This is a genomic window from Rhodococcus sp. Ni2, from assembly GCF_021352185.1.
GTDB lineage: Bacteria > Actinomycetota > Actinomycetes > Mycobacteriales > Mycobacteriaceae > Rhodococcus_F > Rhodococcus_F qingshengii.
Map to the genome: position 1 here is coordinate 1,476,593 of NZ_WOXZ01000001.1, position 55,135 is coordinate 1,531,727.

A 55,135-nucleotide genomic window follows, 5' to 3' on the forward strand; every position below is an offset into this window, starting at 1 on the left:
CTTGCGCAGTCATGATGTCTCCCCCTGCTTTCCGGACGGATCCGTTTCGATGAACGTCTTCTCGAGCTCCAAACTCACCAATGCTTCGATGTCCGTGCGCTCGAGTCCGGCGGCCACGGCATCTGCCACCCAACGCGCCAACTCACGACGTAGCGCAGAGCTTTCCGCCATACCGGGCTTGGCCAGGGACTTCACGACGAACGTGCCCAATCCGGGCCTCGGGGCGACAAGTCCGTCGCGCTCGAGTTCCTTGTAGGCCTTCAGGACTGTGTTCGGGTTGATCGCGAGCGCTCCCACGACGTCCTTGGCTGTGGGCAGCCGATCCCCGACTTGGAGATCACCGAGCCTGAGCGCCTGCTTCACCTGAAGGACCAATTGCACGTAAGTGGGAATGCCGGATCGGCGGTCGATACGGAAGTCGATCATCCGAACCCTTTCACTAGTTCATTAGTGGAATAGATATTTACCCTGCCTTGACCTCCCGGGTCAAGCCAGACGACCCCTGTAAAGTGCAGATGCCCCGGTTCACCGGGGTGCCACGCTGCTCGTGTGAAGTTCGGTGAAACCCCGGCACTGTCGACGCAACTGTGAATTCGCCCGTCACTACTCGAGGCGAACGAGTCAGGTCACCGGCCTCGTGGCGACACGATGGTTCTCGGACGAAGGACCGCTCGTGGCGCTTCGCCTCGCGGCCGCGCTGCTCGCGACCCTTCGCCACTAGCGGAGGGGTGGCTGTGAGTACTCGGCCGACACGTAAATTCAGATCTGTACTTGCAGCACTGACGGTGAGCACCGCACTGCTTGCCGGTGCGTGCAGTAGCTCGACGTCCGATGCACCCGCAACCACAGCGGCCTCGGACGGCTCGTTCCCGGTGACTGTTGTTTCCGGTCCCACGGATTCCGGCACGGACATCACCATCGAGTCACGTCCGCAGTCGATCGTGTCACTCAGTCCCAGCGCCACCGAGACCCTGTGGGCCGTCGGCGCGGGCGATCAGGTGAAGGCCGTCGACAATCAGTCCGACTACCCGGCCGGTATCCCGGTCACCGATCTCTCGGGCTTTCAACCGAACGTCGAAGCCATCCTCGGCTACGCACCGGATCTGGTGATCGCATCGGATGACATGAACGATCTTGTCTCCGGACTGCAAAAGGCGAAGGTGCCGACACTCCTACTACCGGCAGCGACGAGCATCGACGACGTCTACGCCCAGATCGAGCGCGTCGCGAAGGCCACCGGCCACGAGGACAAGGGCACCGAAGTTGTCGACACCATGCGCTCGGACATCGACGCCGCTGTCGCCAGTGTTCCTGCGCGCCAACAGCCGCTGACGTACTTCCACGAACTCGACTCCTCGCTCTACACCGTCACGAGTTCGAGTTTTGTCGGGCAGATCTACTCGCTGTTCGGAATGAAGAGCATCGCCGACGCCGCGGGGCAGGGTGACTATCCGCAGTTGTCCGCCGAATTCGTGGTACAGGCCAATCCCGATCTCATCTTTCTCGCAGACTCCCAATGCTGCGGAGTGACAGCAGAATCCGTCGCCGCTCGACCCGGGTGGAGCGGCATGAAAGCGGTTACCGGCAACCAGATCCATGTGCTCGACGAAGACCTCTCCAGCCGCTGGGGACCTCGTGTCGCCGACCAGGTGAAGGCCGTCGCTGCCATCGTTGCCCAAGTTCCCACGGCCTGAGCACTCGATGATCAAAGCCGGTATCTCCCAACATCGGACCGCCGTTCTGCTCGGCGCCGCGCTAATTCTGTGCGCCGCCTTGCTGATCGGTGTTCTGGTGGGGCCGGCCGGTTTGACGCCTGATCGGACCATTCTCGAACTTCTGGACGGAATACCCGGCATCCATATAGATTCCGGCCTCACCGCAACACAGCAGGCCATTCTCTGGCAGATCCGGCTTCCGCGAGTAGTCCTGGGCGCGTTGGTCGGAGCAATGTTGGCGGTAGCCGGCGCCGCCTACCAGGGCGTGTTCCGCAATCCCTTGGCGGATCCGTATCTCCTCGGAGTTTCCAGCGGAGCCGGACTGGGCGCAACCCTCGCCATCGTTTCGGGTGGAGCGCTGGGCATGTTCGGAATTCCCATGGCCGCCTTCGTCGGTGGTGTGCTGGCAGTGTTCGCAACTTATTCGCTCGGTCGAAGCATTGGCGGGCCGCAGAACGCGGTAGTCATCATCCTCGCCGGTGTCGCAGTCGCAGCGTTCACGAATGCAGCGCAGACTTTTGTTCAGCAGCGGTTCGACGATTCACTGCGCGAGGTCTATTCCTGGCTACTCGGCGGACTGTCCACCGACGGTTGGTCGGAAGTTCTGGTTGTCTTGCCGTACGTCGCGCTGGCATCTGCCGTCATCCTGGTACACCGACGCGTACTCGACGTGATGGCCGTAGGTGACGTCGAAGCCGCCAGCCTCGGCGTCGACCCGGCCAGATCACGCCTGGTGCTGGTGCTCGCCGCAACTCTGGGAACGGCCGCGGTCGTGAGTGCAAGTGGACTCATCGGCTTTGTCGGAATCGTTGTTCCCCATGCGGTTCGACTGGTCGTCGGCCCGTCTCATCGGCTGCTTCTCCCCCTGTCACTCATGCTCGGAGCGGCGTTTCTTGTCCTCACCGACGTTGCCGCCCGCACGGTCATGGCACCGGCCGAACTCCCCATCGGAGTTGTGACCGCGATGATCGGCGCTCCGTTCTTCCTTCTGGTTCTGCGCCGCAGCCGGGTCTCGGCATGACCGACAGCGCAGTGCGGTGCCGCGACCTCCGAGTCAATCTCGGCGGCAAGGACGTCGTCGACGGCATCGATCTCGATGTGACACCAGGCGATTGGGTTGCCGTGGTCGGGCCGAACGGCGCCGGCAAGACAACCTTGATGCATGCCCTCGCTGGATTGATTCCGTCTACCGGTGAGCTCTCGGTCGGGGGACTGAGTCCTCGCAATTCCAGCCGCAAGGCGATGTCCGCCGTCGTCGCGTTGATGCCTCAGCGTCCGGTAGTACCCGAGGGCTCAACGGTCAAGGAACTGGTTGCGCTCGGCCGCACTCCGTATCTACGACGATTCGGAACCGAAACCGCCACAGATCGTTCGGTGATCACTTCGGTGATCGAAAGGCTCGACCTCACCGAGTTCGCAGATCGACGAGCCACCGAACTTTCCGGCGGCGAATTGCAACGCGTGGTCCTGGCTCGGGCACTGGCTCAAGAGCCGCAGGTATTGCTCCTGGACGAACCCACCAGCGCCCTCGACATCGGTCACCAGCAGCAGGTTCTCGACTTGGTGGAGGAACTGCGAGAAGACGACAACATCACGGTCATCGCCGCGATGCACGATCTCACTCTCGCGGGTCAATACGGTCGACGAATTGTGCTGCTGGACAAGGGCAGCGTGGTTGCCGACGGTACACCCTCAGCGGTGCTGGAGGCAGACCTCCTCGGCCGCGTGTACGGCGCTCGCGTCGAAATCCTGGAACGGCCCAGCGGTCCCATCGTTGTTCCGATTCGGCAGGAAGGCACCCGCTGATGGAACTGGTGATGCTCGGCACCGGCGCTGCCGACGGTTGGCCGAACCCGTTCTGCACTTGCCCTTCCTGCCTGGCGGCATTGTCGAATGAAACCATTCGCGGACACACCGCTGCCTTGCTGGACAACCGCATCCTGTTGGACTGTGGACCCGAAGTACCGCGCGCCGCGTCGCGATTCGGTCGCACGCTGGCACACGTCGAACACATCCTGCTGACGCATTCTCATCCTGATCACCTCGGCCCGATGGCATTGCTGTTCCGGTCCTGGGCGTCTCGCACCGAACCGCTCCAGGTTCTCGGACCACCCGACGCGCTCGCTCCCTGCCGAGACTGGGTGGGCCCGGATGACCCGGTGACCTTCACACCGCTCGAGACCGGCCAGTCGATCATGTTGGGCACCTATCGTGTTCGCGCACTCGAAGCCGCGCACGAAGTAACCACCCTTCTCTACGACATCACCGACGCATCCGGAACCCGAATCTTCTGGGCCACCGACACCGGGCCTCTGCCCGAAGTCACTGTCGACGCCCTTGCCGACGCCCGTTTCGACGCCGTCTTTCTCGAAGAGACCTTCGGCCACAAGACTGACCACGGCACCGGGCACCATGATCTGCCGAGTTTCGCGGAGACGGTGAGCCGACTACGCAATTGCACCGCGATCACCGATCGAACCGATGTGGTCGCCGTACACCTCGGGCACCACAACCCGGTCGAAAACGAACTCTCGGAAGCACTTCGAACGTCCGGGGCGCGAGCGGTTCCGGATGGAGCTGTGCTCGAGATCGGGGTAGGACAGAGCCATCGAACTCTGGTCACCGGTGGCGCCCGCTCGGGCAAGTCCACTTACGCGGAGGGCCTGCTTGCCGGCTACCGGCACGTCACGTACATCGCCACCGGGGATCCGCAGGACGACGATCCCGACTGGATCGAACGAATTGCGTCGCATCGCGCGCGGAGGCCGCCGACGTGGACGACGGTAGAGACCTCCGAGGTCGCCGAAATTCTCGTGGCCGCAACAACACCGATCCTGATCGACTGCCTCGGCACGTGGCTGACCGCACGTCTGGACCGACATCAGGCGTGGGCGACAGAAGATCTCAGCGACGTCCACGCAGATATCGACCGGTTGGCCGACGCCTGGACCGCCTGTCCGGTTCCGATTGTCGCCGTCACGAACGAAGTGGGAAGCGGCGTCGTCCCGGACACGAAGTCCGGGAGACTGTTCCGCGATCTACTCGGTCTGGTGAACAGCCGCATCGCCAGTGAATCGGAGTCCGTGGTCCTGATGACCGCCGGGCTCCCCCTGAGCCTGCGCGTGTGACGTCAGAGCAATCCGGTGAGCTGACGCGCGCAATCGAGTAGGAAACCGACCAACTCTCGATCCTCGTCCGTCACTCGCCCGCTCGCTCCCTGAACACACAACCCGCCGGCCACCTGGTCTGCGTGATCTCGAACCGGTACTGCGACCGCGGATCGACCCAGGCGACATTCCTGGTTCTCGAACGCAAAACCCTGCAGGCGAACAGACCTCAACTGCTCATACAACGCATCGAAATCACCGAGGGTGAACTCCGTGACCCGGCGAAGTTCCAAACCCGAAAGCAGCCGCTCGTCGTGCGCCAACAGAACCTTCCCCAGCGCATTCGCGTGAAGGTTCTTGGCCAGTGCCGCTATTCCGATGATCTCGTGATCCGGATCCTTGTCGACGAACCTCAAGCGCCCACCAGCGAATGAGGCGACGTGCAATCCGAACCTCGTGTGTGTCCGCATGTCCTCGACGCGCTCGTGCAGCGTCGGCGCCGGACCACTCGACGACGCCGCATGCGAGAGCTCGGCAGTCCGACGCCCCAACGCGAACCCTGACAGGTCCGGCACCCGCACGAGAAAGCCTTCCGCCACAAGCAGATTCAGCATCCGGTACGCCGTGGCCGACGGAACGCCTGCAAAAGTGGCGATCTCCTTCGCGGTTGTTCCCGGTCCCAGATGAGCCACCGCCTCGAGCATCCCCAGCGCCTTCTGGACCGCACGCGGTTGTTGTCCACTGAAGTGGGTCTCGTCGCCGATCTGTTTGCCTGATCGTGGACCAGCGGTTGCACGGTCCGCGGTCACCGCCCATGCTCCGGCGAGTCACCCTCGGCGGTCCCACGATCCGGAACGAGTCGCCTTCGCCCGTCACCGTCGATCAGCAGAGTGCCCGCACCGGGCAACAGGTCCGCCGTCTCGACGCTGTCGAAAGCGCCCACCATCAGAAGGCTTTCCGGTCTGGCTCTTCGAAGCAATGAACTCCACACTGTCCCCGACACAGCAACAGCAAGAGCAGCGATCGGCAGTGCCCACATCCCGTGAACCGCACCGTCGAGAACGATGTAGACCAATAGACCGGCACCGGCGACGCTCACGGACACAGTGCATATCCGGGTCAGCGAAGTATGTTCCCCGATTCGGCGCAAGAACTTCCACGAAGCAAAGGCCACCAGCGTGTAAGCGCAGACCAACGCGGTCTCCACCACGCCGTCGAAGGATCCCGAATCGTCGCGAACCGTATCCGAATAGATGAATACGCCCGCCGCACTTACCGCGACGAACGCAAGTACCGCAACGTACGGGGTGCGGAACCGTCTGTGTACGCGAGCGAGCGGCGCAGGCAGTACCCGTTCGATCCCCATCGAGTACAACAACCGCGAACCCGCCTGCGCACAACCGAGAGTGGATGCGAACCAGGAACACGTCATTCCGATCTTGACTGCCAGAACCACTTCCGCGCTGGCTCCGGATGCCTTTCCTTCGAAGTACGCTCCGACGATCGTTGCGCCGTGGCCGGTCATCGCCGCCCAGGCCGCAAAAACGAAGAGGACCCCGCAGATGATCGGCGAAATGAGAACCGTGCGTGTGACGCTGATGAGTGGTCGTTTCGCTTCCGGGCCGAAGAAGGCCGAGCTTTCGAAGCCCGCCATGCTGAGCACCGTCAGCATCGCGAGAAACGGAACTGCACTCAGCGACGGATTCGGCAGGGCAACAGCAGTTGTCGTGTCACTGTGCGTCGCCAGCATGACCACGACGATGAGAATCAACGAGCACGCTTCGACGACCAGGATCGCTCGGGTGGCGAACCGGACGCCTCGCACTGCAATCCACGCGACGGCCAGGGCAATCGCCACCGTCGTGATCACCGTCGCGGCAGGCCCTCGCACGTCGGGGCCGACAATGGCGATGGTATCGAGCAGACTCGGAACTGCCTGCGAGAAAACCGAAACCGAGATTCCGAGATACCCGAGTACCAGTGCGGCACCCGCCGTCAGTGTCGCCCGGATACCGGAGCCTTGGAAGACGAAGCTGTACAACGATCCTGCTGCGGCCAGTCTCCGCGTGAACTGAGTGATGCAGAACGCAACGAGAAACACCGCCGAAGTTGTCGCAGCAATCGCAGCCAACCCGACGTAGCCGGGACTGTAGGTGATCATCCACAGGGCGATGAACACCATTCCCGTTGCCGGAGCGATCGTGGAAAGTGATTGCCCCAACAGGTCGATCGGGGTCAAACGTCCTCGTCCGAGACCACGGAGCGGGGAGAACACGGGCTCACTGTGTTGATCCGCATTCTGCGCTCGCGTGATCGCCGCACGCAGTGCCGCACTCACGGCCATGAGTCACCGTCCGTCGCGTCCAGGCCCGAACCTACGAGCGAATTGTCAGAATTCGGTCAAGTTAGTCCGCTTATGTTTCCGCGCAGTTTCCACGATGGCGCGCACAGAACTTTCAAGTGAGAATCCGACTCTGTTTCCCACCCAGCGTCATGCCGGATCAAGGGCGGCCGACGGTATCCGGCCCCTCCGGGAGCACCTTGACCTGCGAGTTCTCCGATTCTCACACGACAACTGCTCTCTCAGTTGCACCTCGTCCAGGCGTAGCGCGGTCGACGCGGATTCGCAGCATCGCCCGTACAGGATGTGTCCCACACACCACCGGCACTACCCGAGAGGAACGGAGGAAGCATGGACTTGGTCAGCGCCACCACTTCGGCGATCATCGGATTTGTTCTCCTGCTCGCCGGCATTCCCAAGCTGAACGACCACGACGGGGTCCTTCGTTCGGTGCGCGGATACAAAGTGTTGCCGGTGCGACTCGAAGTACCGCTCGCTCGCATCCTTCCCGTCGCGGAAACCGTCGTAGGCATCCTTCTGGTTCTCGGCGTGGCCCATCGCCTCGCCGCCTTGGTTGCTGCCGTCATGTTCGCGTCGTTCTTCACGGGCCTCACGATCAACCTCCTGCGTGGGCGACGCGATCTGGACTGCGGATGTTTTGCATTCGGAGTCGGCGAGATTCCGCGTATCGGATGGTTCCACGCCGTTCGCGCCGGAACACTCGCGGTGATCGCTGTGGCACTGTCGGTCACCGCCGGACAGGCTGAGATCGGCGTCCAGGTCGTGGCGACGACCTTCGGATTCCTCCTCGTTCTGGCGGGAGTTGCGCTCGCACAGATTCGTTCGGTGGTCCACCTCGGACGACGCCCAGTCGACGACTATCTGTCGAGCGCCTCCATCCGCCTCCGAACCGCCGAAACCGCGTCCCGGTACGGCTCGTGAACTTACATCCCCACCACTGAAAACTCGAAGGCAGGACTACCACGATGACCACTTTCCTCCTTGTCGCGACAGTGATCCTGGTGATCGCCGTAGCCGTACTGTTCTTGATGGTTCTTGCTCTGGCTCGTGAAATCGGCCGCGTACAAGTACGTCTCGGACCTCTCGGTGCCCGGATGATGGATACCGGCCCCAAGGTCGAACAGGCCGGCCCGTCGTTTGCCGGTCTCATCGATCAGGAAGGACGGACCGTCGGAGTCGGTGGTCACCGCGACAAACCTCAACTCCTGCTGTTCACAGCACCGAGTTGCTCGACGTGCAAGAGCCTTCTTCCCGGCGTAAGGGCAATGGCCCGAGCCGAATCGGATCTCGACGTGATCATCATCTCCGACGGAACAACCGAAGAGCATCGCGAGTTCCTGGCCGGTAGCGGGATCGGTTCCGAGCTCAGTTACATCGACGCTCGAGACGTCGGTATCGCGTACCAGGTGGGCACCACTCCGTACGGCGTGATTCTCGACGAGCACGGCAAGATCCGAGGAAAGGGCCTGTGCAATCACATGGCTCAGGTGGAAAGCCTGCTCAATGCGCTCGAATCCGGCACCCCCTCACTCCAGCACCTTCATGCCCAGGCGAAATCCGGCAGCGCGGCCTGATCTTCCTGCACAGTTCGATCCTCTTCACGAATCAGGAGAAAATCGTTGGACGACAATGAATTCCCGCAGCACAACATGACGGAGAATCGATATCCCGTCGACGAGGCGACAGTTCAGGCCCAGGCCGAATGGATGGCGGGCCAGGGCGGTTCGCTCACCAGTCGAACCGGACGCAAACTCTCCGAACGCGTTTCGCGGCGGTCCATGATCAGCCGGATCGGCAAGTGGACCATGGGTGTGTCAGGAGTGGCACTGATCAGCACACTTCCTGTGACACGTAGTGCCTTCGCCCAAGAGCCCGAGGTTCCTGCGCCGGCACCTGGCCCCGAACCTCTTGTCCCTGTCTACGACGGTAAAGATCCGGCCGAGTGCGAGTACTGGCGCTGGTGCAACATGGACGGAACGTCCTGTGCCGCATGCAACGGCGGCGGTGTCACCACCTGCGCCCCCGGCAGCAAGCCCGGCGCAGAGTTCTGGGTCGGATGCTGCACCAACCCTGATACCGGCAAGACCTATCTGATCGCCTACTACGACTGCTGCGGTGCGCCTTCGTGTTCCAACGCATTCTGCGGCGAACCGGACATGCAGGCCGTGATGTACAACCCGGTCTCCGGAAGCTACGACCAGGAAATCATCTGGTGTGTCTCCGACGAGTCCCAGGCATACACCTGCACGATGGCGCCCATCATCGGTGAGGACTGCCAGACTCGACCGGCCGAGCGCCCCAAGGTCGGTGCCGGATCATGAGCAGTCCGCGAACCCGAAAACTGGCGCGACCCGCCGTTGCCGTCATCCCACTCACCGTCGTACTCGCGCTGGCCGGTTGCAGTTCGTCCGACAACGACGAACCCTCCAGCGCAGGCGATGTCACCTATCCGACAGTTCCGTTCACTGCTCCGGGCGAGGGGATCTCCCTCGGTCACGACGACCAGGAAATCGGCGATACCATTCCCGAGCCGTTGCACGTCGGTTCGATCACCCCGATCGCAGCTGACCGCTTGCTGGGCGTCGAAGGTGGATTCGGCCAACTCGAGCTCAGCGTCAACGTCATCGATCCGAAAACCGGTGTGGCCGAGAGCCGGATCACCGTCGGCCCTGGTATCTGGGATCCGGTCATTCACGGATTCGTCGGGGATTCCGCCGAGGATCCTGCGGTGCTCGCTGCCGAGGTGTGGCGGCCCCGAGGTTCCCGCGGCGCGGCAGATTTCACGGTCAGCACCTACTCCGGAAACCTGCTGGAACCAGCCGAGGTCATGCTTCCGGACGTCGCACGCGTACATTCCCGTCCCGGCTCGAACGCCGTGACGTCCGACGGCAAGTTCTTCGTCACGTGGGACGACGGTTTGTACGGCATCAGAGTGGTCGACCTCGAGAAGAAGGAAGCGACCGGTGCACTCCAGATAGTCGGCTGCGGTCCGTTCACGTGGATGGTCGATCACGAGCTGTACAGCGTCTGCGAGGACACCCGGGAACTGCTGCACGTCACGATCGGTGACGACGGTGTTCCGAAGGAAACCGCCCGAAGCAAGGTCCTACCCGAGGATTTTGTCTCCACCCGTAAGGTCACGTGGGCCTCGGAAGCACAAAAAGCCTTGCTGGTCAGTGAGAACGGCGATGTGTACGTCTTCGACTTCTCCAACGGACTGCCTCAGGAAGGTGTCAAGCCGATCGGAAACGCCGGGCAGGACTCCGGTCGATTCTCGGAGAACGTCATCAACGCCGACGCAACCCGGCTCGCAATCGCGTATACGGACACGGCTATTCATCCGGACTCTGCTCGGGGAGGCTCACTGGTCAAGATCGACTTGTCCGACGCAACAACCTTCGCCCCGGTGAAGAGCTTGACGCTTGCAGACCTCGGCTTGACAGACATCAAGAGCATGACCTTTTCCGTCGACGGCGCCACGTTCTACGTGCTCGGTTCGGGACCTGAGGTCGAAGGCTCCGCTCCGCAGAAGATCGTGGGTTACAACGCGAGCACCGGCGAGCAGGTCAGTTCCGTCGATGTCTCGGGCAACGTCGGGGATGTCAGCGGGTTGATCACACCAGAAGTACTCCGATGAGTCGTCCCGGATCCGGTGTGGTGATGGGCCGGCGCCGATTCCTGAGTTTGGGAGCACTCGGCGCCGGAGCACTCGGGCTCGGCGCAATGGGGACGATTGCCGGATGCAGTTCCACTGCAGCATCTCCGACGCCGACGACCGATCTCGACTACATCCTGCCCACCGACCCGGAAGTTGCCGCCGCAGAATCGGCGCGAGCCTGGAACGGGACCACCGCTGCGTTTGCCCTTGCCGCCGGATTCTCGACGGTAGATCTTGGCGGACGCCTCGTGGACACGTGGACGTACGGAGGCGCTGCGGTGGCTCCGGAACTTCGCCTGAAGTCCGGTGACCGGGTGAACGTCAGCGTCCAGAACGGCCTCGACGCCGAGACAACACTGCATTGGCACGGAATTCGAATCCGCAACGACATGGATGGCGCGGCACCCACCACGCAGGCTCCCATCGGCGCCGGTTCGAGTTTCGAGTACAACTTCATCGCACCGGATCCGGGAACGTACTGGTACCACTCGCACAGCGGATTACAAGCCGATCGGGGGCTGTTCGGCGCCTTGATCGTCGAGGACCCGAACGACATCACCGGGGCCGACGTCGATGCCGTCCTAGTGCTCGACGACTGGCTTGACGGATTGGGTACCACACCGGATTCCGTCCTGATGGCCCTGAACCCGGCAATTTCGGGCGGGCACGGCGGACACGGCGGTGGGGCAACAACTCCGGCGGAACACTCGGAAGCCGACATGTCTGTCGCGCAACAGTTGGTGAGCGGCGGACACGGTTCTTCCGAACCACTCGGCGGGATGACTCAACACATCGCGTATCCACTGCACTTGATCAACGGGCGGCCACCCAACGATCCTGCTGTCGTGACTGCAGCGCCCGGTTCGACCCTGCGACTGCGAATCATCAACGCAGCCGCCGAAACTCCGTACCGGTTTGCTGTGGCCGGTCACGAGATGACAATTGTCGCTACCGATGGCTACGACGTGGAACCAACTCCCGCCGACACCATCATCGTCGGAATGGCGCAGCGCTACGACGTGCTGGTGACGGTGAAGTCGGGAACATGGCCGGTGGTGGCGAAGGTCGAGGGCCGAGATGGTTATGCGTCGACCGTCCTACGCAGCACCGACGCGTTGGCGCTGGCGAACCCGGATGTCGGCGGAAACCTCTCGGAACTGGCCGGCCGACTGGTCACCGAAAGCGAACTCCGGCCCACGGAATCCGCACGGCTCGAGACGAAATCGCCTGATCGCGACTACCGCATCGAGTTGATCCAGGCCGGCGATCGGTACGTCTGGGGAATGGCGGGGGCCGATGCAGGCAAGCTCGTCATGAAACAGGGCGAACGGGTCCGGATCACGATGAAGAACGCGTCCACGATGTGGCACCCCATGCACACCCACGGCCACACGTTTGCGGTACCGGATTACGGCGGACTTCGCCGCGACACCGTCAACGTCCTACCCGGCACCGAGCTTGCCATCGAGTTCGACGCCGACAATCCCGGCGAGTGGATGTTCCACTGCCACAACGCCTACCACTTCGAGGCCGGCATGACGGCAAATCTGCGTTACGTCCGCTGACAAGTCGAAGAATGGAGAGAACACCTCATGAAGAAACTCGTTCCCGCTTTCCTGGCCGCGTGCGCTGCCCTGAGCCTCACCGCCTGCAGTAGTGATGCCGGTGCGTCGTCGGACGAACCTGCAGTCGTGATCGAGGTGAAGAACATGGCGTACACACCGGCATCGGTCACCATCGAGAAGGGACAGACCGTCGAATGGAAGTTCGACGACAGCGGACTCCCCCACGACGTGGTCGGCAACGGTGATCTCGACGGGAAACTGAAGAGCGAGTTGCTCACCGAGGGAACCTTCTCGTACACGTTCGACGACGCCGGAACCTTCACCTACCACTGCACGCCCCACCCGATGATGGTGGGCACCGTGATCGTTCAATAGTGAGGAGGTGGATCGCCGGCTTCGGCCTCGCCGTCGCGGCGACGTGTGTCCCAGCTTGCGGCACAGAAGATCCCGTCCCCGACGTGGTGGTCGAGATCAGCAATGTTCAGTTCAGTCCGATGGACGTCACCGTGGAGCACGGCGGCACCGTCGAGTGGCGCTTCGACGACGGCGGACTCCTGCATCACGTGGAATCACCCGGCCTGTTCGACAGCGGTATCACCGGAGACGGAACGTTCCGGCACACGTTCGAGAGCGTCGGCGTCTACGAATATTCGTGCTCCGTCCACCCGTACATGATCGGAGTCATCACAGTGCTGTGAACTCTGGCTCATCACTTTTCGCTGCGACTTCGGCTCGACACTTTTCCTGAACCACAAACACTTCGGAGGATCTGATGACTACTGTTCTCTCACACGGCCCACTGCAGACCGACGTCCCTGACATCCGGCCGACCCTTCAAGGATCGGTCGGCACCGCGACCCGTGTCAGCCTCGTCGCGGCGGGCGCCGCTGCGGGTGCCGGCCTCGCACTCGTGGCCACGCCATCTGCGACAACAGCTTTGACCACAGCTGTTATCGGCGCCGGACTGGTTACGTCGCTGGCCGCGAACTGGTCGACCTGCGGAATGTCCGTCGCCGGAGTTGTTGCCGCGCCGAAGCAAGTCGATCGGAAGGGATCCTCGACTCCCGTCCGCCGACTCGGCTGGCACGCTCTGGGTTCGGTCACGACGGGAGGCGTCACCGGGGCATTGATCGGCGCTCTCGGTGCGGCGATGTCCGGGTACGTGCCGGTCGGCTGGGCGCTGGGCGTCTGGGCCGTCGTCGCGGTTGCATACGGGCTGCACGAGTTGGGTGCGGTGAGCATGCCGACTCCGATGCGGCGCCAACAGCTTCCGCGCCATCTGCGCCGCACGATGGCGCCGTGGAAGGTCTCGCTGATCTTCGGCGCGATCATCGGTCCGGGATTTCTGATCTTCATCCGCTCGAGTGCGTACTACCTCCTGGCACTCGGCGTCATGGCTTCGGGTTCACCGGCTCTCGGGGCGGCGCTGTTCACAGTCGTATCCCTTGGCCGCTGCATGCCCAGCCTCGCGGCAATCGTGCACACCAAGCGCGGTGGCTCGATGCCGGGATTCCTCTCGATCATGTGCGTCGTGGACCGTCGCGTGCAGAGCGTCACCGGCGCGGCATTGATCGCACTGGGAGCATTCGCCGCCGCAGCACTGATCTGACTGTCGAGCTAGCACCCTTCACCTCGAGTGAACACACGCTCCGACTCTCCGGAGCGTGTGTTCACTCGACAGAAACCGTGCGCACTCACCCCGCGTCAGGGAATCGACAGCGCCACCTGGACCGAGTCCTCCGACGGCGACGTCACCTTTGCGTCCCGGCTCCACAGCATGTCGAGCGCCGCCTTGGGCTTGGCAAGGACCCACTCCCGGGCGGCGTTCTTGATCAGCGTCGGAGTTGCGCACCCGCAATCGCTGTTCACACCGTCTGCGTCGATGCCGACGTCTCGGCACAACGCAACAGCGCGGGGCACGTGATACCCCTGAGTGACAATCAACGCCTTGGTCACCCCATACGTATGTATGGCCCGGAAGCAGGTGTCATAGGTGTCGAGGCCGTACGGATCCCCCACGATGCGACGCTCATCTATTCCCTGCTCCACCAGGTAGTTCGTCATCGCCGCGATCTCGTCACCCGAGCCGCCGTTCGCGTCGCCGGAGACCAGGACCGCTTTAGCCTTTCCCGCTTCCACCAGTTCGACTGCTGCGTCCAGCCGCCCTTTCAGGAAAGCCATCGGCTTACCGTCCTTGATCTGCGCGCCCAGCACGATCACAACCGGAGCGTCGGGAGCATCGGCGGCGTCCGACGTGTGGCCGGCCGACGCCACGGAAATCCACACGATCGAGCCTGCGTAGACAACCGCTCCGAGCACCGCAATGCCTGCGACCCAACGAGGCCACCGGCGCTTGCGCGGCGGTTTCACTGGATCTGCAGCGGCTTCGTCCATTCGTCGATCAAACCACACGGTTTCTTCACCGCTTAGGCGCTCGGTCGATCCTCCATCCCTCCGCGCCACTGCGCTCGGCCCACAAATCCGAGTACTTCCCACCTCGCGCGATCAGGTCTTCGTGGGAGCCGACCTCCTCCACCCCACCGTCTTCGAGGTAGACGATGCGATCTGCTCCCTGAATAGTCGACAGGCGATGAGCGATGATCACCACCGTTCGACCACGGGCCAATCGGTGAATTGCCTCGGTGATGGCGACTTCGTTCTCTCCGTCGAGGGCGGAAGTCGCTTCGTCGAGAAGAACAATCGGAGTGTCCTTGAGGAATGCCCGCGCAATCGAGACCCGCTGACGTTCACCGCCGGACAGCAGTGATCCGCCTTCACCTACCCTGGTCTCCTCACCGCTCGGCAAACGGTCGATCACTTCGCCTAGCCTGGAATCCACCACTGCTTGACGGACCTCCGACTCGGTGGCATCCGGTCTCGCCAACCGAACGTTCTCCAGGATGGTTCCGTCGAACAGGTAAACCTGCTGTGAGACAGTCGATATCCGAGACATCAATGCTCTCGTTCCGATCTCGCGAACATCGGCTCCCCCGATGGTTACCGCACCTTCGTCGACGTCCCAGAATCTGGAGATCAGCCGAACCAGAGTTGTCTTTCCGGAACCGGAAGGACCGACCAGAGCGGTGACCGAGCAGTCCGGGAACTCGAGGCTCACGTTACGAATCACGCGATCCGGGCCGTAGCCGAAGGAAACCGAATCGAACCGAATATCATACGAAGTAGGCTCTTTCGGCACCTCAGGCTCCGCCAGCACCGGTACATCGATCATCTCTCGGACAGATCCGAGCGACACCCGGGCCAGTGAGATACCTTCACCGAATCCTGCGAGCATCTGCATCGGCTCCACGAACCTCACGGCCAACACGAGAACAACGATCACGCTTGCTGTGTCGATGGACCCGGTGGTGACCAGCAGTGCCGCCAGTACCAGGACGGTGAGAAAGGCAACCTGAACGACGATCATGAACCGCAGCAGATACTTGTCGACCGATCCGATTTCCTGCAGGTGTGCGTCCCGGTTGGACACAAGAGCTTCGTCCAACCGAGTCCAGCCTTCGCCGCTCTTACCGGCCGAACGTAGAACTTGCTGCGCCTGTGCATATTCGACGACGCGTGATGCCAGCTCGGATTCGCTCTTGCCGATCGCCTCGTATTCGGGAACAACCGCCCGCTGCACGTTGCGGTAAGCCCGAATCCCCAGTGGAACGAAGACGACCATCGCGAGAGACAGTCGCCAGTCCACAAACAAGACAGCGATCGCCACTGTCGCTGGAGTCACCGTGACGGTGACGAGTTGCGCGATGATCATTCCCGGGATGCTCATCAAGATTGCCGTGCCCTCGGTGACCAGGCGAGTGAACGCTCCACGATTTGCCTTGCTGAACCACCCGAGCGGAACCTGCACCAAGTGCTCACCGAGGCGATGCATGATTCCACCGGCAAAACCATCGATTCCGATGCGGTACGCCCGATTCTCGGCGATCCACCGTACGGCGCCACAGGCTACCGCCACGAGAGCAGCAGTGACAACCCACGGAACTGCGGCGTCGTAATCGCCGCGAACCACCGCTTTCAGGATCGGAATCATCAGTGCAAAGACGACACCCTCGAGTATCCCGGCGAGCGTGAAACCTGCTATCTGACCTCGCATCCCATTGTCGCGCCCGAGGATTTCGTCCAGGTCTCGAATCATTGCAGCGCCTTTCGCGGAGAGATGTCTTCGACGAGGGGGTTCTGGAGCGCCCACATCCGCGCGTAGGTTCCGCCGAGCGCCGACAACTGTTCGTGCGTACCCTTTTCCACGATCCGCCCGGCGTCGAGAACGAGTATCTGATCGGCGTATCGGACGGTGCGCAGTCGATGAGCGATCACCATCAGGGTGCCGCCGTCCGCACTGATCTCACCCAGTGCGCGTTGAACGGCCGATTCACTGTGGGGATCGGCCTGCGAAGTCGCCTCGTCCAGGATGACGATCGGCGGGTTCTGAAGGATGGCGCGGGCGATCGTCAGGCGTTGCTTCTCCCCACCCGACAGCTCACCGCCCGAACCACCACCGATCTCGGTGTCGTACCCGTCCGGCAGTCGCATGATCACGTCGTGAATCTGCGCCCGCCTCGCCGCTGTCTCCACTTCCAGATCCGTTGCATCCGGTCGACCGAGCCGAATATTCTCGCGCACGCTGTCCCGCAGGAGCACAACATCTTGGAAGACGATGGCCATCGATCTCAAGACTTCGCGACTGGACTGATCTCGTAAATCGCTTCCGCCCAGTCGAATAGACCCGTCCGTGACGTCCCAGAACCGCGGAAGTAGACGCACCAAAGTGGTCTTTCCGGAGCCGGAGGGGCCAACGATCGCGGTCACGGTACCCGGTTGCATCTCGAAGGAGATGTTCTCGAGGACGCGCTGCCCAGTGGTGTATTCGAAGCCGACGCTGTCGAATTCGACCAAAGTGCTGCGAGCAGGCACTGCATCCTGAGGTTCGGCCAGCTCTGGTTCGCCGAGGATGCTCTCGACGTGAGTCGCTCCCAGTTGGCCTTCGCGGTAGAGGTTGGCCATCGTTCCCATGTGCAGAACCGACGACGGAACACCGATTCCGACGACCAGAAAGGCAACAAGAGCTACCGGGGTAATCCAACCCCCGGACAACATTGCAGTTCCCGTCGCCGTGATGACCACGATGAGTACCGCCGGTGAGAGGAGGATCGACATCGCGACCACCGGCCTTCCCATCCCCGACATCCATCGCACGCACACCGCAACCATCGAATCGACAGCGCTCGAGTAGCGCGCGAATGCGCGACTCCCACTCCCGTACGTCTTGACAACCTCGATACCGTCGCCCAGTTCTACTGTCGCAGAGGTCAATGTCGACATTGCAAGATTCCAGGAGTCGACGTTCGTTCGATAGGCTCTGCGCATCGACGGCGCGGCGAGAGCGAGACACACTCCGATGTAGCCGACCAGGACCAGGCTGAACTTCCAGTCCATCGCCACCAGATAGATCAGGGCCACTATCGGCGACAGGATCGCTGGTACCACGTCGGCGGGAAGGTGAGCGACGAGAAGATGCATCCGCTTCACGTCGTCCGTCATCGCCTGCTTCACTTCACCGGTGCCACCATTTGCAAACCACCCCAGAGGAACTCGGGACAGATGCCGAGCGATACGCGAGCGGATCGAGTATTTGAAATGCGCGTCGGCGGTGTGACAGACGGTCAGTGCTGCGTTGTAGACGACAAAACCGAGAATTGTGCCCGCTGCACCGATTGCGGCCCACATCCAGACCAGGTTCAACGACGAGCCGGTCAGGAGCACCCGCGCGATCTCGACCACCGCAACGTAGGGCAGGAATCGCAACGGCACCGACAGTGCCGACAGACCCGCCCCTAGGAGGAGTTGATTTCTCACCGGCGCGATCATCCTGCCCAAAGCGTCTCGGTCGACGAGTCCAGGCGAGTCTTCCGGGGCTGCGGACTCGTTCACTTTCATTGCCGCACTCACTCTTCGACGATGATCGTGCCGGTCATGTTCGGATGTGGTGTGCACATGTAGGTGAACGTTCCGGCTTTGTCGAAGGTCTGACTGTAGGTTCCGCTTCCTTGGAGATCGCTCTTGATCCCCAACTCGGCGAACACGACATCGTGCGGCATTCCCTGGTCCTCGAAAATCCACGTGACGGTCTGTCCTGTGTGCACGGTGACGGAGTTCGGTGTGTACGCAAGGTTTTTCACCGAGATCTCGACCGGCGCTTGCTCGGTAGATCCCGTCGAATCGTTGCCGCACGACGTCAGTGTGAATACCGCTGCAACAGCGATCAATGTGGTCAATCCGGTGCGAAATGACATTCTGCTCTCCTCATCGAACGTAGTGGAGGTCGGCAGTCATCCCGGCCTCGAAGTGGTACGCGTTGTGACAGTGAAACATCCACCGTCCTGGATTGTCGGCGTCGAAGTCGATCGCCATTTGTGTACGCGGAAGTACGATCACGGTGTCTCGGCGAAGCCCGCCGTAGAAGGGAACCGAGAAGGTGTGCCCATGGGTGTGCATCGGGTGCCACATGTCGGTGTCGTTGTTCATGACGATTCGTATTCGCTCGCCCTGCTTCATTCTCAACCGACCTGCATCGGCGCCCGCCATTCCCCAGAGGTATCGATCGCCGGCCTGAATGAGATCCACCGAATACGCACGATCCGGTGCCCTCTGCTCCAGCGCTCCTGACGGGCGAAGCTCCGATTCCAGAACGAGCCGACCGCCGGAACCTGACAGCACTGCAGGCGAAGTCAGGTCGACGACCGCTACCGAATCCGGCGTCCGAAGCAGGCACGCGACGCCACCTGACTTCCCTTCCACCTTCGCGGCGATGGGCCACGAGCCGGACTGCACCGTCACCAATACGTCGTATCGCTGCGCGGGTGCGATCAGAATCTCGTCTCCGGCTGTGTAGGCAACGTCCTGCCCGTCAGCACTGACAACGGTCATCTCGTGCCCGGCGACCGAGAAACGGTACGGAGTCTCCGCCCCGGCATTGATCACCCGCAATCGAAGCCGAGTTCCGGCCGTCGCACTGACGACGAAGGGATCTTCCACAGGCCGTCCGTTGATCAGGTGCAGTGGATACGTGATGTGCGTTGCCATTCCACCGAGCGCCTTGGAATTTCCGTGACCACTGCCGAGAAGTTCTGCGGCAGAATCAATCTCTGCACCATCGACTTCCGGTGGAGTGCCGCCGTGTCCGTGGTGTCCTCCCTGCACGTCCGGTGACAATGCGCGAAGCACTGCATCCGGGGTTGTTCCCAGCCCGTCGAGCCAGTCGTCGATCACGATGACGACGTCCTCGTCGGCTCCGGTCCGGTCGTTCGGGTCCTCGACCACGAGTGCACCGAATAACCCTCGATCGGCCTGCAATCCTGAATGGGAGTGGTACCAATATGTTCCGTGATCCGGGGCCACGAAGTCGTAGGTGAACTCGGCACCTGGTTGGATTCGTTCCTGGGTGACCGGCGGGACGCCGTCCATGTCGTTGCGGATCGCAATGCCGTGCCAGTGCACCGAGGTCTCCGTCGGAAGGTCGTTCTGCAAAAGAACGTTGAGCCGGTCTCCCTTGGAGATTCGAAGCTCCGGGCCAACTGCTTCCGCACCGTACGACCATGTGTCGACCTCTCTGGCGCCCAGACTCACCCGAGCCGGTGCAGCTGTCAGATTCCGTTCGACTGTGCGCCCGCTATGAAATCTCGCCTGTTCGGCAGCACGAACTTCGTCGTCGAACGGTGAAATCTCAGAACTGGATTCGTTCGCCGAGCCACGGCTGCACGCACTCAATGCCACAGAACCCAAAGCCGCAGAACCCACAGCCGCAGAGCCGAGCGTCACCGCTCCCCATCGCAGAGCCAGGCGCCGACTCAACGCACTCGAACTCATGCCGTCAGCGCCGTGAATTCCTGATAGCGCGTCGCGGCAACAGCTTCGGTTCCGGTTCCGGTCAGATTGCCGGCAGCCATGGCATCCATGTCCTCGATCATCCAGAAAGTGGCGAAGGGATGAGTGGCGAGCCACATGTCTCCGTTGACCTTGGCCACTCGGTTCTCCTGCACCGCTGAAAGACTCGAGAACCCGGGAACACCGGCAACCTTGCCGAACTCGTACACGCCCTCGTCGAACACGGCCACGATCCGAGCATCCTGCGCCGGGATCGCCTCGTCGGACAGGGGCGCATACGGCAGTCCTCCAGCGGCATTCGATCGCTGGGATTCCGGACGCCCGAAGCCGCTCTCCGCCAACAACAAGGACGGCGGCGCCTGCTCGGTGGTGGTGGCAAGGATTCCAGAACTGCTCATCAGCACCGACACGGTGTTCGCTTCACCACCGGACCGAGCAGAGACGTCAGCGATCTTGCCCTCCAAGGCGACGGTCAGCTTGTCGGCAACCGACTGACGATCAAAAGCGCGTCCGAAGAAGGCAAGATTCTCACGCCACGGAGTGGTGACGGCCGGGACCGGCACTGTGGGGACGGTCGATGCGAGGGAGTCGTAGTAGCTCCGATCGCCCATCGACGTGAAGATGACCAGTCCGGGATCCTGGGCGAGGACCTGCTCGATCGGGGGTGCACCGAGCGGCGGCACCGTGACCACCTCGGTACCAGCTGACGCCAAGATGTCCTGGCCGATCTCCGATCCCCACGACGTGAAGACCACATCAGGGGTGATGCCGACGGCAAGGAGACCGAGTGCGGCGTATTCGTCGAGGGAAACAACTCGCCCGAGGTCGCCCGGAACCGACGTCTCACCGAATTCGTGGGACACAACACGCGTTCCCTCGGCAGGTTCCGTCGTCGGTCCCGCCTCACTCGAGCTACAGGCGGCCGCAGTCAGGGCAACGACACTGACCAGCAGCGAAGCTCCCAGCCTCGATAGGTAACCGGGTCGCGTTTTCAACTTCATAATGTCCTTCAGCTTCGAAAAATCGGGGGTTCGATACAAATCGGAGCACTGCTCGGATTTGGCAAGTAAACCTCACCTAAGTTCATCCGTCAATCGGTTGCGTCGACTACGCGACGCGATCCGACGCCGCTAAGCTCGGTCGGACCATGACTGCGCCATCACCTGACAAGAAGTCCGCCGCGACATCAGAGCGCCGCCGGAGTTACAACACCGGGATCACTGCGGACGCAGTGGTGACCGTGGCGTTCGGGCTCAGTCGCGAGCACGGAGTCGAGGGCTGGTCGCTGCGGCAGCTGCTCGGCGAACTCGATACGTCGTTCTCCGTCGTCTATCGACTCGTCGGAGATCGGGACGCACTCTCGGCTGCGGTGGTCGACAGTGCGGTGTCGGCCGTGAACGTGCCATCCGCACAAGAAGATTGGCGTCAATGGCTGACGCATCTGCTCTTGCAGATGCGAGAGGCATTGATCGAGTGTCCAGGTGCGGCGCAGTGGCTGCTGATGAACGGAGTTGCCACCCAGCGCAGCCGGGAACTCATGGAGGCCGGATTGGCATCGCTGATCGACGCCGGGTTCGGGGAAGAAGCCGCTCAGGCTTACACCGTCGCCTTCACCTCGACAATCACACTGATCGCCATGAACGACGCCAGGCGCATTCCCAGCAGACAGCCTTCACCCGATCACAGCGCGATGCTGGAACGACTGAGTAACGACGGACCCTCAGATCCTCGTTCATCGATGGAGACACTGATCGGGAAGTTCGCCGGTCCACCGGATGCTGCGGAAGCAACACGGGCAGAACACTATCGCTACACACTCGACCGTGTCCTCGACGGCCTCGAGGCGCGACTGTACGCAATCAAGGAGTCACAGAAATGACCGAGGGTCGCTGTCGCAGTTGTGCGACAGCGACCCTCGGATGAGTTGGATTCTCGATATGTCTAACGGAACAGGTTCGCGACGAACGGAATCGTGTCAGCCTGTGATTCGACCAAAGCGCCGCTGTGGTCGGTGTTGTATGTCTTGAACGTGACCGGTTCACCGTTGGCCACCAACGCTGCAACCAGCGAAAGCGCAGACGGTGCAGGGACATCCACGTCGAGCAAGCCCTGGCCGATGAAGATGGGGCGATCGTATCCACTGGTCGGTACACCCATGTAATCGTTCAGCAGACCCTGGAAGTTCGGGATCTGACTGAGCGGGCGGGAGAAGATGTCACCGAGGACCAGATCCTTGGATGCCTCGTCCAGGTCTGCGGCGCAGAGCTTTTCGGCCGAGTCGACCTTTTCCCTTCCCAAGTCGTTCAGGTAGGAATTCAAGTCGATCTCGGGGTGCGCTTCCCGCAAGCCCGCGAGGATGTAGAGCGCGTACGACGTCAACCCGCCGCCGAGGGCGATGGGAGGGAAGCCCGGACCGGCAGGCAGGAGGGTCAACTCGATGTTGGCCGGCACTCCGGTACCCACGCCACCGCGGTAGTCGAGCGAATCCCCTCCATACTCGGTTGCGTAGCGGGCCGTCGTGATGGCCGCACCGCCGCCCTGCGACTGCCCGACCACTGCCCAACGATTCGAGATCGAGGAGTCGATGACCCGTGCCGCCTTGACCGAGTCGACGACGCTGTGCGCCTCCACCTTTCCGTCGAGGTACGGCATCAGCCCTGGTGTACCCAGACCGACGTAGTCGGTGGCGACGACGGCGTAGCCCTCGGAGAGCCAACGCCCCAGGTAGGGGTAGTCACGCTCGGGCAGGCCAGGACCGACCAGCGAAGGGGCACAGGAATCGTCGAGTCCCGTGGTGCCGTGCGCCCAGGCGATGACGGGCCACCCGCCTTCCGGTGCCGGACCGGCCGGGACGTAGTACGCGCCACTGCTCAGCGCAGGCCCGCCGTTGGAACCGATGGTCCAGTACGTGAATCGCTTGGCGTCGGCGGTACCCGGAATCCACAGATCTTTCGGTAGCGGCTCACTCGACACCACAGTGCCGGTGGCTTGCGACGCGCTCGGTGCCTGTGCGGACGCGATGGGCGCAGCAACGGCGGAGCCGATCGTTGCAGCACAGAGGGCTGCGATGGATATGCGGGCAAACGACTTCGACTGGAATTTCACGTCTGACGACTCCGGTTCGTGCGGTGGGCGACCTCGTTGGACGTTATCGTAGATTTTGTTTAACCGATCGGTCAAGCAAAATCTTGCAGCTTCGTGAAACGTATATGTCGAGATTCCGGCCCCAACTCCGACCTAGCATCGAACCGCACGAAAAAACAGTAGGAGGATGTGTCCATGGCACACGTACAGCGTTTCGACCACATTGGCATCACCGTCGCGGACCTCGAATCAGCGACGGCATTCTTCGTCGGTCTGGGTCTCGAGGTGGAGGGCACCGGATCCGTGGAGGGTGAGTTCGTGGAAACCGTCTGCGGTATCCCTGGAGCCAAGTGCGAAATCGCCATGCTGCGCCCGCCGGGCGAAGGATCACGGCTCGAGCTCTCGTCCTTCGTCACGCCCGAGCACGTACCCGGATCGCCCGCTCCGATGGCCAACGAGATCGGGATACGCAACGTGTCTTTCGAGGTGGGCGATCTCCAGGTTGCGGTCGACGCGGTGGCTGCGGACGGTTACGGACTCATCGGCGGGATCGGCGAGTACGAGAACAGCGTGCGCATGGCCTACGTCCGGGGGCCTGAAGGGATCATCGTGTCCCTGTTCGAGCAGATCGCCTGAAGCGTCACGGCATTCGGAGCGTCAGATCGCCTTCCAGGAGCTGGCCAGAGCGCCCATCGCGGCCGCGAATTCGGCGAACGCCGCGTCGATTCTGACGCGGTCACCGGTGGTCACCAGATCGAGCGTCAACCCGCGAATCTGCGCCAACACGATCGTCGCGTAGCGATCAGCGCGATCGGGTGGACATCCGTGCGCGAGCGCAGCTTCCGCCAAACCACCCAACCAGTCCCCCACCACATGGTCGAGAAACTCGCGATACCGCTCCGGATGCAACAACGCCTGTCCGTAGATCTCGAACATCAAGCGAAAGTTCGGCAACGATTCCGCTGATGTGCGCCCATTCCAGTAACTCGTCAACATCTCGACGATGTCGGTCCCGGAAGAGATGTCGAGAGAAGAGCTGTCTCGCAGGGTGGCAACTACTTCAGTGAGCAGTTGTTCCTTCGAACCGAAATGATGGATGAGTGTCGCATGACTGATCCCCAGATCCTTGGCCAATGGCCGCATGGACAGTTCACCGACGCCGTTCGCCGTGACGTACGCGGTTACCTGCTCGAGCAATTCGGCACGGCGATGCTGGTAACGCAGTTTCCGGCCGTCGACCGGCGTGCTGTCCTCCACCTGCAGGAGCCTACGCAGTACCGGAAACACAGCAGTACCGGAAACACGGCAGTACCGGAAACACGGCAGTACCGGAAACACGGCAGAACCGGTTACACGGTGACGTGGTGGCGATCCGATCGACTGATCGTCACAGCGGCGACGACAACTCCGATCACCACGCCGATGAGAGTGTCCGCGACGCGAGCCACTGCCGCTTCGGTCCCGATCGGAGCACTGAAACCGATGAGGAGCAGTGCCATCGGGGTGACGGCCAGTGATGTCAGTGCATAGTTCTTGATCACGAGCAGCTCAGCAGCAGTCTGCAGAATCACGACCACGGCAACCGCTTGCCAGTAGCCGAGCGTCAATGCGATGAGAGCAGCAGCGACGACGGCGCCACCGACATTTCCCACCAACCGCTGAATCCCACGCTGGACGGTCTGCTTGTAGTTCAGCCCCTGCATCGCGGCGATGGCACCCATCGACGCCCAGAGCGGATGCTCCAACCCGGCTCCCGCCGCGAGCCAACCGGCCAGAGCCGACGCTGCCACGATGCGGAGAGCATTCATCCGCACCGGGCGCGAATACAGCCGATTCAATCCTTCGAGAAAATAGCCTTCGGGCGCGGCCAGGTTCTTTGCCGGTGCGAGATCGTGTTCGATCATGCTGGAACGCTTGAGCTTCCGAAGCTCCTTCTCGTGCCGAGCAATGTTGCGAATCAGGGTGGCGTCGCCGTGCAACTGCCACTCCTGAACTGCCGCTTCTGCTTCGTCGAGCACCGCCACCAGTTCGCGTCCGTGATCGACGGTCGACTTGATCCGGCCACTCGACGCAATAACCAAGCGGGCGTTGGCAATCGATCCGAGCGCCGGTTCCACTCCGTCTGCGCCGGACTGTTCGAGACGCCCCACCGCAGAAACTGCACGGGCAACTGCCAGGCGGGCAGGTCCCATCGGCAGTACGAGCGCTGGGAGCATCGCGGCCGCCCAACCGACCAGAACTCCGAGCGCACCGGCAGTGACCAACCGCGCCAAATCATCAACGCTGGAGGCATATCCGGCTGCACCGGTCGCCGCGAAGACGAGGATGACGGGCCCTGGTCCGGTGATCCGGAAGCCCGACATGAAGCAGTACGACGCACCCGCAAGCAAAGAGAGGATGCCGATCTGCAACCACATCGGAACGCCCGCGACACCCATGGCGCCGCCGAAGGCAATCGAAACCACCAGTGCAGCACCCACCATTGCCAGCTTGCCGGCCAACCGTGGATACGGCTCGTACCTGCCGAACGCGGCGCACAGCGCGCCCAAGGCCGCGAAGCCGGCCAATTCCCGATGCCCGAGCAGTCCGCCGACCACGAGGACTACGGCGGTGGCGAGTCCGACTCTGATCGCCGGGGCGATGGTCGCGTCCGCGGATCCGATACGAAAAGCCGCTCGCCACGTCGCCCCGGAGACGGTATGTGCAATGGCCTCACTCGAATGAGTGAGACGGCTGGGCGTCCTGGCTGCGGTTTCGGTTCGGGTCACCCACCCAGCATACATTTATTTCACTAGTAAATTACTTGTGAAGTAATGTGAAATCTGTCGCTAAGATGGGGCCATGGGCGCGGCGAACAGATCCGAAGACGACTTCATCGACAAAGTCCGTCGCGAATGGAAGCGCGCCTACCCCGAGTTCGACACTGCTCCCGTCGAGGTGATGGGCCGGATCGCCCGCATCAACGCGCAGTCTCTTCACCAGCTCGACCGGGCGCTGGCGTCCAGCGGGGTCTCTCGAGCCGAATTCGACGTGATGAGCGCGCTCGCTCGCAGTGACCGTCCCCTGCGGGCGAGCGAGGTCACCGCCGTCACGATGGTCAGCGGCGCCGCCACCACAAAACACGCAGACCGCCTGGCCAAGCTGGGCTTTGTCGAGCGTCAGCGTTTCGAACACGACGGGCGGGTGGTTCTGCTTCAACTCACCGATGCCGGTCGCGCATTGGTCGAGGCAGAGTTTCCCCGACGCGTCGAGCGCGACCGTCAAGTACTCACCGGACTCGACGAGGACGAACGTGCCCAACTGACGGCACTGCTCAAACGCATCTCACTCAACATCGACTCGGGGATCTGGGACTGACCTACTTCGGCAGCGGCACGTTCTGCAAGCGCACCTGACCGCGCGCCACCTCTTTCCCCGATTCCGGATCGGTGATGACCACCGACCACAACTGCTGAACGCGTCCCTGCTGTATCGGCACAGCCACGACGTCCACGCGCCCACCCGTACGCGCCCGCAGGAAATCCGTTCCGTTGTGCACTCCGACGGCAAATTCGCCACGGTCCGCCACTGCGGTACTCGCCCCGATGCTCGCGGCCGACTCGACGGCAGTCGTGTAAACGCCGCCGTGGACAACGCCCCACGGAGTGTGGTGTGCCTCGGACAGATCGATGTGCCCGACAACCTTCGTGCCGGACACCTCGTCCAGTTGCAATCCGGCAGCGCTGACGAATCCGCTTGCTGCCTCGAGATTCAATTCCGTCATGTCGACCCCTCATCTGCTCCGTTGGATTTCTCGACCTACCTTCCGCCCTCGAATACATGCCGTCAAGTGCTAAGTTGGAATTCCCAACTAACATTTCCAACTAACAGGGGCCCAGAGATGACGGCGACAAAAGGACGCAACTGCTCCATCGCCAACGCCTTGGAGGTCGTCGGCGAGAAGTGGTCACTGTTGGTGCTCCGAGAAATCGTCCTCGGGCAACGACGGTTCGACGAGATCGCCGCGGGCACGGGAGCCAGCCGCGACATCCTCGCCGCGCGTCTACGCACCCTTGTCGACGCCGACGTCCTCACGAAGCGACGCTACGAAGACCATCCACCGCGCTACGAATACGTCGCCACCGAATCAGGGAAGGCGCTCTATCCCATTCTGATGGCGCTCATGGAATGGGGAGACACCTTTGCGACGACGGGTCCACCGCCAACCGTCGTCGAACACCGTTGCGGTGAGATCCTGCACGCCCAAGTTGTGTGCGCGCACTGCAAAGAGCCGCTGGCCGCCAAAGACGCGCATGTAGTCGAACTCTCGCCGCCTGCTCGATAGCGTCAGCGTCCGGGCGGAAACCCGCCTGTTGCGATCGGACCCCAGGAGTCGACGGTGACGCGGATCAGGCTCTTACCCTGCTTGCGCATGGCTTCGCGGTACTCGTCCCAGTCGGGATGATCACCGGCGATGGATCGGTAGTAGTCGACCAACGGTTCCACCGAGTCCGGGAGGTCGATCAACTCCGCGGTTCCGTTCACCTGGACGTACGGGCCGTTCCACTCGTCGGAGTGGATACACAGAGACACCGCCGGGGTGCGGCGGACATTCGCGGCCTTGGCCCGTTCCGGGTACGTGGAGATGACGATCCGACCCTCGTCGTCGACCCCGCACGTCACCGGAGAGATCTGCAACTCGCCGGATTTCTTCACCGTGACGAACGTGGCCCGATGGCGCGGCCTGATGAACTTGAGGAGTTCGGCAAACGACACACGATCTGCGCTGGCGATCTTGGACATGACCTCAGCCTAATTCGATTTACGAACTGACGCTCAGGGCATCTCGATGGTCTGTGCACGTGCGATTTCGCCGATTGCACGAATGATGTACGCGCTCTGAGCTTTCTTCACTCCGGTCGACAAACTCCCGATGACCAGAACCGCCGAACGCAGGTACGCGCCGTGCCCGATACGGAACGAATCGTCTTCCAGATCCGAGATCCCGAGCGCCCCGGTGTAGACCGCAGCGAGCGCCTGCACGTCCAGATCCGGCAGCCACACAATCGTGGACTTGGCGCAGGCGGTGAGCGCATCCTGCACGTCCTCGCTGGACAAGCCGTCCGGATGCGTGTCCTCGAGCAATTCGCGCACGATCGCCGCGTGAACCGAGCTGACCTGCTCGAAAGAGAGCCCGCGCAGTTCCTCGACAGCCACGAGTAGTCCGTCACGATTTGCCGCCCGCACCGCGGCGAGTGCGTCGGCCGTGGCATCGGCGATGTCACGGGCGACCTTCGGCCAATGCGTCGGCCAGCTCTGTTCTGGCGTCCGCTGTTCTGGCGTCATCGTGGTATCTCCTCGGTCCTCGTGTTCATGCGGAAGCCTTCCACATCCCACCGACAGGCCAGGCGATCCGTCAGCGCAGCCGCTCCAACAAGGACATTGCGTTGTGCGGCGCAAAGCCTTTCATGTCGTTGTCGAAGTAGACGTACACGTCGAGGCCCTCGTCCATCCAATCCCGAAAGCGCTTGGACCACTTGTCCAGAGCTTCGTCGGTGTACCCACTCGCATACAGTTCCTTGTCCCCGTGCATCCGCACATAGACAAAATCGGTAGTAGGAGTGGTGATGCGGGGATACCTGCCGGCTGTGTCTGCGACGACAAAACCGATGGAGTGCTCGCGCATCAGGTCCACGGCTTCGTCGGTCTCGAAGCTGGCGTGCCGCGCTTCCACCGCGTAGCGAATCGGCACGTCCCTCTCGGTCTGGGCGAACACTCGGTCTTCGGTGAGTTTGTCGTCGTGCTGCGCTGCCAGATCGGCTGCAGCCTGAGTGGTACGGGGAAGACCGTCGAAGAAGTCGGCCAATCGCTGCGATTCGAACTGCAGCGTCGGGGGTAGTTGCCACAGAATCGGCCCGAGCTTGGGGCCGAGGGCGAGTGTTCCGGCGGCAAAGAAGTTGGCGAGTCCGTCACGGGCGTCGAGCAGCCGTTTCATGTGTGTGATGTACCGGCCGCCCTTGATCGCGAACACAAAATCTTCGGGAGTTTCGCTGCGCCATTTGGTGTAGCTTTCCGGCTTCTGCAGCGCGTAGAACGAGCCGTTGATCTCGATCGACGTCAATCTCTCTGCGGCATAAGACAATTCTTTGCGGTGAGCAAGACCTTTCGGATAGAAATCTCCGCGCCACGCGGGATACGTCCACCCGGAGATACCTACCCGAATATCTGCCATCGATTCAGACTAAGCGGCACTCGAGCGTTTTGGCACTCCGTGTTTCAAACTCCGGCGCTGAGCGCGACGGATACCGGTACGACGGTCAGGCACACCACCGCACCGACGAACAACGCGATCACGAGGCGACGGTCCCACTTTCCGCGTGCACCACTGGCAGCGAGCATGAAGATCACAAAACCTACACACACGGACACGATAGTCACGATCACCGGAGTTCCAACCATGCCGTGATTGTCCCCTACCCATTGCCACCGAGCGCCCTACGGGTACACGATCGAAGTACCCATCCCGAGCTAGGAGTGGAAATGCCGAAATACCTCTGGCAAGTGACGTACTCACCCTCCGGCGCCGCCGGTCTACAGCAGGAGGGAGGCACTGCGCGGCGCGACGCGATAACGCGAATGGTCGAAAGCATCGGTGGCACTGTCGAATCCTGCCACTTCGCACTGGGCGGTCACGACATGTTCGTGATCGGCAACCTGCCGGACGACGTCGCGGCAGCCGCATTGAGCATTCGCACGGCTGCGGCAGGTGCAGCACGCTCGGAGTCGATCACACTGCTCACGCCGGAGCAGATCGACGAGGCAGTCAAGCGACCGACCGACTACCGCGCGCCGGGCAAATGACGACGGAAGGAATAGATCCCGGCAGCAGCCGAGTTGCACCCGCTGTGACGGAGACTACGAAAACACCTGACCTGGGCACCTACGGAATCTGGCGAGGAGCGGCTGGTTTGCCGCCCGAGCTGGGAACTGCGATCGAGAAACTCGGTTTCGGCACCATCTGGATCGGCGGCTCCCCACGCGCCGATCTACGGATCGCCGAGAAACTTCTCGACGCGACCGAGCACATCACCGTGGCAACCGGAATCGTCAACATCTGGTCCTCACCTGCGGCTGAGGTGGCGGAGTCCTATCACCGACTCGAAGCCGCGCACCCGGGTCGATTCCTGCTCGGCGTAGGCGTCGGACATCCGGAGGCGACCGGCGACTACACCAAGCCGTACGCCTCACTCGTGTCGTACCTCGACGAACTCGACGCGGCCCAGGTCCCGGAATCGCGGCGCGTCCTCGCCGCACTGGGGCCGAAGGTGTTGAAACTGTCCGCCGCTCGCGCCGCCGGCGCGCATCCGTACCTGACCACCCCCGAACACACGGCCGAAGCTCGCGAAATCCTCGGCCCTTCGAAGATCCTGGCCCCCGAGCACAAGGTCGTCCTGGAAACCGATCCGGAGAAGGCCAGAGCAATCGGTCGCCCCGCCGTCGCCAACCCGTATCTGTATCTGCGCAACTACACGAGCAATCTCGAGCGCCTCGGTTTTGCGCCCGAAGAGTTGGCCAACGAGGGGAACGATCGCGTCATCGACGCCCTGGTTGCGCGTGGTACCGCGAAGTCCATCGCGGATCGACTTCGGGAGCATGTCGCGGCGGGTGCCGATCACGTTGCGATCCAAGCACTTCCCGCCGAAGGTGATCCGATCGCGACCTACGAAGCACTGGCCGCCGAACTCTTCGACTGACCGGGCAACCCTTGACTTGGATAAGTAGTGTCCGAGTATACTTGGACACGACTTATCCGAGTAAAGGAGAAAACATGAAGATCGTCATTTTCGGAAGCGGACTCATCGGAAGCCAGGTCGCCGCCAAGCTCGCTGACGCCGGGCACGATGTGAAGGCGCTCGGTCGGGCAGACGGGATCGACATCACCACCGGCGCAGGTATCGCCGAGGCAGTCGAGGGTGCCGACGTCGTCGTGGATCTGACCAATTCCCCTTCGTGGTCGGACGACGACGTCTTGGCCTTCTTCCGCGACGGAGCCGGCCACATCCTCGCCGCGGAGGAGAAGGCAGGCGTCGGGCACCACGTCATACTGTCCATCGTGGGTGCCGATCGACTGCCCGATTCCGGGTACATGCGAGCCAAGGTCGCCCAGGAAGACCTGGTCAAAGCGGGCCCGACCCCCTACACGATCGTCCGATCGACCCAATTCTTCGAGTTCGTCGCCGGAATCGCCGACGCGGGAACCACCGACGGCGCCGTCCACGCAACGCCGGGACATCTGCAACCCATCGCGTCTCGAGACGTCGTGTCCCACGTCGCCGAGGTAGTGACCGGCGCGCCGCAAAACGGCACGGTCGAGATTGCCGGACCCGAACCGCTGGGCATCGACGAACTGGTCCGGCGCTTGTTCCTCGTCACCGGCGACAAGCGTTCGGTTATCTCCGATCCCGAAGCCGGCTACTTCGGCGCGAAACTCGACAACTCGGCACTGACCCCGACGCCCGGTGCAGATGCATGGATCGCGCCGACAACATACGACGCGTGGCTTGCCGAGAAGGCCTGACGTCGACAACTCGAGCGACGTCCGGCCCGCACCGCTTTCCGCGGCGTCGATAGAGTCCAATCATGAAGCTTTCCGGAGGCGTGGAGTGGTCACTCCACTGCTGCGTGGTTCTGAGCCAGTCCGAGGGGCCGGTACCCACAGCCAGACTCGCCGAACTTCACGGGGTGTCGAAGACATACCTGGCGAAGCATCTGCGAGCGCTCGCGCACGCCGACCTGGTCAATCCGACCGAGGGCCGAGACGGCGGGTACGTTCTCACCCGGGCTCCCGAGAAGATCACCGTTCTCGACGTCGTACAGGCCGTTGACGGCACCGAACCTGCGTTCCGGTGCACGGAGATTCGACAGCAAGGAATCCTCGCCGCTCCACCGGAGCAGTGCCGTTCCGCCTGCGGAATCGCCAAGGTCATGGCCGACGCCGAAAAAGCCTGGCGCGCATCGCTGTCGGGGGTCACTATTGCAGATCTTGCTGCAACCCTGGACCTTCCGGCACTCAGAAAGATCCTGACCACACCGATCACACCCTAGAGCAGCCCACACCCCACGAGACGGCAATCCATCGTTCAACTATCGGGTACCTTGTTCGGGGATCAAATCTTGACGAAGAATCTTCCGGGAATTTTCGCAAGATCTCGGAGGGGGTTTCATGGGAGTCAGTGGCGCTGCGGGGTTGGGGCAGAACATTCGTCAAACAACGGGACTGTTGAGTCGCTGGTGGTCTCTTGCGTACGACGGCGAATGGTTCCCGAGGTTCCTGGCTGCTCGATCGATGTTGGGGACAGCCAGGGTGGTCGTCACCTTTTGGTGTGCTGTGTTCGTGGCACTCGCCGTACTGGCTCAATTCGTGAAGGGTGGCGCAACCGAGCTCCCTGAACGGCTCGCGGCGGGCGCAGCATGCATGATCGCGCTCTACTGCATGATTCGCTGGTCACTCGGTCGGTCTTGGCCGAGTCACCATCAATCCGTTCGTTTCGTTTCGCTCACCAATATCTGCTTGTCCTTGATACTTCTCGCCGGAATCCATTCGAGCTTCCTGGCATTGACCGGCACCGTTCTGTTCGTGGTCGTCGCGAACTATTCGTCGGTATTCCACAGCCCTCGAATAGTCACCGCACAGATCACCGGTGCGCTGTTCGTCGTTGCGCTACTGACAATTCGAGCTGTAACCGATCCGGATACCGACTCTTCGCTGTCGGTGTCCACTGGATTCGTCATCGGGTGTGTTATCGCTTCAGCCTCGATGACCGTGCATTTCCTCGTCCTGTATTTGACCGACGACGCACGACACTCTTGGCGTGATCCACTCACCGCTGCCCTGAATCGACGTGGGCTGCACAATGTCTGGCAACAGTTGTTCGGTGTCGGCGAACTCCAAGGACACGTAGTCCTTGCGGTGGTGATCGATGTCGATTCGTTCAAGAGCGTCAACGACAAACTGGGTCACGCGGAAGGCGATCGGATGCTGGTGACAGTCGGCCGGCGCCTGAACTCGGTGGTCGGAGAGGTCGGGCTGGTGGCGCGGACTGGCGGCGACGAGTTCGTGATTCTCATGCCCGTGGAGCCACGTCGCATCGAACAAACCGTGGTGGACATTCACAATTCGATATCGCGGCCCGCCGGCCGGCAGTCGATTTCCGTGAGCGTCGGAGCCAGCGTGTGGCTGTCCTCGACAATCCCGGACGCTTCGGGAACCATCGATCGGATTCTTGCCGATGCTGACAACGCGATGTATCGGGCGAAACGACGAGGTGGAGACCAGGTAGCTTGGGCAGTAACGCATCTAAGCTGAATCGGCACGACTACCTGCCGATCGAATTCAGAGCGCCGCTTCGCTGTCGTTCGCCGGATCCAGCTGATCCTGGGTTGCCGCCCAACTCGCCAAGAGTTTGAGTGCGTCAGCCGTGGGCGTCCCGGGCGCCGCGGTGTAGACCAGCAGTGTCAGCCCGGGATTGGACGGCAGTTCCATCGCCTCGAAGTTCAGCTCCAGGTCTCCGACGACGGGGTGACGAACCTTCTTGAATCCCGTCCGATGAAAGCGCACATTGTGTTTCGCCCACCGGGTGCGGAATACCTCACTGCGAGTGGCAAGTTCACCGATGAGCTCGGTCAGCGCCTTGTCATGGGGATTGCGCCCCGCTTCCGAGCGGAGCATCGCGGCGATGTCGTCTGCCGCGCGCTCCCAATCCACGAAGAAGTCCTGCGATGCCGGGTCCAGGTACACGAACCGGGCGTTGTTCGCCGGCCTACGTGGATCGGCCAACACCGGCGAATACAACGCGCGCGCCATACGATTGGCCGCCAGCATGTCGTGCCTGGCATTACGTACCCACGCCGGCGCGTCGGTGATGGCGTCGAGTATCTGCTGAATCGCCGGGCTCACGCCCTTGGGGGCGGGCCGCTTTCTACTCGGTGCGCCTGCACTGGCGGCCTTCGCGAGGTCGTACAAATGGGCAGTTTCGGCTTCGTCGAGTTGCAGTGCTCGGGAAAGGCTTTCGAGCACCGAGTCCGACGCTCCCGCCAAATTTCCGCGTTCCATGCGCACGTAGTAGTCGATGCTCACACCGGCGAGCAGAGCGACTTCCTCACGGCGCAACCCCTTGACGCGACGGTTTCCGCCGTAGGCCGGCAGCCCTGCCTGCTCGGGTGTGATGCGAGCACGACGGGAGCTGAGGAATTCGCGGATCTCGGCTCGGTTGTCCATGCAGTTCACGTTACTCGAGCGGAGAAGACCGAGGGAGGTACTGCCGTTACCTGGAACAACAGACACTCCCGCGCCCGCGAGGCGCGGCGTTGACTGATTGCAGTCGACCGGTCCACGCCGAAACGTCGACTTCGAAGCACGCGACACCAGAAGCAAGAGGGGACACCATGCGAGCAACCATCATGTACGGCGCCGGAGACGTTCGAGTCGAAACCGTGCCCGATCCGGCACTGCAGCAGCCGGCGGACGCGATCGTGCGGGTCGTCAGGGCGTGCGTTTGCGGCTCTGACCTGCACCCTTACCACAACATGCCGGCCACGCCCGGTGGTTCCCCGATGGGCCACGAATTTGTCGGAGTGGTCGAAGAGACCGGTCGCGAGGTGTCCACGTTGAAGAAGGGCGACTTCGTCATCGCCCCCTTCGCCTGGTCCGACGGGACGTGCGACTTCTGCCGCGAAGGCTTGCAGACGTCTTGCCGACACGGTGGATTCTGGGCCGGAAACGGGATCGGAGGCGGTCAGGCAGAGGCCATCCGAGTGCCGTTGGCAGACGGTACCCTGGTCAAGGCGCCGGTCGGTGAGGATTCCGAACTCCTACCGTCACTGCTCACACTCTCCGACGTCTTCGGCACCGGCTATCACGCGGCGGTCAAGGGTGGCGTCAACCAACGCACGACGGTCACGGTCATCGGCGATGGAGCCGTGGGGCTGATGGCAGTGCTCTCCGCCAAACGCCTCGGCGCCGAGCGCATCATCCTCATGGGGCGCCACAAGACCCGCACGGATCTCGGTCTCGAGTTCGGAGCCACCGACGTGGTTGCCGAACGTGGAGACGAGGGCATCGAGAAAGTCCGCGAACTGACCGGAGGCGACGGCACTCATGTCGTCCTCGAAGCGGTAGGTCACATGCCTGCCTACGAGCAGTCGCTCGGAGTTGTCCGACCGGGCGGCGTCATCAGCCGAGTCGGGGTACCCCAATACGAAGAAGCTCCAATCGGATTCGGGACACTCTTCGGACCCAACATCACACTCACCGGTGGACCGGCCCCGGTGCGCGCGTACATCGAAGAGCTGATGCCGGATGTGCTCGACGGAAAGATCGAGCCGGGCAAGGTCTTCGACCACACCGTCGGACTCGACGACGTAGCGGAAGGCTACCGAGCCATGGACTCCCGTGAATCGTTGAAGGTCCTCGTCCGCCCGTAGTCCACCACTTGCGAAAGTCCACCACTTGCGAAGAAGAAGCGCGTGACCCACACTGCCACCCGTCCTGTTGCCGGTCGCATCAATCCCACCGCGATCCTGGCGATCATTCTGATCAGCTATTTCATGATCCTGCTCGACAATTCGATCATCTTCACCGGGCTACCCAGCATCCAAAGCAGCATGGGTTACTCGGCAACCGGGCTGTCCTGGGTCCAGGACGCCTACACCCTGGTGTTCGGCGGGCTTCTCCTGCTGGGTGCTCGTCTCGGGGACATCTTCGGCCGTCGTCGCGTATTCGTGGCCGGTCTCGCGATTTTCGCGATTGCGTCGTTTCTCGTCGGGGTCGCGCCGAACGGTTGGTGGCTCATCGCAGCGCGCGCTCTCCAAGGCGTCGGAGCAGCAGTGGTCGCCCCGGCGTCGCTGTCACTGCTGACCGCCAGTTTCCCGCCCGGCCCGGAGCGAACGCGCGCTGTTGCCTGGTACGGCGCTGCTGCGGGAATAGGCGCCAGCCTCGGACTCGTGATCGGCGGCGCCCTTGCCGACTGGGTGTCTTGGCGCGCAGGCTTTTTCATCAACGTTCCGATCGGTATCGCGATGATCGCTCTCGCTCCCCGGTTCATTCCGGAAACCGAGCCCAACTCCGGACGTTTCGATGTGGCCGGCGCTGTTCTCGCCACACTCGGGATGACCGCGCTCGTCTTCGGCACCGTCAACTCGGCCGAAGCGGGGTGGACCTCACCGATCACCGTTGCGACACTGGCGGCCGGGGCGATACTACTGACCTTGCTCTTCCTCAACGAAGCGAGAGCGGAGCAGCCGATCATGCCACTGAGGTTGTTCCGTAGCCGGGAGCGATCCGGGGCGTACGCCGCCCGAATGCTCTATCTGGGTGCCATGATCGGATTCTTCTACTTCACGACTCAGCTACTCCAAGGCGTCATGGGCTTCAGCGCGTTCCAAGCAGGCATCGCCTTCTTCCCGATGACGATCGTCAATTTTGCTGTGGCGATGCTTATTCCGCGACTGACACCGCGATTCGGAAATTCCGCAATTCTGTCGGTTGGCATTGCCGTCACCCTAGCCGGGATGGCGTGGCTCAGTCTGGTCCATCCCGGCAGCACGTACCTCACTGCGATAGCACTTCCGATGATCTTGATCGGCGCCGGACAGGGGTTGGCTTTCGCCCCACTGACTTCTGCTGGCATCTCCGGGGTACAGGCCGAAGATGCCGGTGCCGCATCAGGATTGGTCAACACTGCACATCAACTGGGCAGTGCTCTCGGACTCGGCATCCTCGTCGCAGTCTCCGCGGGCGCCGGATCCTCTGCCGACGACGCTACAACGGCACTCACCGATCACGTATCAACGGCTCTCACCGCAGGCACCGCCCTGCTCGCCGCTTGTCTCGTCATCGTCCTCGCACTGATCGTCCCGGCTACGAGAACGCGAAGTACCGCAAAGCAATTCGACCAGGAGAAAGGAAGCCGAGATGTCGCACTCGTGGACCGAGGCTGAACTGACCAAGATCGGCGACGCCGAGGAGTTGCAGGTCTCCTCGTACCGCCGAGACGGAACCGCAAGGCCGTACGTCACGATTTGGGTTGTCCGTACCGACAACCAACTGTACGTTCGCTCGGCCTACGGAACCGACAACCCGTGGTTCGTCCGAGCAACGGCAAGTGGAACGGGCCGAATCCGAGCAGGAGGAATCGAGCGGGACGTGGCGTTCGAGTCCGCCGCACCGGATGCCCACTCGTCGATCGACTCCGCCTATCACACCAAGTACGACCGCTACGGCCCGCAGATCGTCGGCTCCGTCACCGGCCGCGCCGCCGCACCCAACACCATTCGACTTGTTCCGCTGACGCAGAACTGAACCGCCCCTTTCGATTCCGAGGAGACCTCATGAAAATCTTGAAGCCCCAGCCCACCAGCAAAGCACCCAGCGACTGGTTCACCGGCGACGTCTGGTGGGACGTCATCTACGCCGGCCAGGAGCCGTCGAGGATGCGCGCCAACATGGTTCGCTTTGCACCGTGCGCGCGAACCGACTGGCACTCCCATGCAGTCGGACAGACCCTCCACATCGTCTCCGGTACCGCGCTGGTTCAAGCTCGCGGCGGCGAGATCGTCGAAGTCCACCCGGGTGAGACCGTCTACACCCCAGCGGGAGAGGAACACTGGCACGGCGCGGCACCCGACCGTTTCATGAGCCACCTCGCACTGTGGGAAGGACCCGGCGACGGAGGCACCGAAACTACATGGGGCGACAAAGTCACCGATGAGGAATACGGCGGTCCCCGCGCCAAACGTCGTTGAGACCGGACACCTCTCAGATACGGCGCATCACGGAAACAACTTTGCCCAGGATGACCGCGCGATCGCCGTCGATGACGCTGTATGCGGGATTACGAGGCTCGAGGTACACGTGACCGTCGCGACGCCGGAGCACCTTCACCGTGGCCTCGCCGTCGATCATCGCGGCGACGATCTCACCGGAATGAGCTTCGTCCTGGCGGCGCACCACGACGACGTCACCGTCACAGATCGCTGCGTCGACCATCGACTCACCACGCACCCGAAGTCCGAACACCGTGCCAGAGCCGACGAGCTCGCGAGGAAGCGCAAGCACCTCGTCGGCGTGCTCCTCCGCGAGGATCGGCGCGCCGGCCGCGATGTCACCGACGACCGGAACCGTCACCGTATTCGACGACGACTGTTCCTTCGCGCCTACGAGGAACGGCCGCACGTCCAACTGCCGAGCCATGGCCGCTCCCCTACGGAGGAAGCCCTTCTCTTCGAGACTCTTGAGGTGCTTGGACACCGTCGACGTCGAGCGCAGACCAACCGCGTCTCCGATCTGCCGTGTGCTCGGCGTGCACCCGTTGGCAGCCACGAGATCCCGGATGGTCATCAGAATCTGCTGCTGGCGGAGCGGCAGGGAGGAGGCGTCGAGGCCACCGAACATGTCGAGATCGTCGTAATCGGTCACGATGAGAATCGTAGTGAGGGGTCCCGACATCCAGGCCAGGCAGCCGGAGTCTGCCAGAAACGGCACAGGCAGTTTGTTTCCCGAGCGGCGCATGGCACGCTGAGCTGATGGAGCCTCTCGAACCGATGCGCCCGGTCAGTGTTGCAGTCGACACGCGGTCCAAGACTCCACTCTGGAAGATGGTGGTGCTCTATCCGGCAGTGACATCGGTGTTCATGTTTGCCGCGCTCACCACCCGAACGGGAATTGGTCTTGTCGTACTCGGACTGGCCATTTTCGTAGTCGGCGCGACCACTTACGCGATGTCGGAGCGACGGATGCTTCGGGAGAACTCAGGGGTTCGAGTTCCATACTTCGCCGGACCTCCCGTCGCCCCGCGGCACGTCGATCTACTCGCGGCAGCAGGGATGCCCCTGCTTACGAGTGGAGCTGTGTTGACCGTCCGAGCATCCGAAGCAGCGCGCCCCTGGGTCTTCATATCGGTGTTCGTGATAGCGATGGTCCTGGCAATAACTGTCCCGATGGTTGTGCATAACGCGCGGGTCAAGCGGACAGAATCATCCTGAGCACGTCAGGACACTCGACATTTCGCAGCGTGATATTCAGCTGTGTACGCCCACTTCCAAACAGCGATCGACAGCTGCACCGCGTCAAGCGCTGAACGGGCGATGCAGCGAGATGTCGAAGTCGCCGGAATCGGCCTCTTTGGCGACCTGGTTCTGATCAGCGGCCCCGATAATGTACTCATTCATGACTGTCGCGCCGAAAACATTCGATGACGGGCCCATCCAGGGCCTGGGCCTGATGCGATTGACCGACAGCGGGTGGGGTGATGCTGACCGCGACCCCGCCGCACTGGTTCGCGCCGCGATCGACTCCGGGGTGCCCATGCTCGACACAGCCGAGATGTATGGAAACGAAGAGCTGGTTGGTCGGGCAATTGGCACCAACCGTGAACACATCACGTTGTGCAGTAAATTCGGTGTCTACCGCGGGCCGTCCGGTCGTCCTGATGACTGGAATGTTCGGGCGGACTCTGCAACGGTGCGCGCGGCCATCGACGGCTCACTCAGGCGCCTCGACGTCGATCACCTCGATCTTTACTACCTGCATCACCGCAGCGAGGACACACCAATCGAGGAGACCGTCAACGCTATGGCCGAGCTCCGCCAGGCAGGGAAGATCCGGGCTCTGGGGCTGTCCAATGTCACGCTCGATGACATCCGACGAGCTCATGCCGTACACCCGATCACTGCCGTGCAAGAGCAATGGTCCCTTATACGGCGAGATGTTGAACTGTTCCTCCCAACGCTCGCCGACCTCGGGATCACACTGGTCGCACATTCGCCGATGGGGCACGGCGACCTCAACCATTCCACCGGCAATCTTGTCGCTCGGTCCCTTGCCAGCATCGCTTCTCGTGTCGGAGCGACGGCTGGCCAGGTCGCTCTTGCGTGGGTCCATCAGCGCGGGCGCGGGGTCGCGGCCACCGTCATTCCCCTGCCCGGCACCACGAGCATCGCTCATCTACAAGCCAACATTGCTGCTTCGCGAATTGATCTCAGTGAGACTGACTTGGCGGACCTTGATGATGTCACGCAGCAAACAAGGGAGCAGTAAGGCAGTTTGTTGAGAAAGTTTGAGGTGCGGGAGGTCAGCGGACCATACCGCGCTCCGATCGCGAATGACCGCACGCGAGAAACCCGGCGACGCCAAGGCGCATCCCAGCCATACTGACCGACGTGACAGAAGTCGAGGTCGTCGTCGCCCATACCGAGCGCGCGACTCTGCGCGTCGGTGAGGTGTTCCTCAAGATCGACGCCGATCAGTCGAATACCGACGTCGAGGTCGAAGCAATGCTCCGGGCCCCAATCCCGACAGCGCAGATTCTGTGGCGCACACCGCCCGTGCTCGCGCTCGCCGCTCTGCCGGGACACGCGCTCGGTCGCCTAGGCAGACCGTCGACCACGTCTTCAGCGGCGTGGGCCGCAGCGGGTGCCGCCGTTCGAACGCTGCACGACGCACCGTTGCCGCCCTGGCCCGGCCGTAGTCTCGACGACATCGCCTCAGAACTGGACCGCGAATGTGCATGGCTGACCAGGAGCGGGGTGGTTGCCACCGGAGTGATTACATCCAACCGTCGGATTGCCGAGATTGCGCTCAGGTCGTGGACACCGGTATTCACGCACGGCGATCTCCAAGCCTCCCATGTGTTCGTGACCGATGACGAAGTTGCCGGCGTCATCGACTGGTCCGAAGCCGCTCAGGGCGATCCCTTGTACGACCTCGCAACACTGACCCTCGGCCACCCGGAACATCTCGATGACGTGGTTGAGGGCTACGGCACTGACGTCGACCTCGAGGTCATCCAGGCGTGGTGGTCGTTGCGCAGCTTGAGAGGCGTGCGCTGGCTGGTCGAGCATGGTTTCGATCCAGCCGCGCCGGGCTGCGAAGTAGACGTGCTGAATCGACAAGCGATGCGCGACCGACAATAACCGAACCATCAGGACGTTCTCCCCGATCTGCCAAACCTTCGACTCGCGCCAAAATTGCTGCAGCCAAAAGCATTTCGTGTCGATGACGGCACGGTTAGGCAGGTCGCGACGCGTTCGCGCCGCCGTTGATTGCCGTCAGCCGGCAAACGCCTGGATATTGTCAGCGAGCGGTGGTCGTCTCAATCGAGCTTCGGACCGCGGCAAGCATGCCCAGCCGCCCAGATGGCAGACCGAAGTCTGGACTCGCTCTTCCTGCAGCAACTTTCGAAACGCCACGAACGCGAACCTCGACTCTCCGACAAAACGAAAAGATCACGGATTCAGGCAAGGGGGCGCAACCCCGTTCATTCGAGTGGAGCCGGCTCAGGCGCTGGCGACCTTGCTATCAGGCACGACAGGAATGTCTACCTTGCTGAACTGCAGCACACCGTCTTCGATCTCGGCGTCGTGCATCAGCTTGCGGTCGCGGTAGTAATTGTTGACCACTTTCCACGCGCCGCGGGCACCCTGACGCGGCATTTCTCCGTCGCCGCGCTGGATGTAGCCCGAGGTCAGGGCTCCGCCCATGAGAGATTCTTCCGCGAAGTCCTCAGGTTCGGCGTGAACCTCGAAAGTCGTGTAGTCGCGCTTACGCATGATCTTGAGTACGCGACACAGATAGGACGCGGCCAGGTCGGCCTTGAGCGTCCAGGATGCGTTGGTGTAGCCGAGGATCATCAGGAAGTTCGGAATGTCGGAGTAGAGCACGCTCTTGTAGGCGACCGTCTCGTTGAGCTTGACGGGCTCGCCGTCGATGCTCATGGTCGCCCCGCCCAGGATCTGTACGTTCAAGCCGGTCGCCGTGACGATGACGTCGGCCTCGATTTCGCGGCCCGACTCGGTCACGATGCCCTTCTCGGTGAACGTGGCGATACGGTCGGTGACGATGTCGGCCTTGCCACTCTTGAGCACCTTGAACAGGTCCCCGTTGGGAACCACGCACAGGCGCTGATCCCACGGGTTGTAGTTGGGGGTGAAGTGACGCAGGTCCACGTTCTTGCCGAGTTGCAAGCGGATCTGGGTGAGGAACAGCTTCTTCGCCAGCTTCGGATTGGTGCGTGAGAGCTGAAAGCTGGCGCGTTGCAGTGCGATATTGCGGGCTCGACCGATCTTGTAAGCGATCTGATCGGGAACGCGTGCAAGCTTGAGACCCTTGGCCACAGGGTCCTCGGACGGTAGCGCCTGGATCCACGTGGGCGAGCGCTGCAGCATGGTGACGTGACCGGCAGTGGGGGCCATCGACGGGATCAGGGTGATCGCGGTGGCACCGGAACCGATGACCACTACCTTCTTTCCGGTGTAATCGAGATCCTCCGGCCAGTGCTGCGGGTGCACGATCTGACCACGGAAGTCGTCCTCACCGGGGAAGGCGGGGCGGTATCCCTTGTCGTAGTTGTAGTAACCACAGGCGCCGACGAGGACGTTCGCGGTCCACGTCTCGGTCTCCCCCGTCGCCTCGACCAGGACGGTCACGGACCACTGAGCAGTCGCGCGATCGAAGTCCATTGCCACGACCTTGCGGCCGAAGTTGATGTGGTCGGTGACGCCGTATTCCTTGGCGGTTTCCTCGACATAGTCACGGATACTGGCGCCGTCTGCGAGCACTTTGGTTCCGATCCACGGACGGAAACCGAATCCGAAGGTGAGCATGTCGGAATCCGATCGGATGCCGGGATACTTGAACAGGTCCCAGGTGCCACCGATGTTCTCGCGGCGTTCGAGGATCGCGTAAGTACTTCCGGTCTGCTCACGAATGAGGTGGCAAGCCGCGCCGATTCCGGACAAGCCAGCGCCGATGATCAGTACGTCGACATGCTGTGTCATGAGGAAACTCGTTTCGTCGGTCGTCGCGAAGCTACTTCTGGCGTCGGCAGTGACCGAGAACGATCGGCCGGTTCAGGCCGGGTTCCCTAAGGTCAGCGCCAATGAACAGGGTATGTGCAACTGACGGTAACAGTCAATATCTCGACCCGGCCGCGCACGGAACATTGAGGCGCGACGCACCGGCCTCGCGGAACTCGATCGAGACGCCTGAATGCCTCGAGACACCGGAGAGTTGTTCACGTCGTCGACGGAACGCCCAATGACTCGTCTACACGGGATACTCATCGCCCAAATATTGAGCGCCCCAGCATAATTCGAAGGTCCATGATCAGGTGTCGAACGCGCGAGTTTCCATGGGAAGACGGGCAACTGCGATATCGCCGTAACCTTCGTGCGCATCAGCGGAAAGGTCACTGCGATAGCTAACCTGCTGACGAAACCACGCTGAAAGCAACGGTTTTGGTTTCGCAGCGAAGAGAGCGGGCGGAGCGGACCTCCACCGGAGATGTAGTCGCTATGACACTCTCCATCACAGTCACCGTGTACACCACTCATAGCAATCGAGGGTTCGCCAATGCAATCGCTGCCGGAATCAGCGCCAGGGCTTATTCCGAGCCACAAACCGCAGACATGAGCCTGTTAAGGCATCACACCAGCGATCACGGTAGAGCGCTCGTTCTCCTACCACTCGGGGGCGTCGATTGGCAGGTGAAGGAGCTCTCCGCGCTCGAGGGATCGGTCCTGGTCGGCGATCTCAGTAGCGGCAACTCCATGATTCGGGGGCTCGCAGCGGGCGCCCACGCCGTGCTCAACTCTCAACTGCCATTCACATCCCTGCTCGATGAGCTGCAGGCCGCGATCAACCCCAACTCCGCTCGGTCTGCACACGACAAGTCCTCGCTCGTACAACGCATCCGGTTGCGCACCGAAGAATTCGCACGAATCAGCAGTCTCACCGATCGCGAGTTCGAGATCGTGGGCCTTCTCTACGGAGGCTCGAATGTCGACTCGATTGCTCGAACCGCCCACATCGCACCGACCACGGTTCGCGCCCACATCCGAAGCATCCTGCAAAAACTGGGGGTGCATTCCCAGCTGGAGGCATGCGCGATGCTCCGCCGCTCTGGTCACGACGCACGCAGACACCCACTGGAACTTCGGATCGGACGCTTCTAGCAGGAAGTGCCCCAGACACACTCGCCGAGATGGGGTGCCGCCCCTGATCGAACTCGACCTTCGAAAAGATCGTCAATTTTGACGATTCGATGACGCGCCCGGACGTCGAATATTAGGTCCTACACGACACCGAAGACACGAGTGAACATCGAAAGGTGCATTCAATCAATGGAATACACACGCACAGTGCCGCGGCATCTTGTCCACAGACATGCTGTTGCCGAGGTTTTCTTGACGGACTACCGGATCGAATCGGACTCGGCGTACCAGGTTGCTGTGCAACTCCCGGTCTCGCACCGGATATTCGACGTATCGAGCGAGCAACACGATCCGCTCGGGGTGGCAGAAGCATTTCGACAGGCAGTGGTGCTTCTGTGCCACACCCGATACGAGATTCCACTGCACTACAAGTTCCTCATGGAAAGGTTCAGCTTCGAGATGCTGGACGCGCTCGACGTGCAATCAGTCGCGGAGCCGTTGAGTTTCTCGATGACAGTGGACAACCTCACTCATCGCGACGGAGCGGTTTCGGGGGTCGAAGTGTCGGGGATCCTCAGCGAGGGCAACCGGCACGTCGCCAGATGCAACGCTGTTGCGCGAGGAGTCAGCCCCGAGGGATACCGTCGAATTCGGCAAGGACGAGAAGACCACCGCCCGAGCCGGCGCATCCTTCCTTCCGGAGCCGCGGTGGTCGGATCGGAGCGAGTCGGACGCCTAACCGATGGAGATGTGCTCATCAGCACTGATCCTGCTCGGCACGCGATGTTCTGCGCTCCCGATCCGCGCAACCACTCCCTTTTCGACCACCCCGTCGACCACATCCCAGGAATGATACTTTTCGAGGCCGCCCGACAAGCGCTCCGATTTCACATCGGCAACCCAGCAACAAAGATCGCCTCACTCTCGGCGGTCTTTCCGAGGTTCACTGAATGGGAAACGCCGTGCGAGGTGTCAACGATCCCCCTTGACGCGTCGGGCCATGTGCACCGAGTTCGGTTCACTCAAGAACTGGAAACCACCGCGGAACTCGAAATTACAGTTGCGGACCAATCATGAGAGGGAACGAACACGTTCTTCTCGTCGCGTCTTCCACGTCAAGCGCTCGGTGCTTCCCACTCTCTCGGTGCAAGCGCCGCCAGTTGCATGACGTGCGCCAACTTGTCCTCGCGGACGATCGTTGGCAGCACCAGGTTCCACATCTGACTCAACCGCTCGTACAGATCGGTTCTGCCCGTCAGCATTTCCGAGAGAATCTGCACTCCGGTGAACGACCCCACCACAAATCGAGCCAACGCGTCTATATCGGTGCCCGGGACGATATCGCCGGCTTCGGCCGCTTGGGTTGCCACCTGCTTGATAGCCTCGATCCAATCGAGGTACGGCTGTTCGATGGGGCCTTGAATACTGCCGATCTCCATCGTCAACCGCATGCCACCTCGCGCGATGGGCTCGGTCACAAGCTGCCGAGCCATCTCCTGCGAAACGAGGACCAGGGTTTCGACCGCGATGTCGGAGTGCGCAGCAACCCGCCGGGTACCCTCCATCGCCATACCGTGCTGCGCTGCGATGACCGCGTGCGCAAGCTCCTCCTTGGACGCGAAATGAAAATACATCGCCCCCTTCGACACACCCCCGTGCTGCAAGATCGTGCCCAAACTGGCGGAGTACCCGAACTTCTCGAAGCTCTTCGCAGCACCCAAAATGACGGCCTGGCGCGTCAGGACAGCACGCTCCTGCATGATCTACCCAGCTCTCGTTGCCGACGGAATGAATCTCAACGATACGTCGAAAGAGCTCGCAGCAACGCTCTCGACACGGACACACCGTGACGACTCTGGTACTCGGGGCCACTGGTTTCATCGGCTCCGCAGTGATGAAACAGCTGGTTTCCCGCGACGGAAACGCTGCAATCGGTTTCGTTCGCACGGCCACCGCAGCCAAACAGTTCGGCCGTGAAGGAATCGCCACCGTGATCGGCGACATCAACGAAAGTGCTTCTCTACGAGTTGCAATGAGTCAGGCGTCGACCGTCATCTGTTGCGTGTCGTACGTGGGCGACGACGAACAACAGTGCGTTCACGTCAACCAACACGGCGTACAGAACGTTGCGTCGATGGCCGCCACCGTCGGCGTCGAACGCTTGCTCTACGTCAGTACCGCGGCCGTGTACGGGCCGGGACCGTTTCGAGACTTGCCGGTCAACGGCGCACCTCTCAGCCCCTTCTCACCTGCCAGTCGCACGCGCGCTCTCGCCGAGAAGTTCGTGCGCGACGCCGGAGGCCTGGTCGTCCGGCCGCATCTCGTGTACGGACCCGGCGACAGATGGTTTCTTCCGACACTGACGCGAATTGTCTCTCGCCTCGACTCGATCATCGACGGCGGTAGCGCTGTCCTGTCGGTAGTCGACGTAGACCTACTCGCCCGATCCATCTACGAGTTGTCGGTAGAACAGCAATTTCGCTACGGCTCAACACTTCACGTCAACGAGCCTGTCCCGCGGACAGTCATCGACCTTCTCGAGCAACATGCGCGGGAGACCAACTGGACTCTGCCCCAGAACTCTATCCCCCGCGCCGACGCGGTGAAAGCTGCTGCCCAGCTGAGTCTCGACATGCACCAGATCGACATGATCAGCCTCGATCACTGGTTCCGGTCGAGACTGTACTGATGGCACACGGATCACTCTCGCCAAAACACCTGTCTCCCAACATTTTCAGCCCTCCCTATTGTTCAGCCTCAGCAATCAATACGACCTATTTCGCAGTCACTACAGGCGAACAGAGAGCTCTGATCGACGAAAACCACGGCTGCACAAAGACGGCAGTGATCGCGCACACCAAAGAAGCGGCGTTCACGCGACTGGCAGCAGCCTGGGGCTCCCTTCCGTCCGCCTTCGCCGCCGAATGCAGTTTGTGACGATCTAAGTCGTGCGCGACTAAAGGGCCAGGAGCTCTGACATCACGGGAGAAGGCTCTCCATCTCGCTGACCTCGGCTACCGTCATCTGAACCAGAAAACGGGAGAACAGATGCTCACTGCGGATATTTTGCTGTCGGGCCCGCGCGGACGCCGGATGCTGCTCGCGTATGCGATCGACGCCGAACGCGCCCTGCGTCCCGAGCCAGGCGACGACATGTTCCGCATCAACGCTCACCGGGCGGCGTATCACCTCGACGTCGGACAAGGAACCTCCCGAGTGTTGTTCGGCCCGGGCGCCGAAGAGGCCCGGCAGACCATAGTCACCGCGGAGGGCGTGGCGCGCAGCCTCACGGAAATATCGCTCCCCGACGTCACCGCCGTCGATCTACGCTCCGCCCTCGCAGAAGCGGTCGATGCGGCGCGTTACTGGCAGGATCCCGACGGAGAAGACGTCCTCGTCGCCACCGAAGTTATGCGCGATGAGCTTCGACGCGTCGCCGAGCACATCGCCGGCTCCGAATGCGCGCGGTGGTGGTCAACCTCGCTCGCCTCATCCGACCAATGGTCGATTCTGAGCAGAGGTGAGGAATCTCCGGACACAGACGAAGTGCCTGCTGCGCAACAACTCCTCAGCGAGTGGCGCACGAGCACCCTGGAATCGGAAGCGAGAGCTGAACGTGACCGCCCGGTGGACCCCGCGGCGAACTGGTCAGGTTATTGGTGGTCGAATCCACCCACTCAGGGTTCGACGAGGGCGCTGTTCGACGGGACTCCGGCGGGCTTGTGGTTCGTCGAAGACAGCATGGGATGGGAACGGGTCGTCGTCCGAGCATTGCGGCCACCGACTGGCGCACGCATCTACGAGATCGACAGCGCGCAAGCCTGGTCGGAGCTGTGCAGACGGTTCCCGCTCGAGGTCACCGCAGAAACGCGGCAGGTTTGGTATCGGACTACCGGCCGATCAGGCAGGTGGGTCATCCCCGACTGGGTGCAGGTCGCGGAAAGATTTGAGGGAGTGCACCTTACCGTGACGGGATACCTCGCGGCAGCAGGAACCGCGATCGAGGTCGATACCGAGACGGCGAGCGTCATCGCGGGCTGGGCACCCGACGAAACATACTGGTTCACCGATGCTGCCACCTACATTTCCGAGCCGTGTGCTTGGGTGCTGCACGACGGCCCGGAAGTGACCGACCAGCCCGCATGGACGCTGGAATCGCAGCAATGACCCGCACGTGAGGGTCTGCTAGGCATGAGCTTCCGTGAGGAATCGATCGCAGTTGCCCTCCGAGTCGAGTCAACTACCCCGTGCGCGGTCGGCAGGAGCACTCACGTGCACGCAGACATGCGGAAGGGCGGTACCCCGCCCAGGCCGATCCGAACCCGAGTGCCCTAGATCACAAAGGTAAACCTATCCACAAATCGCCAAATGTCCTACATTTGACTCATGCCGGATTCCCGTATCGCACCCACCGCACGCAACATCCCACTTTCAGTGCAGATCGCGGAACAACTGCGGTCCCAGATCACTTCTGGCAACTGGGAATTAGGGGAGAAGATCCCCGGCGAGCATCAACTTGTCGAAATGACCGGCGCGAGCCGCAATACAGTCCGGGAGGCCATTCGCGGCCTCGTCCATGCCGGCCTCCTCGAAGCACGCCCGGGAGACGGAACCTACGTCTGCGCGAGCTCAGAACTCGAAATTGCACTTCAAAGACGTGCAGCGGCGGAGAACGTGCTCGAAATCTTCGAAGCCCGTGAAGCTTTGGAGCTCTACGCCGCCCGACTCGCTGCCGAACGAGCCCTGCCCGAAGACATCGACCGCATGACTCGGGCTTTGGATCGCCGAGACGCTGAGCCCGACGTCGCCAAATCCGTCGAGTACGACCTCGACTTCCACCTGGAGATGTTCGCAGCGAGCGGGAACCAACTGATAGCGGACATCTACCGCAGTCTCGATCGCTCTGACACCATGAGCATCCCACAAGGTAAGTCCGACAAGGAGACTCGACAGCTATTCATCGGGCCTTGGACCGACGACGACCCACACCGGCAGCTGCTTGCGGCCATCCGTGACCGCGATCCGGACGGCGCAGCCGCCGCAGTGGTCCGACTGATGGACCACAGCCGATCCCTCTTTCTGCAAAACATGCCGAAGTAGCTGACACACAAGAGGTTCAGCGCACAGACAATCTCAGAAGGGCACACCTATGGCTAACGCCATCTCCGACACCGAAAACGTGGCGTCTGCCCCGAGCGCGATACCGATAATGCGCCGAGGACTCGTTATCGCTGGCATTCTTCTCATCGCAGCCAATCTTCGAGCCTCAATCACAGTCGTCGGCCCGCTACTCGGTGAGGTACGCACCGATCTCGATATCTCGTCGACAACAGCATCAGCGCTGATCAGCCTTCCACTGCTGTGCTTCGCAGTGTTCTCCCCCGTTGCCCCGGTCATCGCAGCTCGGTGGGGAATGGAACGGACACTCGCAGCAGCACTCGGCATGCTCGCCTTAGCGATCGTGATCCGCTCTGTTCCGTGGATGCCTGCGCTGTGGATCGGTACCGTATCGCTCGGCATGTCCATCGCAACAATGAACGTTCTACTGCCGGCGCTCCTCAAACGAGACTTCCCGACCGAAGCCGGCCGTTTGACCGGCATCTTCTCGGCGGTCTCTGCAGCCGTCGCCGCAACCGCATCCGGACTTGCCGTGCCGATCGCCGGTCTCACCGATCACGGTTGGCGGATCGCATTCGGAATCTGGGCCGCTATGGCTCTCATAGGATTTGGGGTGTTCCTTCCCCAACTTCGCCGACGCACGCTTCCGAAACACGATCACGCTGCGGCTTTGGATCCCCATCCAGGCGGCCATCGCTCCCCATGGCTCTCAGCACTCGGGTGGCAGATCACAATATTCATGGGCGTCCAATCTCTCTTCTTCTACACCGTTCTGACATGGTGGCCCACCATTGAAGAATCACACGGCACTACCGCGGCTACCGCCGGACTGCATCAAGGCATCATGCAAATATTCTCGATCATCGGCAGCCTCCTCACAGCAGTGCTCCTGCACAAACTGCCCAAGGATCAGAGAGGAGCCGTCCTCGGGCTGGTGTCGGTCGCCGCAGTGGCAGTTCTCGGCCAACTCCTCCTCCCCTCCTGGGCCCTGCTGTGGAATGCATTCCTCGGCATCGGCATCGGCGGATCGATTGTCATTGCCTTGTCCTTCTTCGCAATACGCACTGTCAATCACGGTCAAGCAGCGGCACTCTCGGGTATGGCACAGTCCGTCGGATACCTTCTGGCCGCCACCGGTCCCCTCGTTTTCGGTGCACTGCACGACGCCGTCGATTCCTGGACGACTCCTCTGATCGCGTTGCTGGTGCTGCTGGCCGTGCAACTCGTCTTCGGCTCCCTCGCCGGCCGCAACAAGACACTGGGATAAGCGAACCACGGTCGCCTCGAATCCACCCACCAACCTCGCCAGACCCGTGCCGCGACCCGAACTGTCGTCGACGTGCTGAGGTCCGAGGATGTCGACGAGACAGCGGGGCGCTCAACGGCCTACCGAATTGCACCCGGCCCATCCCCGACTGGTGGATCGGAGCCGAAAGTCGATAATGAGGGCATGAACGAGACACAACCCCACAACCTCGAACGAGAGCGCTGGCGCACGCTGCCAACTCCACCGTCGACCGAGTTGATCGAGATGGTCGGGGACGGACCTTCGAGCGCAGACTTCGACCCTGCTGCACCAGTGACACAGCAGGGGTGAGACAGTCACGACATTCCGGTATCCCGCAGGGTGATGTTCAGCCGCCCGGACGGCAGACCTATGTCGGGACTTGCACTTCCCGCAATAACTTTCGGCACTCCGTGATATGCGAACCGAGACTCTCCACCGAAGACGAAGAGATCACCCGAATGGAGTTCGACATCGGTGTACGGCTTGTTCCGGTTCTCGGAATTCCCGAATCGAAAGACACAACTCTGCCCGACACTCAGTGAGACGACGGGAGCGTCGCAGCGCTCGTCCTTGTCCTGGTGCATGCCCATCCGAGCGCCCTCGTCGTAGAAATTGATCAGCGCGGTGTCCGGCGTGTACCGCTCCCCCGCAGTCGGATCATCATAGGCAGCGGCAACTGCGGCCCGGCCGAGGTCGACGAGCCAGTCAGGCACCGCTGCGACAGGCGCACCGTTCACGTCGTCGGCGGTGCGCGTGTACTTGTACGGCTGCCAATGCCAACCGAGACAGACTGTTTGCACCGACATCTTGTGCCCACCACGGACAACAGCGGAGCGCATCGGTACGGGTGCGGTCGCCCACCGTCGACACTCGGCCACCAAGAAGCGTTGCTGTTCGACGCTGAGCCAATCCGGAACGAGGATCGCCCCCGGCGCCACTTCCAATCGTGGCCGAGGAATCAGAGCGTTCATGGTTTCCACGCTAATCGGTTTCGAAGCATTGACACCCTCGGCATGGGCTCGTATCGTAATCAACAGGTTGGTTGATAAAGGAGATGGTTGACAAGTGATCGTGGATCCAGGGGCAGACGAGCGTCTCGACAAAGCGTTCATGGCGCTTGCCGACCCGGTACGACGGCGGATCATCGCCCGCCTGAGCACCGGCCCCCAAACGGTCAACGAGTTGGCCGAGCCGTTCGAGATCACGAAACAGGCCATCTCCAAACATATTCAGGTACTCGAAGCCGCGGGTTTGGTCACTCGCAGCCGCGAAGCCCAGAGGCGGCCGGTACATCTCAACGCCGCAACTCTCGAGGCTTTGACCGCCTGGATCGACCGCTATCGACTGATCCACGAACAACAGTTCCGCAAGCTCGATCACCTACTCAGCACCACACAGAAGGAGACTTAGCCATGGCTACCACCAATCCCGTCACCATCACGGCTCCTGAGGGCGTGCCGTACATCGACATCACCCGCGAATTCGACGCACCCGTCAGTGCCGTCTTCGCAGCTCATTCGAATCCCGATCTGGTCAAGCAGTGGCTCGGCCCCAACGGATACGAGATGGAGATCGACGAATACGAGTTCGTGAGCGGCGGTCGATACAAGTACGTCCATCGCAACCCCGAGGGCGAAGAGTTCCGGTTCAACGGTGTATTTCACGTCGTTCGCGAGAACGACTTTGCCATCCAGACCTTCGAATACGAGGGATTTCCCGACGTCGTCAGCATCGAATCGATCACGTTCGAGGATCTGGGCAACGGACGCACCCGCCTCTCCGGCCATTCCGTATATCCGAGCCTCGAAGCGCGAGACGGAATGATCGAGAGCAATATGGAGCTCGGCGTCACCGAAGGTTACGAACGCCTGGACAAGATCGTCGCGCAACTCTGACCACCTGTTTGCCCGAACCTCCTCAGCGAAAGGCAGTTTCATGGACTGGACCCTCGAAGTAGTCATCGTTCCCGTCAGTGACCTCGACCGTTCCATCGAGTTCTACCGTGACAAGGTCGGTTTCGATCTCGACCACCACACCGTCAACGAACACATGACGGTCGCCCAGCTCACTCCGCGTGGTTCGGGCTGCTCGATCGTCATCGGCAACCTGCCGTCGCAGACCGAGATGGCCCCTGGTTCGTTGAAGGGATTGCAGTTGGTCGTGGCCGACGCTGCAGCGGCTCGCCAAGAGCTCATCGGCCGCGGCGTCGATGCCAGTGAGGTCACCGTCTTCGACGAGCGTGACGGGGGCACCTTCTTCGGATTCGCCGACCCGGACGGCAATACCTGGGCTGTCCAGCAGCTGAAGGTCCGCGGCGACAAGCCACTCATTCCGAAGGAGTACCGCGACCGCTTCGGCGCGTAGCAACTCCCTTCCAGGCTGCGTAACCTTCGGGCATGCAGACGGCACAGGGGCGATAGCCGGCCGCAATCGCGGTCGGCTCGTCCGCGAAGAACACCCGACTGGCGACATACCCGCCACGCGCGATTGCCTGCGCGGCCCCTCGACAGTCGAGTCGCCCGTAGATCTTCGTTTTCCGGTGCCCGCCAAGCACACCGGGCGTCGAACTCTCGTAGGGTTTGTTGCGAGCGTCGCGGAGAATGTACGTCTTACTCGGCATCGTGAAGCACCAATCCCAATGTTCGACGCGTACCCGAGTGCACCACGCTGACACCATGTCGCACAGGGGCTCTCGACCACCCACGAGAACTCTGCACCGGTCGATCCCGCGTGGTGAAGATCAACGCGTGACCTTGCTCGAGAACTGTCACCGTCCCTTTCGACTGGGCGCGCGGCCGCTGTTCCACGAGCAAGAACTCGCCGCCGACGTGGTCGATGCGAGGTCTGTCGAGCCCGATCACGACTTGCAAGGGAAACACCAACTCTCCGTACAAGTCCCGATGCAATGCATTCCAGTCACCAGGTCCGTAGGACAGAAGGATCGGGGTAGGGCGATTCTGACCGGCGTCGTGACACTGATCGATCCATTCTTCGAAAGAATCCGGCCACGGTGCACCCTCGCCCAGCTTGAACGCCCACTCCCGCGCCACGGGCAGGAGGTGTCGGTAGAAGGCGGATCGCATAGCCGTGATCGGCTCCGGTACGGGATCACCGAAGTACCGGTACTCCCCTTGACCGAAGCGGTATCGAGCCATGTCGACGGTGCTCCGGAACCGGTCGACCTCCGAGTACCAGGAAGCAATTTCGCGACACTCCGACTCGTCGAGTATCGGCGCCGTCTGGGCACACCCACCGGAGTTGATTCCCTCGATCAACGCAGGCCAATCGAGGGAATCAACTTGAGCAGACAGATCGGTGAAGAGGTCCATACGTCGTAGACGACGCGGCGGTCAGGAATGTGAGAATGCCAGCAGCTGGTCAGCCAGATTGTTGTACGTACGGGCGATCCCGGCATAACTGAGCACGGGTTCCGGATTCCAGGTCCCGATCTTTCCCGCCTTCACCGCGGGCAAGTTGGACCACGCAGGATTGGTTCCGAGCGTATCCAGTTGCAAACTGGACGGGCGATCGTCGAGGAAGATCATGTCGGCCGGATAGTGGTCCGCCATCTCCCAAGCCAGTTTCTCGACGTAGACCGACGATCCCGCGGCCGGATCGACGACGGCAAGGCCCAATCCCGCCAGATCTGCAAGGATCGGGAAGCCCGAACGACTGACACGAATCGTGTCCGGATCTGCGGACGCGAACAAAACCTGTGAATTATTCAGCGAAGAAGCAACTTCGGAGATCCGTGCACGCGCAGCGTCGTAGTCTTTTCGCTGAGCCTCCATATCCTGGTCCGCCCCGAGTTCCACGGCCAGTTCCACGATCTCTTGCACGGCTCGGTCGATGGTTCCTGCTGCCGTTTCCACGAACAGTACTGTCGACAAGCCTTTCACCGCATCCAAGTTCGCCTCGTCGAGTAGTGCCGAACCACGCAGCTGAGGGACTATGACGACGTCCGGCTCCAGCGCAGCGATCTTCTCGAGTTCCACTTGTCCCCAGAGCTGCCCGACCATCTCGGTCTTCGAGAAATCCAAATTGCCGGAGATGCTGGTGTCCGTTGATCCCGGCGATCGTGTAAGTGCCCCGAAAACTCCGACAGGCACCAGTCCGTAATCCCACAGAGCACCCGCGATACCGGTGTAGGTGACAAATCTCCTTGGTGGTGAATCCAATTCGATCAGATTGCCGCGATCATCGGTGAAGGACCAGCCTGCATCGCCTTCGCCCCCGGCGTCTGCGTCCGAACGCGAGCAACCGGCCGCTGCCAGCGCAGCAGCCAATCCTGCTGCAGCGCCGAGAAACCTGCGGCGATTCCAGTCCACCTCGATACGCCGGTGCGGTCGTGGAGTGAACAGCGTGGTCATGT

The 55,135-nt window shown here is 61.9% G+C and carries 65 protein-coding genes (2 of these 65 cut by a window edge); 38 read left to right on the forward strand and 27 right to left on the reverse strand.

The genetic code is table 11. The features are described from left to right. Positions 1-13 carry the 5' portion of an ABC transporter ATP-binding protein gene (locus GN300_RS07280; protein ID WP_063315624.1) on the reverse strand. Its footprint begins 857 nt before the window's first position, so only the first 13 of its 870 coding nucleotides appear in the window; the start codon lies at positions 11-13; the stop codon falls past the left edge of the window. Next, positions 10-426 (reverse strand): GntR family transcriptional regulator, encoded by a 417-nt coding sequence (locus GN300_RS07285; RefSeq protein WP_003939899.1) that lies wholly within the window; start codon positions 424-426, stop codon positions 10-12. The genes GN300_RS07280 and GN300_RS07285 overlap by 4 nt, the downstream gene beginning before the upstream one ends. Before the next feature lie 308 nt (positions 427-734). On the opposite strand from GN300_RS07285, the gene GN300_RS07290 reads away from it, so the two are divergent. Genes GN300_RS07290 through cobU form a run of 4 tightly spaced genes read left to right on the forward strand, consistent with a single transcriptional unit; the run spans position 735 to position 4,843 of the window. Further along, a complete protein-coding gene (locus GN300_RS07290) occupies positions 735-1,694 on the forward strand; it encodes an ABC transporter substrate-binding protein (protein ID WP_063316028.1) in 960 nt (319 codons plus the stop codon). 7 nt (positions 1,695-1,701) lie between these two features. Then, positions 1,702-2,736 (forward strand): iron ABC transporter permease, encoded by a 1,035-nt coding sequence (locus GN300_RS07295; protein ID WP_042447095.1) that lies wholly within the window; start codon positions 1,702-1,704, stop codon positions 2,734-2,736. Further along, positions 2,733-3,521, forward strand: coding sequence for an ABC transporter ATP-binding protein (locus GN300_RS07300; RefSeq protein ID WP_058226645.1), 789 nt, complete (start codon positions 2,733-2,735; stop codon positions 3,519-3,521). The genes GN300_RS07295 and GN300_RS07300 overlap by 4 nt, the downstream gene beginning before the upstream one ends. Continuing rightward, positions 3,521-4,843 (forward strand): bifunctional adenosylcobinamide kinase/adenosylcobinamide-phosphate guanylyltransferase, encoded by a 1,323-nt coding sequence (gene cobU, locus GN300_RS07305; RefSeq protein ID WP_063315623.1) that lies wholly within the window; start codon positions 3,521-3,523, stop codon positions 4,841-4,843. The genes GN300_RS07300 and cobU overlap by 1 nt, the downstream gene beginning before the upstream one ends. 2 nt (positions 4,844-4,845) lie before the next feature. Here cobU and GN300_RS07310 read toward each other — a convergent pair whose 3' ends face one another. Further along, positions 4,846-5,631, reverse strand: coding sequence for an IclR family transcriptional regulator (locus GN300_RS07310; protein WP_020909339.1), 786 nt, complete (start codon positions 5,629-5,631; stop codon positions 4,846-4,848). Continuing rightward, complete coding sequence (locus tag GN300_RS07315; protein ID WP_063315622.1) at positions 5,628-7,166, reverse strand: APC family permease; 1,539 nt, start codon at positions 7,164-7,166, stop codon at positions 5,628-5,630. The genes GN300_RS07310 and GN300_RS07315 overlap by 4 nt, the downstream gene beginning before the upstream one ends. Before the next feature lie 348 nt (positions 7,167-7,514). Between GN300_RS07315 and GN300_RS07320 the strand changes: the two genes are divergently transcribed. From GN300_RS07320 to GN300_RS07355, 8 genes are all read left to right on the forward strand, one after another. After that, positions 7,515-8,105 carry a MauE/DoxX family redox-associated membrane protein gene (locus GN300_RS07320; protein WP_063315621.1) on the forward strand — a complete coding sequence of 197 codons (591 nt, stop codon included), beginning with the start codon at positions 7,515-7,517 and terminating at the stop codon, positions 8,103-8,105. 44 nt (positions 8,106-8,149) lie between these two features. Beyond that, positions 8,150-8,758 carry a redoxin domain-containing protein gene (locus GN300_RS07325; RefSeq protein ID WP_007729693.1) on the forward strand — a complete coding sequence of 203 codons (609 nt, stop codon included), beginning with the start codon at positions 8,150-8,152 and terminating at the stop codon, positions 8,756-8,758. Between the two features lie 75 nt (positions 8,759-8,833). Further along, positions 8,834-9,505, forward strand: coding sequence for a methylamine dehydrogenase light chain (locus GN300_RS07330; RefSeq protein ID WP_029256402.1), 672 nt, complete (start codon positions 8,834-8,836; stop codon positions 9,503-9,505). Beyond that, complete coding sequence (locus tag GN300_RS07335; RefSeq protein WP_003940153.1) at positions 9,502-10,821, forward strand: hypothetical protein; 1,320 nt, start codon at positions 9,502-9,504, stop codon at positions 10,819-10,821. Before GN300_RS07330 ends, GN300_RS07335 begins: the two co-directional genes overlap by 4 nt. Continuing rightward, positions 10,818-12,407, forward strand: a complete 1,590-nt coding sequence (locus tag GN300_RS07340; protein ID WP_063315620.1) for a multicopper oxidase family protein — start codon at positions 10,818-10,820, stop codon at positions 12,405-12,407. Before GN300_RS07335 ends, GN300_RS07340 begins: the two co-directional genes overlap by 4 nt. Before the next feature lie 27 nt (positions 12,408-12,434). After that, positions 12,435-12,782: a plastocyanin/azurin family copper-binding protein gene (locus tag GN300_RS07345; protein ID WP_003940240.1), complete on the forward strand. Its 348-nt coding sequence runs from the start codon at positions 12,435-12,437 to the stop codon at positions 12,780-12,782. Next, positions 12,782-13,105: a cupredoxin domain-containing protein gene (locus GN300_RS07350; RefSeq protein ID WP_080712742.1), complete on the forward strand. Its 324-nt coding sequence runs from the start codon at positions 12,782-12,784 to the stop codon at positions 13,103-13,105. The genes GN300_RS07345 and GN300_RS07350 overlap by 1 nt, the downstream gene beginning before the upstream one ends. 74 nt (positions 13,106-13,179) lie before the next feature. Then, on the forward strand, positions 13,180-14,016 hold the full coding sequence (locus GN300_RS07355; protein WP_063315619.1) for a hypothetical protein: 837 nt from the start codon (positions 13,180-13,182) through the stop codon (positions 14,014-14,016). A 95-nt stretch (positions 14,017-14,111) separates the two neighbouring features. Here GN300_RS07355 and GN300_RS07360 read toward each other — a convergent pair whose 3' ends face one another. From GN300_RS07360 to GN300_RS07385, 6 genes are read right to left on the reverse strand one after another with little or no spacing between them, the layout of a single operon-like run. Next, positions 14,112-14,801 (reverse strand): vancomycin high temperature exclusion protein, encoded by a 690-nt coding sequence (locus GN300_RS07360; protein WP_019745580.1) that lies wholly within the window; start codon positions 14,799-14,801, stop codon positions 14,112-14,114. A 25-nt stretch (positions 14,802-14,826) separates the two neighbouring features. Next, positions 14,827-16,560, reverse strand: a complete 1,734-nt coding sequence (locus GN300_RS07365; RefSeq protein WP_063315618.1) for an ABC transporter ATP-binding protein — start codon at positions 16,558-16,560, stop codon at positions 14,827-14,829. Continuing rightward, complete coding sequence (locus GN300_RS07370) at positions 16,557-18,371, reverse strand: ABC transporter ATP-binding protein (protein ID WP_233405587.1); 1,815 nt, start codon at positions 18,369-18,371, stop codon at positions 16,557-16,559. Before GN300_RS07370 ends, GN300_RS07365 begins: the two co-directional genes overlap by 4 nt. Further along, on the reverse strand, positions 18,368-18,715 hold the full coding sequence (locus GN300_RS07375) for a plastocyanin/azurin family copper-binding protein (protein ID WP_063315617.1): 348 nt from the start codon (positions 18,713-18,715) through the stop codon (positions 18,368-18,370). Before GN300_RS07375 ends, GN300_RS07370 begins: the two co-directional genes overlap by 4 nt. A 10-nt stretch (positions 18,716-18,725) precedes the next feature. Beyond that, on the reverse strand, positions 18,726-20,288 hold the full coding sequence (locus tag GN300_RS07380; protein ID WP_063315616.1) for a multicopper oxidase family protein: 1,563 nt from the start codon (positions 20,286-20,288) through the stop codon (positions 18,726-18,728). Then, a complete protein-coding gene (locus GN300_RS07385) occupies positions 20,285-21,169 on the reverse strand; it encodes an ABC transporter substrate-binding protein (protein WP_230793261.1) in 885 nt (294 codons plus the stop codon). The genes GN300_RS07380 and GN300_RS07385 overlap by 4 nt, the downstream gene beginning before the upstream one ends. A 284-nt stretch (positions 21,170-21,453) precedes the next feature. Between GN300_RS07385 and GN300_RS07390 the strand changes: the two genes are divergently transcribed. Continuing rightward, on the forward strand, positions 21,454-22,185 hold the full coding sequence (locus GN300_RS07390; RefSeq protein WP_063315615.1) for a TetR/AcrR family transcriptional regulator: 732 nt from the start codon (positions 21,454-21,456) through the stop codon (positions 22,183-22,185). Between the two features lie 62 nt (positions 22,186-22,247). Here the strand turns inward: GN300_RS07390 and GN300_RS07395 are convergent, their stop codons facing one another. Continuing rightward, complete coding sequence (locus tag GN300_RS07395; protein WP_007729711.1) at positions 22,248-23,411, reverse strand: S9 family peptidase; 1,164 nt, start codon at positions 23,409-23,411, stop codon at positions 22,248-22,250. A gap of 174 nt (positions 23,412-23,585) precedes the next feature. Between GN300_RS07395 and GN300_RS07400 the strand changes: the two genes are divergently transcribed. Then, positions 23,586-24,026, forward strand: coding sequence for a VOC family protein (locus tag GN300_RS07400; RefSeq protein ID WP_007729713.1), 441 nt, complete (start codon positions 23,586-23,588; stop codon positions 24,024-24,026). Positions 24,027-24,047: 21 nt separating this feature from the next. Here GN300_RS07400 and GN300_RS07405 read toward each other — a convergent pair whose 3' ends face one another. Together GN300_RS07405 and GN300_RS07410 are read right to left on the reverse strand one after the other, a co-directional pair. After that, positions 24,048-24,647: a TetR/AcrR family transcriptional regulator gene (locus GN300_RS07405; protein WP_030536496.1), complete on the reverse strand. Its 600-nt coding sequence runs from the start codon at positions 24,645-24,647 to the stop codon at positions 24,048-24,050. A 92-nt stretch (positions 24,648-24,739) separates the two neighbouring features. Then, on the reverse strand, positions 24,740-26,173 hold the full coding sequence (locus tag GN300_RS07410) for an FUSC family protein (RefSeq protein WP_042925936.1): 1,434 nt from the start codon (positions 26,171-26,173) through the stop codon (positions 24,740-24,742). A gap of 58 nt (positions 26,174-26,231) precedes the next feature. On the opposite strand from GN300_RS07410, the gene GN300_RS07415 reads away from it, so the two are divergent. Next, entirely contained in the window at positions 26,232-26,747 is a 516-nt protein-coding gene (locus tag GN300_RS07415) for a MarR family winged helix-turn-helix transcriptional regulator (RefSeq protein WP_003940222.1), read from the forward strand. Between the two features lies 1 nt (position 26,748). On the opposite strand, the gene GN300_RS07420 is transcribed toward GN300_RS07415, so the two are convergent. Further along, complete coding sequence (locus GN300_RS07420) at positions 26,749-27,153, reverse strand: PaaI family thioesterase (RefSeq protein WP_019745591.1); 405 nt, start codon at positions 27,151-27,153, stop codon at positions 26,749-26,751. Between the two features lie 117 nt (positions 27,154-27,270). Between GN300_RS07420 and GN300_RS07425 the strand changes: the two genes are divergently transcribed. Then, positions 27,271-27,714 (forward strand): helix-turn-helix domain-containing protein, encoded by a 444-nt coding sequence (locus GN300_RS07425; protein ID WP_063315614.1) that lies wholly within the window; start codon positions 27,271-27,273, stop codon positions 27,712-27,714. Between the two features lie 2 nt (positions 27,715-27,716). Here GN300_RS07425 and GN300_RS07430 read toward each other — a convergent pair whose 3' ends face one another. The 4 genes from GN300_RS07430 to GN300_RS07445 form a co-directional block, all read right to left on the reverse strand. Continuing rightward, entirely contained in the window at positions 27,717-28,172 is a 456-nt protein-coding gene (locus tag GN300_RS07430) for a PPOX class F420-dependent oxidoreductase (protein WP_063315613.1), read from the reverse strand. A gap of 33 nt (positions 28,173-28,205) precedes the next feature. Further along, positions 28,206-28,715: a hypothetical protein gene (locus tag GN300_RS07435; protein WP_030536492.1), complete on the reverse strand. Its 510-nt coding sequence runs from the start codon at positions 28,713-28,715 to the stop codon at positions 28,206-28,208. Between the two features lie 70 nt (positions 28,716-28,785). After that, the gene (locus tag GN300_RS07440) at positions 28,786-29,601 is read right to left on the reverse strand and encodes a DUF72 domain-containing protein (protein WP_058226655.1); all 816 of its coding nucleotides are present in this window, start codon (positions 29,599-29,601) and stop codon (positions 28,786-28,788) included. A 44-nt stretch (positions 29,602-29,645) separates the two neighbouring features. Further along, complete coding sequence (locus tag GN300_RS07445; protein WP_007729726.1) at positions 29,646-29,828, reverse strand: hypothetical protein; 183 nt, start codon at positions 29,826-29,828, stop codon at positions 29,646-29,648. Between the two features lie 81 nt (positions 29,829-29,909). Here GN300_RS07445 and GN300_RS07450 point away from each other — a divergent pair, with 81 nt between their 5' ends. The 5 genes from GN300_RS07450 (at position 29,910) to GN300_RS07470 (ending at position 33,735) form a co-directional block, all read left to right on the forward strand. Beyond that, the gene (locus tag GN300_RS07450; protein ID WP_007729728.1) at positions 29,910-30,230 is read left to right on the forward strand and encodes a GYD domain-containing protein; all 321 of its coding nucleotides are present in this window, start codon (positions 29,910-29,912) and stop codon (positions 30,228-30,230) included. Positions 30,231-30,274: 44 nt separating this feature from the next. Then, on the forward strand, positions 30,275-31,123 hold the full coding sequence (locus tag GN300_RS07455) for an LLM class F420-dependent oxidoreductase (protein ID WP_030536489.1): 849 nt from the start codon (positions 30,275-30,277) through the stop codon (positions 31,121-31,123). Between the two features lie 74 nt (positions 31,124-31,197). After that, on the forward strand, positions 31,198-31,947 hold the full coding sequence (locus GN300_RS07460) for an SDR family oxidoreductase (protein ID WP_063315612.1): 750 nt from the start codon (positions 31,198-31,200) through the stop codon (positions 31,945-31,947). Between the two features lie 62 nt (positions 31,948-32,009). Then, positions 32,010-32,474, forward strand: coding sequence for an Rrf2 family transcriptional regulator (locus GN300_RS07465; RefSeq protein WP_063315611.1), 465 nt, complete (start codon positions 32,010-32,012; stop codon positions 32,472-32,474). Between the two features lie 118 nt (positions 32,475-32,592). Continuing rightward, a complete protein-coding gene (locus tag GN300_RS07470; protein ID WP_007729732.1) occupies positions 32,593-33,735 on the forward strand; it encodes a diguanylate cyclase in 1,143 nt (380 codons plus the stop codon). Positions 33,736-33,762: 27 nt separating this feature from the next. Here the strand turns inward: GN300_RS07470 and GN300_RS07475 are convergent, their stop codons facing one another. After that, entirely contained in the window at positions 33,763-34,647 is an 885-nt protein-coding gene (locus GN300_RS07475) for a helix-turn-helix transcriptional regulator (protein WP_007729733.1), read from the reverse strand. A 167-nt stretch (positions 34,648-34,814) separates the two neighbouring features. Between GN300_RS07475 and GN300_RS07480 the strand changes: the two genes are divergently transcribed. The 4 genes from GN300_RS07480 to GN300_RS07495 are packed head-to-tail and all read left to right on the forward strand — an operon-like array spanning position 34,815 to position 38,171. Then, positions 34,815-35,852 carry a zinc-dependent alcohol dehydrogenase family protein gene (locus GN300_RS07480; RefSeq protein WP_063315610.1) on the forward strand — a complete coding sequence of 346 codons (1,038 nt, stop codon included), beginning with the start codon at positions 34,815-34,817 and terminating at the stop codon, positions 35,850-35,852. Positions 35,853-35,894: 42 nt separating this feature from the next. After that, positions 35,895-37,367 (forward strand): MFS transporter, encoded by a 1,473-nt coding sequence (locus GN300_RS07485; protein WP_063315609.1) that lies wholly within the window; start codon positions 35,895-35,897, stop codon positions 37,365-37,367. Next, a complete protein-coding gene (locus tag GN300_RS07490) occupies positions 37,342-37,728 on the forward strand; it encodes a DUF2255 family protein (protein WP_007729735.1) in 387 nt (128 codons plus the stop codon). The genes GN300_RS07485 and GN300_RS07490 overlap by 26 nt, the downstream gene beginning before the upstream one ends. Before the next feature lie 29 nt (positions 37,729-37,757). Then, complete coding sequence (locus tag GN300_RS07495) at positions 37,758-38,171, forward strand: cupin domain-containing protein (RefSeq protein ID WP_063315608.1); 414 nt, start codon at positions 37,758-37,760, stop codon at positions 38,169-38,171. Between the two features lie 13 nt (positions 38,172-38,184). Here GN300_RS07495 and lexA read toward each other — a convergent pair whose 3' ends face one another. After that, positions 38,185-38,874, reverse strand: a complete 690-nt coding sequence (lexA, locus tag GN300_RS07500; protein ID WP_174519486.1) for a transcriptional repressor LexA — start codon at positions 38,872-38,874, stop codon at positions 38,185-38,187. Positions 38,875-38,951: 77 nt separating this feature from the next. Here lexA and GN300_RS07505 point away from each other — a divergent pair, with 77 nt between their 5' ends. The 3 genes from GN300_RS07505 to GN300_RS07515 all read left to right on the forward strand — a co-directional run bounded on the left by GN300_RS07505 (position 38,952) and on the right by GN300_RS07515 (position 41,339). After that, positions 38,952-39,410, forward strand: coding sequence for a hypothetical protein (locus GN300_RS07505; protein ID WP_063315607.1), 459 nt, complete (start codon positions 38,952-38,954; stop codon positions 39,408-39,410). Between the two features lie 184 nt (positions 39,411-39,594). Then, positions 39,595-40,464, forward strand: a complete 870-nt coding sequence (locus GN300_RS07510) for an aldo/keto reductase (protein WP_197487714.1) — start codon at positions 39,595-39,597, stop codon at positions 40,462-40,464. A 122-nt stretch (positions 40,465-40,586) separates the two neighbouring features. Then, entirely contained in the window at positions 40,587-41,339 is a 753-nt protein-coding gene (locus tag GN300_RS07515) for a phosphotransferase family protein (RefSeq protein WP_042925138.1), read from the forward strand. Between the two features lie 363 nt (positions 41,340-41,702). On the opposite strand, the gene GN300_RS07520 is transcribed toward GN300_RS07515, so the two are convergent. Further along, positions 41,703-43,202 carry an NAD(P)/FAD-dependent oxidoreductase gene (locus GN300_RS07520; protein ID WP_063315606.1) on the reverse strand — a complete coding sequence of 500 codons (1,500 nt, stop codon included), beginning with the start codon at positions 43,200-43,202 and terminating at the stop codon, positions 41,703-41,705. Positions 43,203-43,718: 516 nt separating this feature from the next. Between GN300_RS07520 and GN300_RS07525 the strand changes: the two genes are divergently transcribed. Both GN300_RS07525 and GN300_RS07530 read left to right on the forward strand, forming a co-directional pair. After that, positions 43,719-44,378: a LuxR C-terminal-related transcriptional regulator gene (locus GN300_RS07525; RefSeq protein ID WP_063315605.1), complete on the forward strand. Its 660-nt coding sequence runs from the start codon at positions 43,719-43,721 to the stop codon at positions 44,376-44,378. A 168-nt stretch (positions 44,379-44,546) separates the two neighbouring features. Next, positions 44,547-45,434, forward strand: a complete 888-nt coding sequence (locus tag GN300_RS07530) for a ScbA/BarX family gamma-butyrolactone biosynthesis protein (protein WP_063315604.1) — start codon at positions 44,547-44,549, stop codon at positions 45,432-45,434. 38 nt (positions 45,435-45,472) lie between these two features. Here the strand turns inward: GN300_RS07530 and GN300_RS07535 are convergent, their stop codons facing one another. Next, complete coding sequence (locus tag GN300_RS07535; protein ID WP_003940238.1) at positions 45,473-46,117, reverse strand: ScbR family autoregulator-binding transcription factor; 645 nt, start codon at positions 46,115-46,117, stop codon at positions 45,473-45,475. 86 nt (positions 46,118-46,203) lie between these two features. Between GN300_RS07535 and GN300_RS07540 the strand changes: the two genes are divergently transcribed. The 5 genes from GN300_RS07540 to GN300_RS07560 all read left to right on the forward strand — a co-directional run bounded on the left by GN300_RS07540 (position 46,204) and on the right by GN300_RS07560 (position 51,072). Further along, positions 46,204-47,046 carry an NAD(P)-dependent oxidoreductase gene (locus GN300_RS07540; protein ID WP_063315603.1) on the forward strand — a complete coding sequence of 281 codons (843 nt, stop codon included), beginning with the start codon at positions 46,204-46,206 and terminating at the stop codon, positions 47,044-47,046. Positions 47,047-47,405: 359 nt separating this feature from the next. After that, positions 47,406-48,524, forward strand: a complete 1,119-nt coding sequence (locus tag GN300_RS07545; RefSeq protein WP_063315601.1) for a hypothetical protein — start codon at positions 47,406-47,408, stop codon at positions 48,522-48,524. Positions 48,525-48,743: 219 nt separating this feature from the next. Next, positions 48,744-49,457: a FadR/GntR family transcriptional regulator gene (locus tag GN300_RS07550; RefSeq protein WP_063315600.1), complete on the forward strand. Its 714-nt coding sequence runs from the start codon at positions 48,744-48,746 to the stop codon at positions 49,455-49,457. Between the two features lie 49 nt (positions 49,458-49,506). Next, the gene (locus tag GN300_RS07555; protein ID WP_063315599.1) at positions 49,507-50,742 is read left to right on the forward strand and encodes an MFS transporter; all 1,236 of its coding nucleotides are present in this window, start codon (positions 49,507-49,509) and stop codon (positions 50,740-50,742) included. 183 nt (positions 50,743-50,925) lie between these two features. Further along, on the forward strand, positions 50,926-51,072 hold the full coding sequence (locus GN300_RS07560; protein WP_165639009.1) for a hypothetical protein: 147 nt from the start codon (positions 50,926-50,928) through the stop codon (positions 51,070-51,072). Positions 51,073-51,077: 5 nt separating this feature from the next. Here GN300_RS07560 and GN300_RS07565 read toward each other — a convergent pair whose 3' ends face one another. Further along, positions 51,078-51,734 (reverse strand): alpha-ketoglutarate-dependent dioxygenase AlkB, encoded by a 657-nt coding sequence (locus tag GN300_RS07565; protein ID WP_063316025.1) that lies wholly within the window; start codon positions 51,732-51,734, stop codon positions 51,078-51,080. Positions 51,735-51,828: 94 nt separating this feature from the next. Here GN300_RS07565 and GN300_RS07570 point away from each other — a divergent pair, with 94 nt between their 5' ends. The 3 genes from GN300_RS07570 to GN300_RS07580 are packed head-to-tail and all read left to right on the forward strand — an operon-like array spanning position 51,829 to position 53,127. Then, entirely contained in the window at positions 51,829-52,173 is a 345-nt protein-coding gene (locus GN300_RS07570) for a helix-turn-helix transcriptional regulator (protein ID WP_003939956.1), read from the forward strand. Between the two features lie 2 nt (positions 52,174-52,175). Beyond that, positions 52,176-52,658 (forward strand): SRPBCC family protein, encoded by a 483-nt coding sequence (locus GN300_RS07575; protein WP_003940319.1) that lies wholly within the window; start codon positions 52,176-52,178, stop codon positions 52,656-52,658. 40 nt (positions 52,659-52,698) lie between these two features. Beyond that, positions 52,699-53,127, forward strand: a complete 429-nt coding sequence (locus GN300_RS07580; RefSeq protein WP_063315598.1) for a VOC family protein — start codon at positions 52,699-52,701, stop codon at positions 53,125-53,127. On the opposite strand, the gene GN300_RS07585 is transcribed toward GN300_RS07580, so the two are convergent. The 4 genes in view from GN300_RS07585 to GN300_RS07600 are tightly spaced (at most 21 nt apart) and all read right to left on the reverse strand, a layout consistent with a single transcriptional unit that may run on beyond the window. Continuing rightward, a complete protein-coding gene (locus GN300_RS07585; RefSeq protein ID WP_063315597.1) occupies positions 53,090-53,383 on the reverse strand; it encodes an Ada metal-binding domain-containing protein in 294 nt (97 codons plus the stop codon). The two genes, GN300_RS07580 and GN300_RS07585, sit on opposite strands and share 38 nt — an antisense overlap. Then, a complete protein-coding gene (locus GN300_RS07590) occupies positions 53,373-54,092 on the reverse strand; it encodes a 2OG-Fe(II) oxygenase (RefSeq protein ID WP_063315596.1) in 720 nt (239 codons plus the stop codon). The genes GN300_RS07585 and GN300_RS07590 overlap by 11 nt, the downstream gene beginning before the upstream one ends. A gap of 21 nt (positions 54,093-54,113) precedes the next feature. After that, positions 54,114-55,133, reverse strand: a complete 1,020-nt coding sequence (locus GN300_RS07595; RefSeq protein ID WP_063315595.1) for an ABC transporter substrate-binding protein — start codon at positions 55,131-55,133, stop codon at positions 54,114-54,116. Then, positions 55,130-55,135, reverse strand: the end of a protein-coding gene (locus GN300_RS07600) for an MFS transporter (protein WP_063315594.1). The gene runs 1,371 nt beyond the window's last position; 6 of the gene's 1,377 nt are visible here — the last part of the coding sequence; its start codon lies beyond the right edge, outside the window; it ends in the stop codon at positions 55,130-55,132. Before GN300_RS07600 ends, GN300_RS07595 begins: the two co-directional genes overlap by 4 nt.

Coding starts and splice junctions, on each gene's coding strand:
- GN300_RS07295 (WP_042447095.1), top strand. CDS start 1,702: ATGATCAAAGCCGGTATCTCCCAACATCGGACCGCCGTTCTGCTCGGC.
- GN300_RS07410 (WP_042925936.1), bottom strand. CDS start 26,173: ATGTATGCTGGGTGGGTGACCCGAACCGAAACCGCAGCCAGGACGCCC.
- GN300_RS07475 (WP_007729733.1), bottom strand. CDS start 34,647: ATGGACAACCGAGCCGAGATCCGCGAATTCCTCAGCTCCCGTCGTGCT.
- GN300_RS07445 (WP_007729726.1), bottom strand. CDS start 29,828: ATGGTTGGAACTCCGGTGATCGTGACTATCGTGTCCGTGTGTGTAGGT.
- GN300_RS07580 (WP_063315598.1), top strand. CDS start 52,699: ATGGACTGGACCCTCGAAGTAGTCATCGTTCCCGTCAGTGACCTCGAC.
- GN300_RS07300 (WP_058226645.1), top strand. CDS start 2,733: ATGACCGACAGCGCAGTGCGGTGCCGCGACCTCCGAGTCAATCTCGGC.
- GN300_RS07440 (WP_058226655.1), bottom strand. CDS start 29,601: ATGGCAGATATTCGGGTAGGTATCTCCGGGTGGACGTATCCCGCGTGG.
- GN300_RS07320 (WP_063315621.1), top strand. CDS start 7,515: ATGGACTTGGTCAGCGCCACCACTTCGGCGATCATCGGATTTGTTCTC.
- cobU (WP_063315623.1), top strand. CDS start 3,521: ATGGAACTGGTGATGCTCGGCACCGGCGCTGCCGACGGTTGGCCGAAC.
- GN300_RS07470 (WP_007729732.1), top strand. CDS start 32,593: ATGGGAGTCAGTGGCGCTGCGGGGTTGGGGCAGAACATTCGTCAAACA.
- GN300_RS07330 (WP_029256402.1), top strand. CDS start 8,834: ATGACGGAGAATCGATATCCCGTCGACGAGGCGACAGTTCAGGCCCAG.
- GN300_RS07520 (WP_063315606.1), bottom strand. CDS start 43,202: ATGACACAGCATGTCGACGTACTGATCATCGGCGCTGGCTTGTCCGGA.
- lexA (WP_174519486.1), bottom strand. CDS start 38,874: ATGTCGGGACCCCTCACTACGATTCTCATCGTGACCGATTACGACGAT.
- GN300_RS07365 (WP_063315618.1), bottom strand. CDS start 16,560: ATGATTCGAGACCTGGACGAAATCCTCGGGCGCGACAATGGGATGCGA.
- GN300_RS07490 (WP_007729735.1), top strand. CDS start 37,342: ATGTCGCACTCGTGGACCGAGGCTGAACTGACCAAGATCGGCGACGCC.
- GN300_RS07530 (WP_063315604.1), top strand. CDS start 44,547: ATGGAATACACACGCACAGTGCCGCGGCATCTTGTCCACAGACATGCT.
- GN300_RS07585 (WP_063315597.1), bottom strand. CDS start 53,383: ATGCCGAGTAAGACGTACATTCTCCGCGACGCTCGCAACAAACCCTAC.
- GN300_RS07360 (WP_019745580.1), bottom strand. CDS start 14,801: ATGGACGAAGCCGCTGCAGATCCAGTGAAACCGCCGCGCAAGCGCCGG.
- GN300_RS07460 (WP_063315612.1), top strand. CDS start 31,198: ATGAAGATCGTCATTTTCGGAAGCGGACTCATCGGAAGCCAGGTCGCC.
- GN300_RS07375 (WP_063315617.1), bottom strand. CDS start 18,715: ATGTCATTTCGCACCGGATTGACCACATTGATCGCTGTTGCAGCGGTA.
- GN300_RS07505 (WP_063315607.1), top strand. CDS start 38,952: ATGGAGCCTCTCGAACCGATGCGCCCGGTCAGTGTTGCAGTCGACACG.
- GN300_RS07390 (WP_063315615.1), top strand. CDS start 21,454: ATGACTGCGCCATCACCTGACAAGAAGTCCGCCGCGACATCAGAGCGC.
- GN300_RS07315 (WP_063315622.1), bottom strand. CDS start 7,166: ATGGCCGTGAGTGCGGCACTGCGTGCGGCGATCACGCGAGCGCAGAAT.
- GN300_RS07335 (WP_003940153.1), top strand. CDS start 9,502: ATGAGCAGTCCGCGAACCCGAAAACTGGCGCGACCCGCCGTTGCCGTC.
- GN300_RS07555 (WP_063315599.1), top strand. CDS start 49,507: ATGGCTAACGCCATCTCCGACACCGAAAACGTGGCGTCTGCCCCGAGC.
- GN300_RS07525 (WP_063315605.1), top strand. CDS start 43,719: ATGACACTCTCCATCACAGTCACCGTGTACACCACTCATAGCAATCGA.
- GN300_RS07435 (WP_030536492.1), bottom strand. CDS start 28,715: ATGACGCCAGAACAGCGGACGCCAGAACAGAGCTGGCCGACGCATTGG.
- GN300_RS07595 (WP_063315595.1), bottom strand. CDS start 55,133: ATGACCACGCTGTTCACTCCACGACCGCACCGGCGTATCGAGGTGGAC.
- GN300_RS07325 (WP_007729693.1), top strand. CDS start 8,150: ATGACCACTTTCCTCCTTGTCGCGACAGTGATCCTGGTGATCGCCGTA.
- GN300_RS07590 (WP_063315596.1), bottom strand. CDS start 54,092: ATGGACCTCTTCACCGATCTGTCTGCTCAAGTTGATTCCCTCGATTGG.
- GN300_RS07535 (WP_003940238.1), bottom strand. CDS start 46,117: ATGCAGGAGCGTGCTGTCCTGACGCGCCAGGCCGTCATTTTGGGTGCT.
- GN300_RS07545 (WP_063315601.1), top strand. CDS start 47,406: ATGCTCACTGCGGATATTTTGCTGTCGGGCCCGCGCGGACGCCGGATG.
- GN300_RS07400 (WP_007729713.1), top strand. CDS start 23,586: ATGGCACACGTACAGCGTTTCGACCACATTGGCATCACCGTCGCGGAC.
- GN300_RS07355 (WP_063315619.1), top strand. CDS start 13,180: ATGACTACTGTTCTCTCACACGGCCCACTGCAGACCGACGTCCCTGAC.
- GN300_RS07345 (WP_003940240.1), top strand. CDS start 12,435: ATGAAGAAACTCGTTCCCGCTTTCCTGGCCGCGTGCGCTGCCCTGAGC.
- GN300_RS07575 (WP_003940319.1), top strand. CDS start 52,176: ATGGCTACCACCAATCCCGTCACCATCACGGCTCCTGAGGGCGTGCCG.
- GN300_RS07565 (WP_063316025.1), bottom strand. CDS start 51,734: ATGAACGCTCTGATTCCTCGGCCACGATTGGAAGTGGCGCCGGGGGCG.
- GN300_RS07430 (WP_063315613.1), bottom strand. CDS start 28,172: ATGTCCAAGATCGCCAGCGCAGATCGTGTGTCGTTTGCCGAACTCCTC.
- GN300_RS07465 (WP_063315611.1), top strand. CDS start 32,010: ATGAAGCTTTCCGGAGGCGTGGAGTGGTCACTCCACTGCTGCGTGGTT.
- GN300_RS07495 (WP_063315608.1), top strand. CDS start 37,758: ATGAAAATCTTGAAGCCCCAGCCCACCAGCAAAGCACCCAGCGACTGG.
- GN300_RS07550 (WP_063315600.1), top strand. CDS start 48,744: ATGCCGGATTCCCGTATCGCACCCACCGCACGCAACATCCCACTTTCA.
- GN300_RS07380 (WP_063315616.1), bottom strand. CDS start 20,288: ATGAGTTCGAGTGCGTTGAGTCGGCGCCTGGCTCTGCGATGGGGAGCG.
- GN300_RS07420 (WP_019745591.1), bottom strand. CDS start 27,153: ATGACGGAATTGAATCTCGAGGCAGCAAGCGGATTCGTCAGCGCTGCC.
- GN300_RS07480 (WP_063315610.1), top strand. CDS start 34,815: ATGCGAGCAACCATCATGTACGGCGCCGGAGACGTTCGAGTCGAAACC.
- GN300_RS07340 (WP_063315620.1), top strand. CDS start 10,818: ATGAGTCGTCCCGGATCCGGTGTGGTGATGGGCCGGCGCCGATTCCTG.
- GN300_RS07425 (WP_063315614.1), top strand. CDS start 27,271: ATGACGGCGACAAAAGGACGCAACTGCTCCATCGCCAACGCCTTGGAG.
- GN300_RS07415 (WP_003940222.1), top strand. CDS start 26,232: ATGGGCGCGGCGAACAGATCCGAAGACGACTTCATCGACAAAGTCCGT.
- GN300_RS07285 (WP_003939899.1), bottom strand. CDS start 426: ATGATCGACTTCCGTATCGACCGCCGATCCGGCATTCCCACTTACGTG.
- GN300_RS07510 (WP_197487714.1), top strand. CDS start 39,595: ATGACTGTCGCGCCGAAAACATTCGATGACGGGCCCATCCAGGGCCTG.
- GN300_RS07450 (WP_007729728.1), top strand. CDS start 29,910: ATGCCGAAATACCTCTGGCAAGTGACGTACTCACCCTCCGGCGCCGCC.
- GN300_RS07560 (WP_165639009.1), top strand. CDS start 50,926: ATGAACGAGACACAACCCCACAACCTCGAACGAGAGCGCTGGCGCACG.